This is a genomic window from Streptomyces sp. ADI95-17 (assembly GCF_003846175.1).
In the GTDB taxonomy this organism is placed as follows: domain Bacteria; phylum Actinomycetota; class Actinomycetes; order Streptomycetales; family Streptomycetaceae; genus Streptomyces; species Streptomyces sanglieri.
On the sequence record NZ_ML123050.1, the window covers coordinates 236,191 to 277,244 of the forward strand.

Consider the following 41,054-nt stretch of genomic DNA (forward strand, 5'->3'; position numbering starts at 1 on the left):
CACAGGGGTAGCAGCGGCCGGACGAACTCCCACTCGGCCTCCGACAATTCATGGCGACGTAACACCCGACCATGACCCACCAAACAAGATCATTTGAAGACGCTGCCTAGGAGCGTGGATCGGTAACGAGCAATCCGTCGAGGGTTGGTGGTCGGATCTCTGGCGGTCTGGGGTTTGTCGGCGGTGTCGGGGCGGGTGCGGGGTGTGGTTGCAGTGGAGGGTGATGCTGCCGCCTGGGCGCTCAGGCTCGGGCGGCGGCCAGTCCGGGGGTTCCGACCTGGCCGAAGATCTTTCGCAGGTTGTGGCATGCGGTGAGTAGCCGCCATTCTGCGCGGGCGCCTGCTTCGCCGCGTAGCAGGAGCCTGCGGCCGTCTTGGCAGGTCATGATCTGCCCGAAGGCGGGTTCGACGATGGCTTTGCGTTGGGCGTAGGCGGCGCGTCCGGGTTTGGTGTGCAGTTTGCGGGCCATGCGCTCGCGCGCTGTGGCGTCGGCCGGGATGCGTCCGCGCGGGGCGGGGCTGACGCGTTCGTCGGGGCACAGGCGGCCGGTGGCCGTGAAGGTGTCGGTGCCGTGTTCTTCCTTGCGCTCGGCTGCGGCCTGGTGGTTCGCCTCGGAGCAGTAGCCCGCGTCGAGGAGCGCCTGACGTGCGTGGATTCCGGTGTTCGCGGCGGATTGGTCGAGCATGCCGGTGTAGTTGAGTGCGTCGGCGGGGTTGGTCGTGACGTCGGCGGCGGTGATGGTCTGGTGCGCGTCGTCCAACATGGCCTGGGCGTTGTAGGCCTGGACGAACGCGTCGGCCCCGTTCTTCATGATGCGCGATTCGGGGTCGGTGAAGTTGGCCTGCGTCTTGTCCTTCGGCCGCGCGGTTCCGGCCGCCAGGTCGCCGGCTTCGGCCACCGCCTCGGGTTCGTCGGTCCCGGCACGCCTTCGGCGTCGCCGCTCCTTGTCCCCGGCGTGCTTGCGGGCCTTCTCGGTGGCCTCGGCCTCGATCTACGCGCGGGCGGTCTGACACCTGGCCAGGCGCCTTTCCCTGCGGTCGAGTTCGGCGAGCAGGTCTGTGTCCTTGCCGTCGGACCCGAACCGCTCGTCCTCGGCGACATCTAGAGCCTCGGCGTCGGCCAGCAGGCCGGCGGCCGCCGCCTCCAGGCCGGCGATCTCGGCTTCGAGGCGTTCTTCCTTCTCCACCAGCCGGTTGTAGCTCATCGCCTTGTGCTTGGAGGCGTTGGCCTGCAGTTTCGTGCCGTCGAGTGCGACCCGGCCCATCTTGACCATGCCCAGTTGCTGCGCCAGGCACAGCGACTGGGTGAAGACCCCGGCCAGGGCGTCCGGGTGCCGGGCCCTGAACCGGGATATCGACCGGTAGTCCGGCCCCGCCCCTGCGGCCAGATAGCGGAAGGCCACATCATCGGCGCACTTGCGCTCGATCGACCGCGACGAGCGCACTCCGGTGGTGTACCCGTAGATCAGAAGCCGGACCATCAACTGAGCCTCCGTCAACTTGAAACCGCAGGTTAAAGGGCTGGTGTGCCAGTCTTCCGGGGTGCTCACGCTGGTCGTGGGTGGCAGCCTGCGGCGTAGATCGCCTGTCAGCCGATCGGCTCGATAGGTCCCGCGCTCGCCCCATCAAGTATCCAGTACGGCATGTAGTTGCTACTCTGGCAAGTAGATGCCGGAGCGGTAAAGAGGATGCCCCGGCGGTGACGGGAGGGGTGTGTCATGGGTGAACAGGTTGATGCAGCCGCGGCATTGAAGGGGATTGCGGGGATCGAGGCGACCGCGCGGGCGCGAAGCCACTGGTACGTCCGCTACCTGTGGCTATTCGCCGTCTGGCAGCTTGTCCTGGTACCTGCCGTGTTGCTCTGGCACGGGCCGACGGGGGCGCTGGTCAGCGCATCCGCGAACGGCCTCGTGGTCATGGGGCTGTCTCTTTTCGCCACGCGACAGCCTGTGATGCCGCACGGCTACGGCGGCCGGCACCTCAAAGTGATCGGCGTCTGGGCGGCTGCCTACGTCTTGGCCCTCGTGCTTGGCTTCACGGCCTTTGTGGGCAGCGTTGCCTTCGCGGCCGTGGCCGCTCTCGCATGCGCGTTGCCAGCTTCCGCGGCAGCCTGGCGGGAAGCGCGCGCCGTATGATGGCGGAAGCCTCGGCGGGCGCAGGACAGGGTCTTCACCCGCGACACGCACTCGCCCCTCTTCTGGCCTCGGCTGTGCGTCTGTCGATCGTGGCAGCTCTCGCTGCTGTGGAGAAGGCCGAGTTCGCCTACGTGCGGGATCTCGTGGAGATCACTGACTCCGCCTTGTCGAAACAGGTCTCGAGCCTGGAACAAGCAGGGTGGGTGACAGTCGAGAAGGGGCAGGTCGGACGTCGGCCGCGGACCTGGCTGCGTCTGACCGAGGAGGGAACAGGTGCTTACCGGCGCCACCTCGCCGCGCTTACCGCAATTGCGGGCCCACTGCAGTGAAGGGACATGCGCAGGGGGAACGGCTGGTCCCAGGTGGGAGCAGCCGTTCTCAGCCAGCTCGTCGGTTTCTCCACGGTGCTGTCCGGATGCCTCTTACCATCCGGGGATGCTGGATCCCGAACTGCTGGAACGGATCACCGCACGCGGTGCGGAACTGGACGAACTCGAAGAACAGCTGGACAAGCAGTTAGCCGAGGTACGGGCTGAGCGGGACGAACTCGCGGTCGCCGAACGGGTTCTTGAGCGCGTCAGCGAGCAGCTCGCTGACGAACGCGTCTCGGCCGCGCCGGCGCCCGGGCAGGTGGGCGGACGGGCGGTGATGCTGGTCCCGCACCGCGAGCCGGGCGTGGAGGAGACCATGCTCCCGCCGGACTACCAGCGCATTCTCGCCGCCGTTCGGCAGGCCGCCGGACCGGTCATGGCCCGGCAGGTCGGCGACGCGCTGGGGGTGGACGTCAGCGTGCGGGCCAAGCTGGAACCACTACGCAGCAAGCTGGTCAGACTCGTCGATCGCGGCTGGCTGCGGAAACTGCCCGACGGCCGGTTCACCACCCGCCTGTGACTGGGAACACTGTCGCCCGGAGCGGTGCGGCGCGACCGTAACCGGGGTGCCCCCGGCCACCGTTGGAATTGTGTGACGAAAACTAACGAACGCGCCGAGGAAACCTGCCCGCTTGTCTACCAGTGCCATCTGCCACTGTCCACGCGCACCGTCAACCACCTCGCCCACCTGCTGCGCCGCCATCTGAAGGCGATACGGTCCAGGTGGCGGATCCTGCCGCCGGGGAAGATCGCGGTGATCGTCCTGGCCGTGCTGCGTCACGACCAGCGCCTAGCCGACATGGCCGGTGGCAGCAACGTGTCCGAGTCCACGGTCCGCCGTTGGCGGGACGAGCTGATCGGACTGCTCGCCGCCCAGGCGCCGCGCCTGGACCGCGCCCTGATGAAGGTCGCCAAGCAGGGCGGGGAGGCGGTCCTGATCGACGGCACCCTCATCCGCACCCAGCGCCGCACCGGCAGGGCCGACCGACGGAACTACTCCGGCAAACACCGCAGCCATGGCCTGCACTTCCTCGCCCTGACCGACGAGAAGGGCCGTCTGATCTGGATATCCGCCGCCCGGCCCGGCCGCACCCACGACAACACCGCCGCCCGCCACGACCACATCCTGACCCACCTGCGCGCCGCCGGGCTCGGCGCCCTCGCGGACCTCGGCTTCCGCGGCCTGGACAACGACATCCACGACCCCGTGATCGTCACCGGCTACGCCGCCAGCCGCACCCACAAGCTCACCCCAGGCCAGAAGGGCGCCAACCGCGTCCTCGCCGTCGGACGCGCACCGGTCGAGCACGGCTTCGCCCACCTCAAGAACTGGCGGATCCTCACCAAGCTCCGTACCGATCCAGCCCGGGCCACCCGCCTCCTGCGCGCTCTGCTCGTCCTGACGAACCTCGAAATCAACCGCTGACGGATGATCTTCTCCGCAGACCCCCGCCCACGACCAGCACGAGTACCCCGAGGACCGATCACACCAGCCCTTTGACCTGGGACTTCAAATTGGCGGCAACTCACTGCGGGTCATACGGCGGGAACCCGCGCTTCTCGGTGCAGGACGCCAGGATCGGGCCCAGGTCGAGCACCTCGTCGACCAGTTCGGCCACGAATCGGGCCAGATGCCCCTCGGGCAGCTACTCATCCCGTGTCGGCGGCAGCATCAGCATCTGATCGGGGACGAACGCCCGGACGGTCTTCTTCACCGCCACCGTCGGCGCGGTCTCCGGCTTCACCACCGCCGCCGGATCCACCTCGAACAGGCCGTCCCCACCAGACATACCAGGATTCTCCCATATGGAAGATCACGAACAGGAGGCGGCGTCGGGCTCAACTGCCTGACTGACCGCCAATGTCCGCGGCCAGAGCCGCGTAGATGTACTCGCTGCCCCAGCGATCCCCGTCGAGGTCGTTCTCGACCAGGTGCGCCTCCCGGCGCATCCCGAGGCGCTCACAGACCCGCACAGACCCGGTGTTCTCCACATCCAGCCGTGCGTAGAGCCGGTGCACGCCCAGCGTGTCGAAGGCAAACCCGGCCAGCGCCGCGGCCGCTTCGCTCGCGTAGCCGTGCCCCTGGTGCCCTGGGTCGAGAGTCCAGCCGATCTCGGCCTGGGCGGCGCGGGCATCGGCCAGGGCGAGACTCACCTCGCCAAGGACGCCGGGCTCATCGCGTCGGCAGACAGCGAGCGCCAGCTTGTCCCCGTCGGCGCGCCAGGCCGTCTGCGCCGCGCGCTCGGCGGCAACCTGCTCGCTGCGCTCACGCGTGTGCGCCGGCCGGTACAAGTAGCGCGCCACGCTCGGCAGGCTTTGGTAGGCGTACAGGTCGTCGGCGTCGCCGGGAGTGAACAGACGCAGCGACAACCGGGCCGTGGTCAACGGCAGCAGCGAGGTGACGTCCATGCGGACCTCCGGGACGCGGATGTGGATCAAGTTGCGGACTGATTTTCGCATCACGGCTGCCCGGCAGCCACGCCTTTTCAAGAGCAGCGCTCGGCAGCCGCACTTCACCACGAGGCGCGGCATTCCAGGAGTTGTTTACTGACCCACACTCCTAGCCGGGCTCGCCTGAGCACCGAATCCGTGCTGGCCGCAGCCACGGACACCGCCCCTCCTCACCCACCGGCATGTACCGGCAGTCTTCCCCGCCCACGAACGGTTCAGCAGGCCCTCACCAACCCTTTCCCCCGTACGCTTGGCCAAGCGGCTGGGCCGATCCCCTTCGACCGATCTCCCGCGAGATCGCCCGCAACGGCGGCCGGGGGCGTTACCGTGCTGCGTCCGCCGATGCGGCCGCCTACGGGCGCGGGCGCCGGCCCAAGCCAGAGGTTTTTCCTCTGCCGGCGCCTCGGCGAACGCTGCACGCTCGCCGACGCCCTCCGTGGACTCAACCGGACACTTCGGTGGTTCGTACGTCCGGGGTCGGTTCGACGGCGAGGAGCGGGTGCTCGCTGCCGAGCTGGTCGTCCCCCGCAAGGCGGGCTCGGCCGCAGCAAACCCGCCGATGACACCGGGCCGCACACCAGGCTGAACGAGGGGTAGCCGCTCGATGGCAACGCCACGACCGGCTACCTGAGCCGACTCAGGCACCGGAGGTGGCCGACTCCGTACCCTGGCGGCATGCGTATGCGCCCCACTCTGCACTGGACACCTCCCGAGGATCTGCCACCGGGCACCACGGATCCGGGACCGGTCATCGATGCACTGAGCGCCGGCGGTGTGCTGGTGCTCAGCGGGGCGGGCATCTCCACACAGTCGGGCATCCCCGATTACCGGGGCGAGGGCGGCAGCCTCAGCCGACACACCCCGATGACCTACCAGGACTTCACCGCGAGCGCCCAGGCCCGGCGCCGGTACTGGGCGCGCAGCCACCTCGGCTGGCGCGTCTTCGGCCGCGCATTGCCCAACGTCGGGCACCGGGCCGTAGCCGCGTTCGGGCAGCACGGCCTGCTCTCCGGGGTGATCACGCAGAACGTCGACGGCCTGCACCAGGCCGCCGGCAGCGAGGGCGTCGTGGAGCTCCACGGGAGCCTGGGCCGGGTCGTCTGTCTTTCCTGCGGTGCTCTCAGTCTGCGGCCTGAACTGGCCCGGCGGCTGGAGGAGGCCAATGCCGGCTTCGCGCCGGTGGCCGCGGGAATCAACCCGGACGGCGACGCCGACCTCACCGACGAACAGGTGGGAGACTTTCGCGTGGCGCCGTGCACGGTCTGCGGCGGCATCCTTAAACCGGATGTGGTGTTCTTCGGCGAGGCGGTTCCGCCGCAGCGGGTCGAGCACTGTCGCGAGCTGGTCCGTGCGGCGGCCTCCCTGCTCGTCCTGGGTTCCTCGCTGACGGTGATGTCCGGCCTCCGGTTCGTCCGCCAGGCGGCCCGGGCCGGAACACCGGTACTGATCATGAACCGGGACCCGACCCGGGGCGACGCACATGCCCTCACCCGGGTCGCGCTCCCGCTTGGCACGGCTCTGACCACCGTGGCCGACCGACTGGGCATTCCCGTCGACGATCAGACGGTGGCCTGAGCGAGGACATGACGGCGGCGGGGTGACGCCGGAACTCGTCCGCGTCGGCCCATCTCGGCGCCGCGCGGCGGGTAAAGACGCAAGACCCGAGTGCTGTGACCGGGAACGTTCACCGGGTGTATAGGGTGAGCTGGTGTTTTCGGATATAGCCCCGTGGAGCTGTTCGCCGCGATACCAGTGGCGCTTCTCATCCTCAGCGCGCCGTCGATCGTCGCCTACCGCAGGAAGGTGCAGCGTCTGCGGCCAGCCATCGTGGTCAACGTCATCGGCGCCTTCACCGGTCTGTTCTGGTTCGTAGCCCTGTTCATGGCGGTGTCGATGCGCACCCGCGACTCCGACCCGACACCGCCGGCGGACGAACATCTCGCCCCCTGAGTCCTGAGTTCCTGTTTCCGGCCTGCCCAGAAGTAGCCTGCTGAACGTGATGCTCCACGTAGGGCGAGATATGCGTTCATCTCACTGAATGGCATCTTCGGTGCGGGCAAGACCACCACCGCAAAAGAGCTGATCCCGCGTATCCCGGATTCGAGGCTCTTCGATGCCGAGAAGTCGGGGAAATGCTCTGGCATGTACCGGGAGTACCCGAAAGGGACTTTCGGGACTTTCCGCCATGGTGAGGGTTGGTGGAGACGGCGCGACAGGTACTCGACCACGTGGGCGGAACTCTGGTGGTCACGCAGACGATCCTGGTCGAGCAGTACTGGCGGGAAATCCATGACGGTCTGACGGCGGCTGGCATCCCCGTGCATCACTTCTTGCTGGACACCGGCCAGAAAACGCTGGCCGAGCGCATCGAAACTGACACCAAGCCAGAGGGCATTGACGCTCGTCAGTGCGTCTTGACCACTTGGCCGACCATGAGCGAGCCCTGTCCTGGCTCCGTCAGGAGGCCCAGGTGATGAACACCTCGATGATGGGCAGCGGCCCGTCGTGGTCGAGCCATGCAGCCCCGCGGGTCAGCCGTGAGTGCGGCCGGTCCCACGCCCGCGCGGTCGCCTTCCCATAGAGCCGGGTGTCCGTGGCCGTCACGGCCTGCTCGATGCCCCAGGTCGCCGGGTCGCCAGGTAGCCGGGTCGCCGGGTCGCCGGGTCGCCGAAGACGAACTCGCCGCCGTGCTTGGGCAGGCGGCCGCCCTTGGGGTTGGCCAGGCTGAACTCCTTGCGGGAGGGTGCCGGACGCCGCATCACCCGGTCTGAACGGAGCCGGCCGAGGATCTCCAGGGGCAGGTCATCCAGCAGGTGGGCGATGCGCGGGGTGTCGTATCCGGTGTCCAGCACGACCAGGACCTTCGGGTCACCCGGCCGCCACTGGTCGGCGGCGACGAGCCTCTCGACGACCTCGCGAATCTGCACCGTGGTCACCGCGGCGACGTCGGCGCCGGGCTCCAGACGGACAGCGTCCCAGGACGCATTCGTCGGCGTGAAGCACAGGTCGACCTTGTTCTTCTCCGCCCAGCGGCGGATGCGTCAGTTCTTGCCCCGTCTGCTGCGGGCCGGACCCGCAGGCCGGTGTTCATCACCTACCACCGCCCCGTCCCGAGGAAGGTCGCCGGCCCCCGCGACGTGTGCCCGGACACCGGCCTCGCCCGCCTCTCCTACGGCCGGGCCCGCGCCTTACTGGACGAGCACACCGCCGTGCGCGGCCGGACACCGGCTGGGACCTGCACGAGCACCGTCACCCGGCCCTGACCCACCTCGGAGAGCAGGGCACCTCCCTTCTGATACCGAAGGCCAAGTCCCCAACAAGAAGCCGAAGAACGTCCGCCGCTACTTCAAGCCCTCACCCGAGGCGATCTCGAAACTGACCAGCCTGCTCGCCCCCCGGCAAAGCGCGGCGCTGAGTCACCTGTTTGGGCCAAACGCGCGAACTGGGGCCCTTTCAAGTCAACTTGAAGCGGTCTGTTGTCGCCATTTCCCTTCGCAACTCAGACTGTCATCGGCCACTACTGGGGTGGCCCTGGTAAGCCGGACGGAGCGGGTCAATGGCGTTCTTGGACGTGTCGAAGATCGATCGTCGCGTGCGGAATGAGGTGAAACAGCGGGGCTTGTTCCTCGTCTCGCCCGACGAGGACGAAGTGGATGTCTTCGTCTTCGTGTGTACCGACCCGAACCCGAAAGACTGCGGGTTCACCAGGGTGGGGCAGGTGGTCGGGACCGGGACGTCGGGCAATTTCTGCCACCCCTACGTGATGGACGGTGTGGACACGGAGCCGGCGGTTTCGCTCACGATGCTCCGGGGGATCTTCGCGAGCTGGGAAGACGGGATCAAGGCTGTGCTCGTTGCGTACGACGAGTGGCACTGACGTGAACCACGTGTAGGAAGTTGAGGCTTTGCGTTGGGGCGGGATCGTCCGGTGACGGGGGCTCAACTCGGGGGCAATCAAGCGCCGCACCGGTCGGAATCGTCTGAGTCATCGGACTCCGCGTCGGTCCTGTTCACGGTGCCGTCCGTGCTGGTCAACGAGCCGGGACCCGAAGAAGGCCCAGTGCGGCTTTCCCCGGCCGACCGCGCGGTCACCCGTCGTCGGTGGCGTGCCTGTCGCGCATGGGCCGCAGCCCGCCGGGCAGCTCGGGAAGCTGGAAGGAATACCGACCCAGCACGTTGTTGTGGTGGCGCACGAACGGGGACAGCCGGGCGACGTCCTCGTCACGGATCTCGAAGCCGTCCTCGCGGATCTGAGCGACGGCGGCGTCCGTGTACCGGGTGTTGAAGAGGACCAGGGCATCGAGGACGAGGCCGAGGGCACCGATCTGGTCCTCCATACCGTCCTGGCAGCGGTGGTAGAGCTGCCCCGCCCGGCCGTGGAAGACCTTCCGCGCGAGCGCGTTGCGGCCCTCCCGGAGCTTGGCCTGCACCTTGATCTGGCGGCGGTAGTCGGGCTCGTCGGCCAGGCGCAGGATGTGCAGCGTCTTCGCGGCCTGCCAATCGCGGCGGGGCGGGTGGTGGCCGTCTGGAAGACGAAGTCCTCGTCGTCACGGTCGAGTGGTCGGGGACGGTCTCCCGCCCAGCGAGGATCCAGGCAGGCCAGCCCGGTCTTGTTGAACTTGTGGACCACGTCACGGACGGTGTCCTCGTAGGCCTGGACGAGCCGGGCGATGACGGGGACGGAGTTCCCGTCTGCCGAGGCCAGCAGCAGCATCACCCTGCAGAAGCGCACCCGTGCCGTCACTACCCCGTCGCGACTCCTGCCCCTCCTGTTCGGCCAACGTGCGAACCCTGACCGGCTGTACCGTCCTGGGCGCCCTGTCCGAAGAAGGCGCTGCGGGTGCCCACCCCCTGCCAACCGAGGGCCGAGCCGACCGAGACAACCCGGCACGCCCCGCCATCGTCCCCGCCCCGGCGCCCATCGCCCCGGACCTGTCCAGAGCGGACATGCGCATGTCTTTGGCGAAGCTGGCCGAGTGTGAGTTCGAGGCGTCCGGAACGATGTGTCCGTGCATGCTGACGATCAGGTTGGCGAGGCCGCCTTCGCCGGCCATGTGCCAGGCCGGTGGGCGCATGCTCGACATCGAGAGCGAGGCCGACGAGGAACTGATGCGGTTCACCCGTCAGAAGGTGGCCGAGGCCATGAAGTCGGGCATCGACGCACTCGGCAACCGGGCCGTGCCCGTCATCGACAACCTTGTGCACCGCTTCGCCGAGGTGTTCGAGCGCTCCCCTGACACGAAGTTCCGGGAATGGATGGCCAAGCAGTTCGAAGAAGCGCACGATCCCGGGGTGGATCGGTACCGGCGGCTGGTGTGGCTCGTCAACGGCCGGCAGGGGGTGCCGAAGCTGATCCCGGTCTGCCCTTGGTTCGTCCAGGCCCTGCGAAGCAACGGGGACGCGTGGCCATCGCGGTTGAGGCCGTCCCGTGACGCCCGGTCGGACCTCCGGCCGAGCAGGACACTTCTTCCAGGGCCCTGCGGAGCGGGTCAACGCTGTCCGGACCGCGCGGAGCGGGGCGGGGCAATTCGCGTACTCGGCGTGCTATTTCTCGGCACCCCTGCCGTCCGCGCACCCGCCGGCAGGGGTCGACCCACGTGGTCGGCAGAGGCCGGTGATCGGTCACGGACGAAAGTAGACGCCGCAGGACGTCACCGGTTTGCCGTTCGCATCGTCGAGGCAGACCCCGACGTACGAGCCGCCGCCGACGACATCCGCGGGAAGTGTGGCGGGCACCGAAGTCACCGTGTTGCAGTGCGTACTGCTGCTCCTGGCGCCGAGCGGGTTGGCATAGCCGTCGAACACGCTGTACCACGCTCTGCGGCAGCCGACCGACTTCAACGTCCCGGTGAAGTCCACCGACCGGTTGTACCAGGTCAGGGTGCCGGAGATATAACTTCCGGCGCCGTCGGAGACCTTGACCGAGGTGGTGGGGTAGGCCGCTGCCGTGGCCGGAGTCGATGCAACGGCCGGCACGGTCAGCGCCGTGGACATGACCAGGCCCGCTGCGGTGAAGAGTGTGAGAGCGGATCGACGCAACACGACGTATGTCTCCTTCGGCGCGAGTTGCGGGATGACGCCACAAGGCTGCCCGCAGCCCTCGCCCATCAACCCTGACGAAGGCCGGCATTCCGCCGCCGGAGGAGGTATCCCTGTGACCGGCTTCTACAGCCGGTCACGCCCCGATCCATCGGACAGCCCTGACTAGGACTGAGGTCCCAGGCGTACAGGGAGAGCTTTCAGGTGCCAGTTGACGGGGTTGGTGCCGCGTTGCAGGTGTTTCGGGTCGGTGGTGAGCTGCAGGTCGGGGAAACGGCTGAGCAGCGCGGTCAGAGCCACGGCGGTCTCTTCCTGGGCGAGGTGCGCACCCAGACAGCGGTGTGCGCCGTGTCCGAATCCGAGGTGGGACTCCCTGCCACTGCGGGTGCGGCCGAGGTCGAGGCGGTCAGGGTCTGCGAAGGCGGCCGGGTCGCGGTTGGCTGCGGAAACGATCGGGAGGACGGCTTCCCCGGCACGTACGGGGGTGTTGCCGACAGTGGTGTCGCAGGTGGCGTAGCGGGGCAGCGCGCGTACCACAGGGCCGCAGTAGCGCATGAGTTCGTTGACGGCGTGTGGCATGAGGGTGGTGTCTTCGCGCAGCAGGGCTAGCTGGTCGGGGTGAGTGAGGAGCGCTTCGGTGCTGTTGGCGATGAGGTTGACGGTGGTGATGTGTCCGGCGACGACGAGGTTGGTGATGAGGGCGACCAACTCGTCGGTGCTCAGCCGGTCATGGTGATGGGGCGCGACCAATTCGGAGATGAGGTCGTTGCCGGGGTGGTCGGCATGGTGGTCGACGAGGGCGTGGGCGTCCTCGACCATGCCGGCGAGCGCGGCGCCCAGTTCGTCACCGCAGATACCGGCGGTCAGTGTGGCGCTCCGTTCCCGCCAGCGGTCGCGGTCGGTTTCGGGGACGGCGATGAGTTCACAGATGACAGTGATGGGCAACGGACGGGCGAAGTGCTCGACGAGGTCGACGACTCCGTTCTCCGCGTGGCCCGGCAGGCGGTCGAGCAGTTGGCCAGCAATTGCCTCGATCCTGGGGTGCAGTGCGGCCACACGGCCTGGGGAGAACGCGGCGGTCACCAGGCCGCGGATACGTCGGTGATCGGTGCCGTCCGCGTCGAAGATTCCGGCGCGCAGATACTTCTCGTGCCCCGAGTACATACCGCGGGCCTGCCAGGTCTGTTCGGTGCGGTGAGCCACCGGTGCGCCGGGGACGGTCGCGGCGTCAATGGTGAAGCGGGAGTCGCTCATGACCGTACGGATGTCCTCGTGGCGGGTGGCCACCCACATCAAATCGACACCTTGCACACGCCCCCGCACCATCCGCTCCCCTTCACGGACGGGCGCGTAGGCGGCGAACGGATCACGAACCAGCTCTTCATCGGCCAGGTCCAGTGGTTCTCCGTCGGTCTCGGTGGTGCCATGGTTCTCAGCAGTCACGTCGAAGCCTCCATAGCAGGTGATCGTTCAGTGACGGCATCATGTGCAAGGACCGCCCTCCGTATCCCTCCAAGGGCACCAATCCCTCGAACGAATGCTTGCGATGGTGCGGGGATCGACGGCTTCGCCGGGGGCGCCTTCTCGCCGCAGTGCTGTGCTGTGCTTCTACGAGCGACTTCTCCGGCTCACCATGTCGGGCGGCGGGGTCCGGATCCCGGCCCCGCGTCGGGGGCGTGCCGGCCGAGCTGTTGCACACAGGCATCCCGCGCCGCAGCGGAGAGCAGGTCGCGCGAGCGGGTGAAAAGCCGGTGCAGGGCGGCACCGTGGCGGTCGGCGAGGCCGGCGTTGTGCGCCAGCACGTCGAGTTCGTTGGCGGCAGTGATCTCCAGGAAGGCGCGCACGTCCGGTTCGGGTGGGGTGTACTCACGGCCGGTGAAGCGGTCACGGAAGACCACCGGTCGCCCGTTCGCCAATCGCGGATACACGACGCTGCGGTCACAGCTCGCGTAGAGGTGAACCAGCGCCTCGGCCCGTTCGCCGATCAGGTCGGCGAGGAGTGCGCGCTCGGTGGTGTCCACCAGGGCTTGGTCGAACCCGTCGGTTCCGTATGCCCCGTGGCACAGTCCTGCGGCCTGCAGGTCCGGATCGGCGCCCCACGCGCCCAGCAGGCGTGCGACGCGGATCAGGTGGTCCAGGAGAGTTCCGCCGGGGTGGGGCGTCTCGCCGGCACCCCGGGCACGCAGGAACTTCTCGGCTGCGGGCCACACCGCCGCAGGGCCGCAAACGCTTTTCGGGTCGCCGCCGTCGGACGGGCCGGTCGGCCGCATCAGGCCACCTGGTTCGCCTGATGAGCCACTTCGGCAACCAGCCGGGCCGTGGCCGGGGTCTCGATCCCGTGGGCGGCTCCGGCGCGGAGGACTGCCCCGCCGATGGCATCGAGTTCGAACGGGCGTCCAGCCTCGACGTCGCGCTGCATCGAGGACTTCATCGTGTGCGGGGCACGGTCGAAGAACGAGAGCACGGTGTCGGTCGTCACTGGTGCCCCGGCGGCCTGTGCCACCGAGGTGATTTCGTCGAGCACGGCGAGCAGTTCCGGGCGCCGATCGCTGCGGACGGTTCCGACGTCGCTCCGGTGCCGGGTGGTCAGCAGGGCGAACGGGGCAAGGAAGGCGAGCTTGTCCCAGAGCATCGCGGTCTCGTCGGTGCGCAGGGTCACGCCGAGGCCTGCGTGCCGCAAATGGTCCGCGAAGTCGTCGAACGGCGCTGCCAGTTCGAGGTTGGCGAAAGGGCTGGAGTGGATGACGCACCCCGGTGAGGTGCGGGTGGCCTCGACCCTGATCGTGCCCGCGACGACCCTGGCCGAGGGGTAGCGCCTGCGCAGCAGGGCGATGTGGTCGAGGCCGTTGAGCAGCGGGATCACGATCGCGTCGCCGAGGACAGAGGACGGGACGCGGTCGAGCGCTTGGTGCAGTGCGGTCTGCTTGACCGTCACGAAGACGGCGTCCACCGGCTCTCGCAACTGAGTGTCGGCCTCCACCGCTGCGGTGAAGTCCCCGTACTGGGCACTTTCGATGCGCAGGCCGTCCTGGCTCAGTACCGCGGCGGTGTCCTGGCCGGCCAGGCAGACGACGCGGTGACCGTCACGGGCGAGCAGCGCGCCGATCAGGCCCCCGACCCCGCCGGGTCCAAGGATGGCCACCGTCGATTTGCTTGTAGTCACGTGCGCTCCTGTCGTTCCTGGGTGAGTGCGGCGGGGCGGAGGGCCGCCGGTCGGCACTACTGGTGGACCACGGGTCGGCACCCGCCGTGCGTTCACCGCCTCCGGATCGGGTGAAAGCAGCGGGCGGGTTGCCGCCCTGGGCCCTGCAACGATGATCAAGCATCTCGGAAACCCAAGTCAATCCAGGCGTTTGCTGGAAAGACCCAAGCGATACCTTGGGTCGCATGACTCTTGACGATCTCCGTGTCTTCACCGCGGTCTGCCGGACCAGCTCACTGAGTGCGGCTGCCCGCGACCTGTCCTGCACGCAGTCTGCGGTCAGTCAGCATGTGAAGCGGCTTGAGCGGGAGCTGGGTCTGAGCCTGCTCGAACGGCACACGCGCGGGGTGGTGCCGACTCCCGCCGGGCGCGTGCTGTACGCGGCGGTCACCGAGGGCCTCGGCTGCATCGACCACGCACTGCGTCGGCTCGAAGAAGTGGCACGGGCGGAAGGCGGATCGGTGCGGGTCACGACAGGGGCCACGACCGTCCGGCACTTCATGTCCGCGGCCGTTGTCGACTTCCGACGGCGCTTTCCCCAGGCCAGCATCGAATTCCAGACCGAAACCTCCAGTCGGGGCTGCTTCGACGCGCTCACTGCCGGCGGCGTCGACCTCGCCTGGATCACCCTGGGGCCCGCGACTCGCACCATTGAGCAGCGCCCTGTTGTCGAGCTTCCCTGGTCGCTTGCCGTCTCGGCAGCCGATCCTCTGGCGGCCAAGGCCTTCCTGGAACCGGCTGACCTGCAGGACGCCCGGCTCATCGGACTCCCGGAGAACTCGACCTCCCGCCAGCAGCTTGGCACCTGGCTTGCCGAATCCGGGATCCGGCCGGTGTTTGACACCAGCGTCGCAGATTGGGACACCGCGATCCTTCTGGCCGAGCTGGGACTGGGCCACGCCGTCGTCCCGGCCCTGCCGGCCTGGAGCGGCCCCGGACACCCGGACCTGCGGCTGATTCCCATCCCCGCACTCCCTGCCCTCACAGCGGGCTGGGCGGTGCGCCGCTGGGACGCCCTCGCCCCGCTGGCCCGAGCGTTCGCCGAGACCGTCGCGCACCACTGCGGCACGCAGGCCGTCATGGGATAGACACCGGCTGAGGGTCGCGTCCGCGTCCAACCCTCAGTGGTGATCAGCCGCTCGATGCGCCAGGGTGCTCCATCGTTCGGCGGGCATGGACGCCGCCTCGTCCAGAAGTCGGTCCAGGCTGGTACGCAGGTCGGCGACGAGTTCGGCGCCACTGCGCCCGGCGCCTTCGTGCAGCACGCGGTCCAGCGTGACAGCGTCGGCGCGAGGGCCGGGCTGGGTTGCCGGTGCGGGCGAGGGTCAGCAGCCAGCGGTAGACGTCGGCGCTGCGGGCGAGGTGGGTGACGACGTGGCCGCGGCTCCAGCCGGTCAGCGACGGCGAGTACGCCGAGGAGGGCCTGGCGGACGGAGACGGGACGGCGGCGCTGAGCAGGGCGGCGGCCGGGGTGCTGGAGGCCGAGCGGGTGACCGAGCTGGAACAGCTCGGGATGGTGTGGTCCGAGCAGGAAGCGGCCTGGGCGGACGGGATCGCCGTCGCCAACCAGATACTTACTGTGATCGGGGTGCAAGTCGCTCGGCTTGGCTGAATAAGTGCGCAGGGCGCAAGGCCCGTCCGTACGGATGAGCCCTGCATGAGGCTCTCGTGGGACTGGGTCGGGTCAGAGCACGGCGACGTAGAACGCGGTGGCTGCGCCACCGGCGTCGGCGTTGCGGGTGGCCACCTGGACACCCTTCCCGTCAGCGCCGCCGCCTGCGATGGCGCGGAGGGGGTAGCCGAAACCGTCACGGCTGGGCGTAGGGCGAGTCCGCGCGAGTCCGTGCTCCGCCGCATCTGACGGATACCTGCCAAGTCGGGGATCCGCCAGGGCAGAACGGTCGACACGCAGGTTGCCTCCGCGAAAACTCTTCGCAGTACCCGGCACCACCCATCACCGGGTGCGCGGAGGAGAGTCATCCATGACCAGATTATCCGCGAGGCACAGAGCCCGGCTGCTGGCAGCGGGGCTGTCGCTCGTACTTCTGCCGGCAGGGCAGGCCGTCGCAGCAGGGGCGTTGGGGACGGCGGGGGCGGGCACCGACCGTGCCACGTCACCCGTGCACACACCGAGCACCGCGAGAACCGTCACCCTGATCACCGGTGACCAGGTGACCGTGACCGACCTCGGCGCGGGCCGGAAGTCGGTCTCCGTGGAGCGTCCCGACGGCGCGACCGGAGCGGTTCGCAGCGAGATGTCCGACGGCCGGATCACCGTCGTGCCCGACGAGGCCCGGCCCTACCTCCAGGCGGGCGTTCTCGACGCCGAACTCTTCGACGTCACCGCTCTGATCGAGCAGGGGCTCGGTGACCCGTCGTCCGACGGCCTCCCGCTCATCGTGACGTACACGAAGAACGCCCGCAGCACGACGCCCCGCGGAGCCCGCCAGGTCCGTGGTCTGCCCAGCTTGGGCGGTGCGGCCCTGGAGGCGTCGAAGTCCGGGGAGTTCTGGCGCACGGTCGCACCGGACATCACGTCCGGAGCGCGCAGCGCGACTTCGGGTCGTGTGCGTCTGTCGGGCGGCGTCGAAAGGATCTGGCTTGACGCACGCGTCGACGCCGCGATGGAGTCCAGCAACTCCCAGATCGGCACCCCCGCTGCCTGGGAGGCCGGGCTGACCGGCAAGGGTGTCAAGGTCGCCGTCCTCGACACGGGCGTGGACCTGACCCACCCCGATCTCAAGGACCGGGTGAGCGAGACCAGGAGCTTCATCGACGGGCAGGAGGTCGCCGACCGGAACGGACACGGCACGCATGTCTCGTCCACGGTCGGTGGCAGCGGCGCGGCGTCCGACGGCAAGGAGAAGGGCGTCGCGCCCGGCGCCACTCTCGCCGTCGGCAAGGTTCTCAACAACCAGGGGTCCGGCACCGAATCGCAGATCATCGCCGGCATGGAGTGGGCAGCCAAGGACGTCCACGCCAAGATCATCTCCATGAGCCTCGGATCGTCACAGGGCAGTGACGGCACCGACCCGATGGCCCAGTCGGTGAACACCCTCTCCAAGGACACGGGCACCCTGTTCGTGATCGCGGCCGGCAACGCATACTCCCCCGGCACCATCGGCTCCCCCGGCGCAGCCGACTCCGCACTGACGATCGGCGCGGTCGACTCCGCCGACCGGCGTGCCCCCTTCTCCAGCCAGGGCCCACGCTTCGGCGACAACGCGCTGAAACCCGACCTGTCCGCGCCGGGCGTGGACATCCTCGCGGCCCGTTCCCAGCTGGTGAGCGGCAGCGGCCCGTACACATCGAAGAGCGGTACGTCCATGGCCACCCCGCACGTCGCGGGCGTGGCGGCGCTGCTCGCCGAGAAGCACCCCGACTGGAGCGGACAGCAGCTCAAGGACGGGCTGATGAGCACTTCCAAGCAGATCAGCGGCACGTCGTACGAGGTGGGTGCGGGCCGCGTGGACGTCCCGTCCGCGATCGCCGCGCAGATCACCGCGACCGGCAGCGCCGACCTCGGCTTCTTCAGCTGGCCCTACGAGGCGAACAAGCCGGTCACGAAGACGCTGACCTACACCAACGCCTCCGACCGTCCGGTCACCCTGGCGCTGACCGCCGAGGGCGCTCCCGCCGGCGTGGTCACCCTCGCGGATGCCACCCTCACCGTGCCCGCACACGGCACCGCGCAGACCACGGTCACCGGTGACGGGACCTCCGCGCCCGTCGGCGCGACCTCCGGCCGGATCGTCGCCAAGAACGGTGACACGGTGGTGGCGCACACGGCCTTCGGCCTGACCAAGGAGAACGAGCGCTACACCCTCACCGTCCACGTCAAGGACCGCGACGGTGCCGCATCCGCCGCGTACCTGACCGTAAAGCAGCTGGCCATGGACGTGGATCCCATCCCTGCCGCGGTCGATGACTCCGGCACGCTCAAGCTGCGTCTGCAGCCCGGCATGTACGCCCTGTCCAGCTTCCTCGACGTGCGCGGCAGCAGGGGCAAGGACTCGCTCGGTCTCGGTCTGCTCACCGAGCCCGAGGTCACCATGGACCGGGACCGCGAAGTCACCCTCGACGGGACGAAGTTGCGGGAGATCCGGACCGAGGTGGACCAGCGGACCGAGACCCGTCAGCTGATTATGAAGTTCAACCGGTCCGCGAACGGCGCGTCCTTCGCGCCGGCCGTGCAGGTCCCGCCGAAGTACGACAGCATCTTCGCCGCACCGACCCGCAAGCCCGCCACGGGCACCTTCGAGTACCGGACCGTCTGGCGGCTCGGCAAGCCGCAACTCGATGTCGAAGCAGGCGGCAAGCGGCTCGGCGAGACGGCCGTGCAGTATGGGTCGGACATGTTCACCGGGCAGAAGCGGATGGCCCTGGTGGACGCGGGCGCCGGATCCACCGCCGACTACACCGGCAAGGACGTGGCGGGCAGAGCGGTCGTCGTGTGTCGCACCGACGCGATCACGACCGTCGAGTTGGCCCAGAACGCACGGGATGCGGGCGCCAGGGCTCTGTTCGTCACCGACGAGGCTCCCGGACGGCTGATGGCCGACTTCAGCGCGGCCGACGGGGAGACTCGTCCCCTGTACAGCGCGACGGTGAACGCGCAGGACGGGGCGCGACTGATCGAGGCCGCTCGGCTCGGCCGGGGCGTGGAACTGACCGGCACCGAGTTCACGCCTTATGTCTACGACCTCAGCAAGGGGTACTCGGGGGCGATCCCCGCTGATCTGACGTACCGGCCGGGCAAGAGGGAACTGGCCGTGGTCAACAACAAGTTCCACGCGCCGAAGGCCGCCGACGGCGGCGAGTTCCGCTACTCGATCACCGACAGCTTCCCCTACGGCATGGGATTCCAGGAGAAGATCAAGTTCCCCGCGGAGCGCACCGACTACGTCAGCGCAGGCCCCGACCAGGGCTGGCACGAGTCCATGTCCAGCGGCCCGGGTGCCCTGGAGGAGCGCAGCGGCATCGTGCACTACCGCGGCGGCACACGCTCCGGGACCGACTGGTTCAAGCCGGTCCTGCACCCGTGGCTGGGTACCGGTCTCGGCTGGGGCCAGCGTCGCGCGGGCAACGACCTGGAGTTCAACACGCCGGGCTGGGGCGACTCGGGACCGGACCACACCGGCTTCGGCGAAGTGTTCAACCAGAAGTCGCTGACCCAGTTCACCGAGGTGTACGTGGACGGGGTGCAGGTCGACCGGAAGAAGAGCTCGGGGGTGCACGCCTGGCGCGTCAAGCCGACCGAGCAGGACTTCAAGGTGGTCACCGACACCACGATGGACCCGGACGTCTGGCGGCTCTCCACGAAGGGCCACTCCGAATGGACCTTCAAGTCGTCCGCCACGCCGGCCGACCGGTGGACATATCTGCCGATGCTCAACCTCGGGTTCGACATCGACACCGACCTGCACGGTGATGTGCGAGCCGGAAAGCGCCTGGATCTCGGGATCTTCTCCGAATACGTCAAGGGCGCTTCGGACACCGGGAGGATCACCGGCTCCACTCTGGAGGTCTCCTTCGACGACGGCGCGACGTGGACATCCGTCGGACTCGACGGCGTACGGGGCAAGTCCGCTGCCTGGACCGGCTCCGTGCGGGTGCCGGACGACACGCAGTACATCTCCGTGCGGGCGTCGGCCGCCGACAACAAGGGCGGCTCGGTCGAGCAGGAGATCATCCGTGCGGTAGGCGTGCGGAAGTAACCGGCCGGGTGGGAGCCACGCAGTCGGCGGCGCGGCTCCCACCTGCCGTGTGCGCGGTGCAAAGGCCGCACCCTGCACGTAGTGCTGCTCATGGCACGCCCGGGCGGGCCGAGCGCCGTGCCCGGATTCTGGACACCGCTGTCGAGCACTTCGCGCAGTGGGTTCGTGGGTTCCATGCCTCGTCGCTCGCTCGGATCGCAAAGGACGTAGGGATCACGCAGGGCGGGGAGCGGCTCTTCGTGCGCGAGCCGCAGTCCGCCGTCGAGACCTTTCAGACGCTGCTCGGCCTCGCGGCGTACAACGCCGAGCGGCCTGGCCGCGACAAGATGGTCAACGCGCTGGTGGGTGAGGCGGGCGAGCGGGGCCACCCCGCGCACGACTTCTTCGTCGGCCGCTAACGCAGAGTCGTCGAGGCGATCGGCAGGGGCTTCGGGACGCCGTCGAGCGTGGTGAGGTCAGGCCCGACACCGGGCCGGAGGCGCCGGCCGCGGAGATCGCGGCGGTGATGGACGGGCTGCAGCTGCAGTGGGCGCTCGCCCCGGAGACGTACGCCATGGTGGGGCGGCTGCGGGGCTGCTTCGACCGGTTGCTGCGGTCGGTGACGGTGGACGGGGCGGGGCTGCCGGAACGGTCCGGTGGCGAGGCGGGCCGGTCGGAGAGCCGACCGGCCTGCCTCGCCGTCCGGGTCAGCCCAGCCAGATCTCGCGGACCGGGCCCAGAGGGTCGGACTCGGCGTGCGGTTCGGCGTCCCAGATCATCGTGGAGCGCTGTGAGGTGGTGTAGCGCGGCCAGCCGGCACCCGGGTCGAGATCGGTCACGAAGGCGACCCAGGCGGAGTGCATGACGTCGGTCAGGCGCTGCGGCGGGTTCTCGCCCAGAGCTGCGGTGACACCTTCGGCGTCGGCGGGCAGGCCGAAGGCGAAGGGCAGGTCGAGGCAGTGGCTTGCCAGGCCCGCGTAGGTCCCGGCGGTGGACGTGTAATTGAACTGGTAGAGCCAGGTGGGGAGTTGGCGGGCGGCGCGGGCCTCGGCGATGGCGAGGGAGGGGGCACGGAAGGTGGTGTCGGTGGCCGCCTGGCCGAGGAGGGCGCCCGGGGTGTCCTTGTTGAGGTCGAGGAAGCGCTGGGTGCGGTCCGGGTCCAGGCCCATGGCGGCGAGCGCGGCGCGCAGTGTCTCCTCGCCGCCGTCCGGGGCGGGCATGAGGTTGAACTCGTGGGAGGTGAAACCGAGCATCAGCGGGGTGCCGGTGCCCGCGTCGCCGGTGGTGAGAGCGTCCATCACCGGGACGGGGATCAGATCGCCGTCGGCGAAGGGGGCGAGGGCGACCAGCGGCAGCGACTGGCGCTCGGGACCGGGCGCGTTCAACGCGTCCATGAGGGCGAGGTGCCCGTCGTCGGACTTGTCGCGGAGCGCGGCGGCGGTCGCCGGGACCCCGGTCCGCTCGGTGAACAGGCGGGAGACGGTCAGCGCCATGTCACGTCCCTGCGGCTGCATCACCGCTCCGGACACCGAGATCGCGCCCCGGAACAGGCCCTGCGCGGCAGGCGTCGCGAGCAGTGTCTGGACTGCGCCGCCGCCCGCCGACTGACCCGCGACGGTCACCTTGGACGGGTCGCCGCCGAAGGCCGCGATGTTGTCACGCACCCGCTGAAGGGCCGCGATCCAGTCGAGCACCCCACGGTTGTCGGGCGCGTCCGCCAGGTGCAGGAAGCCCTCGATGCCCAGCCGGTAACCGAGCGAGATCACGATCACGCCGTCCCGGTTGAAGGCCGCCCCGTCGTACCAGGGGCTGGCTGCCGAACCGGCCACGTAACCACCGCCGTGGATCCACACCAGGACCGGGAGGCCGCTCCCGGCAGGGGAGGCGACGTCCGGGGTGAACACATTCAGGTTGAGGATCGATTCGCCCGGAACGGTCGGCTCGGGAATGGTCGTGACCTCTCCGAACGGACGGCGCTGAGCGGTCGGCCCGTACGCCGTCGCGTCCATCACCTCGGTCCACGGCTCGGGCGGAACCGGAGCCGCGAACCGCAGCTCACCGACCGGCGGCGCGGCGTACGGGATGCCGAGGAAACGCATCCCGCTCTCGCGGCGCTCGCCGCGCACGGGGCCGCTGCTGGTCAGGACGGTGGGGCTGGTGGTCATCAGGGGTGACTCCTGCTCTGCGGGTGGAGGTCGGGCATCCGGGTACCCAAAGCGTCGCAGAGGCCCAGATCGGCCCCGAAGGGGGAAACCGGATCGGCCGTGTCGTGGGGCACGTCGGACCGGGACGCCTCGACCGCGGCCATCGAGCGCGGCAGCTCGTACGGCAGTCGGCCCACTGCCCTGGCCCGTCCGGACGCCACATCGAGCAGCGCCTCGTCGCTCGCGCCGAAGTCGACGATCAGCGCCGCCGCCCGCTCGGCGGTCTCCGGGATGGCGGCAGGCCGCTCCAGGTTGAGACAGACGACGGGCGGTACGGCGTCGAGGAGGTCCAGGACTCGCTTCGGCTCCTCCTCTGTGAAGTCCAGGCGCCCGGAGTGGAAGAGCTGTTCGAACTTGCTCTCCCGGAACTCGTACGGGGTGAACGGGCGCAGCATCGCGAGGTCCGCGTCCGCGGGGGCGTCCACCAACTCGCCGAACCGGGCCGCGACCCGCGTGTCGAGACCTTCGACGTACGGCTTCGGATGTTTGTCGGCCGCAGAAGCCCCACAGCAGTTCCAGGGCACTCCGCCGATCTCGTCGTCCGCGACCGAGGCCAGCGGCCGGCCTGACCCGTCACGGGACATGTCCGCCACGCAAAGCACCAGATCAGAACCCATGACGAGCCACCGAACCATCCATGAGCCAGTGCTTGGGCCTGTTCTCCACGGGCTGTCCGACGAGGGTGCAGGTGGCCCAGGGCTGGCGGATGGTGATGCCGCGGATCCGACGGACACGGCGAATTCGTCGCCGCTCATCCGGGCCGCGATTGCCTGGCGGCTCGCGGTCCTGCGGGCGACGCGTCGGCCGATGATCTGGATGACGGCGTCGCCCGCAGCGTGCCGTAGGTGTCGTTGAGAGCCTTGAAGCCGATCCTGTCCGGCAGCAGGACATGCAGGGTGTCACGGCGGCGGGTGCGCAGAAGACGTTCGCTGTGCGCGATGAGTCCGCCGTTTCCGAGGACGCCGCTCGGCTCCCTGTCGGGTCGGTCACGGCTGGGTGGATCACTTGCTTCGGAGCGGGCGGGCAGGGTTTCGTTGTCGCGGGCCGAGGCTGCGGTGGAGCATGAGCCGGCCGTGTACCCGCTCGACCGTGGCTGTGGGGTCGCTGCTGCTGTCCGGCAGTGGGGGGCGGTGTCGGGTCGTCTGTCTGCCGGATCCTGTTCTTGTGGCCAACGTGCGGTGGCCAGCGGGTACCGCCGCCCTCGCAACGGCAGTCCTGAAGGTCTGGAAGCGGTTGCGAGGAAGCGGCATCAGGCGGTCGGCGTCGTCGGTACGGTCAGCGTGGACAGCAGCGCCAGGTCGGCCTGCTCAAGGCTGTCCAGCACGGCGATCCGGTCGGCCTCGGCGATCGGCACAGTGGAGGGGACGGCCAGCACCGAGCAGCCGGCCGCGCGCGCGGAGGCGACACCGGTCGGAGTGTCCTCGACGGCCACGCAGACCGCGGGGTCCAATCCGAGTCGATCGGCGGCGGCCAGGTAGGGGGCTGGGTCGGGCTTGGTGCGCTCGGTGTCCTCGGCGGCGAGAGTGACGGTGAACCAGTGATCGCCGAGTCTGGCGAGGACCAGGTCCACTACGCGGCGAGGTGAGGCCGAGACCAGCGCGGTGGGCACGGCGGCGTCGCCCAGTTCGGCGAGCAGCGCCAGTGCGCCGGGCCGGGGGACGACCTCGGCGGCGACCTTGCTGCTGAACGTGTCGCTGAGGATCTCGGCCAGGGCGTTCGCGGTGAAGCTGGTCCGGGTGATGCGGCACAGGTGGGCGGCGGTGTGTTCGACAGCGCGGCCGAGCACCTCGGGCAGGTCCTCCTCGGTGAGGGTGTGGCCGAGACGGGCGGCGAGATCGGTCGTGGTCCGGAGCCAGAGACGCTCGGTGTCGACCAGCGTGCCGTCCATGTCGAACAGGACAGCGGCAGGGGGTACGGGCACGGCAGTCCTACCTTCTTCGATCACGGCTTGATTGATCACTCGTGAGGCCGGTGGCTCCGGGGTTCCGTTCCCGGAGAGCCTCGGTCAGTCACGCTTCCTGGGCCTCAGCCGGAGCGTGAGGATCTGGAACGGGCGCAGTGCCAGGTGCACTCTTTGGCCGTCCGCTTGTACGACGTCCGTGTTCCCGCGGGGGTCGGGTTCGCGCTCCAGCAGATCGGTCTCGGCGGCGGAGGCCAGAGGGAATCCGGCGGTCAGGACGGTTCGGGCGCGTCCCCCGAATGCCTCGTAGAGGCGTACGACGACGTCGCCGGAGCGATCGTCGGCGAGTTTGACCACTTCGATGACAACAGTCTCGTTGTCCGCGGTGACGAGCGGCTCGACCTCGGCCGAGCCGAGGAGGCTGCGCTCGGGCTGATTGAAGGCGTAGCCCTCGCGGACGGCGTCGGCGATGTCGGCGCCGATGACGAACCCGTATCGCAAATGGTGATGGCCCTGGTCGGCATCAGGGTCGGGGAAGCGGGGAGCGCGGAGCAGGGAGAGCCGGACGGTGGTGGTGGTGGTGCCGCCGTCTGCGCGGACGTCCCGGGTGACCTCGTGCCCGTAGGTCGAGTCGTTGACCACAGCCGCGCCCCACCCCCGTTCGCCGAGGTGCAGGAAGCGGTGGGCGCAGATCTCGAACTTGGCGGCGTCCCAGCTGGTGTTGGCGTGGGTGGGGCGCCGGACGTGTCCGAAGGGGATCTCCGCGCTGGAGTGGTCGGCCCGCACGTCGAGCGGGAAGGATGCCTTGAGGAGCTTCTCCTTCTCGTGCCAGTCGATCTCGGTGTCGATGTCCAGACGTCGCGAGCCTTCGGACAGGGAGACCAGCTGTTCGATGCGGGAGTCACCGAAGGTCCGCACGATCCGGACACCGGCTTCCTCCGCCTCGACCGAGTCGGCGTCGAGGAGGTTGTGAACGGTGTTGCGGTAGAAGGCGTCGATGTCCCAGGCGTCGTACTCGTTGGGGAAGTCCTGGTGCAGCTGGAGGAGGTTGGCGGCGGCACCAGGGGCGAGCGCTTCGCGTTCGGCCGCGATGTCGTACGCCGAGGTAACCAGGCCCTGGGCACCGATACGGATGCGGACCAGGCCGTTGTCCAGCGCGAAACCGTCCCCGCAGGGGACCGGGACGACAGGTCGGCCCGACGGCCGGGTGCGGAGCGTGGCGCCGAGGGCGGGGACACCGTCGCGGGCGAACGGAGCGGCGTTGAAGACCACGGGCAGATCGCCTTCGCCGGCCAGGGCACGCTGGGCGGCGTCAGTGATCGCGCGCAGATCGGCGGTGACGGCGGCGTAGGTCTGCTCCGCCTCCCGGTGAACCCAGGCGATGGAGGAGCCGGGCAGGATGTCGTGGAACTGGTGCAGCAGGACCGTCTTCCACAGCCGGTCCAGGGCCTGGTACGGGTACGCGAATCCGGTGCGCAAGGTGGCGGTCGCCGACCACAGCTCGGCCTCTCGCAGCAGGTGCTCGCTGCGCCGGTTGCCCTGCTTGGTCCTCAGTTGGCTGGTCAGTGTGCCGCGGTGGAACTCCAGGTACAGCTCCCCCTGCCACACCGGCGCGTCGGGGTATTCGGCGTGTGCCCGCTCGAAGAAGTCCGCGGGGCTCTCGATGACGACCCTGGCCGAGCCCTCCAGGTCGACGAGACGCTCGGCCCGGGCCAGCATCTCCCGGGTGGGGCCACCGCCGCCGTCTCCGTAGCCGAACGGGAGCAGCGAGCTGTTGGCTGCTTCCTTGTCCTGGAAGTTGCCGACGGCATGGGCGAGTTCGGCGCCGGTGATCTCGGCGTTGTAGGTGTCGACCGGCGGGAAGTGGCTGAAGATCCTGGTGCCGTCGATGCCCTCCCACCAGAAGGTGTGGTGCGGGAACTTGTTGGTGGTGTTCCAGGAGATCTTCTGGGTGAGGAACCACCGGATTCCTGCCAGTTTCATCAGCTGCGGCATGGCCGCGTTGTACCCGAAGGTGTCGGGCAGCCACATCTCCTCGGTCTCGACGCCGAACTCGTCGAGGTAGAAGCGCTTCCCATGGATCAGCTGCCGGACGAGGGCCTCACCGCCGGTGATGTTGGTGTCGGGTTCCACCCACAGGCTGCCGACAGGCAGGAACTGCCCCTTCTCCGCCTTCTCCTGGACCCGGCCGTAGACCTCGGGGCGGTGCTCCTTGAGCCAGGCCAGCTGCTGGGCCTGGGACATGGCGAACAGGAAGCCCTGGTGTTCGTCCATGAGGTGGGTGACGTTGGAGAGCGTCCTGGCGACCTTGCGGATGGTCTCGCGCAGCGGCCACAGCCAGGCGGTGTCGATGTGGGCGTGTCCGATGGCGGACATGCGGTGGGCGCTGGCGGCCGCGGGAGCGGCGAACGCCGGGCGCAGCACCTCGCGGGCGGCGGTGGCGCTGTCCGCGATGTTCTGCAGGTCGACTGCGTCCAGGGCCCGCTCGATGGTGTGCAGGAGCTGCCAGCGGCGCGGGTCTGCCTCGGGCAGTTCGCGCATGAGCTCCCCGAGGACGTCCAGGTCCTGGGCGAGTTCCCATACCTGTGCGTCGAAGACCGCCAGCTCCAGTCGGAGCAGCTGGTACAGGGGGGCGCTCTCGGAGCCGGCTCCTGTCATCCAGGAGGGCTGTTCCCCGGTCCGGGACGGGATGTGGTCATCGTTCAGGTTGGGGTTGGCGGCGGCCTCGACGTAGTAGGTGAACTCCTCGCCGCCGGCCGCCGGGTCGGCGACCGGGATGTAGGCGTTGCGGGGGTTGAGGGCCTTTACCACGCTGCCGTCCGCCCGGTAGACCAGGCCCTCGGCGGAGAAGCCTGCGCCGGTGACGTTGAAGCCGAGGTCGATGACCGCCTCGACCGACAGGCCTGCCCACTCCTGCGGAACTCTGCCGCTGATCCTGAACCAGCTCGTGGACCAGGGCGGACCCCACCGGTGACCGAGCGTCACGGGTTCGTACGGTGCGGCCAGGCCGTCGGCCACGGGGACCGGCTCGCCCTGCACGCTCCAGATCGCGATCTCGACCGGGACGGTACGGGCGTGGGCCGCAGGCCGGATGCGCTGGTTCAGCACCCGGTCGAGCCGCTGCTCGGTGAGGCGTCGCTTGCTGTGCATGGAATCCTCTGCAGTCGGTGGAGGACGGTGATCTTCTTGCGGTCGGCTCGCCGACAGGAGCGGTGTGGGAACAGGGGCGTCAGACCGTCCACCACACCGTGGCGTTCGCGTCCAGCTCGAAGCTCGCGCCGTGGGAGCCGTTGGTGGGGCCGATCGGGGAGCCGACGAGCAGCAGATGTCCGGGGGCGGGGATGCGTACCGCCTCATCGGTGATGTTCATCGTGCAGACGAAGCCCTGGCGCTGGAGGTTCATGTGGGCGTGGCCGGTCGGTCCGACTGGCTGAGGTGTGATGTCCGGTGTCACGGACGTCAGTCCTCGACGGGGCCCAGATCGGGAGTACCCCGCAGTTCCACCGTGCGGGTGGTGGCGCCGTGCAGTTCGAGGACCGTGATCTCGTTCCGGCCGGCGTTCAGGATCGGCGCGGGGACGTAGAGAGTGGTCTGCGGTCCTCGGGACCAGTACCGGCCGAGTGCGAAGCCGTTGATCCAGACGTGGCCCTTGGTCCAGCCGTCCAGGGCGATCCAGCCGTCGGCCGGCTGGCCGATGTCCAGGTGCCCGCGGTGGAACGTGGGGCCGACCGGGGGCGAGGCGTGCTCGAACGCGGTGAAGGACAGCCGGTCCAGATCGTCGAGAGGCAGCGGCCGGCTGTACCAGCTCTCCGGCGCCAGTGCGTTGACGGAGACCTCGCCGAGCAGCCCCTTGCGGTCGTGCATGCCCCGCCCGTAGTTCACCCTGCCCTGGTTCTCCACCAGCACGGCCAGTTGTGCACCGCGCCGGGGGGTGTGGAAGGCGAGGGCGTGCTCATGGTTCTCGCGTTCCAGGACGCCGACCGGCTGGCCGTCGACGAAGACCTGGGCGCGGTCGTGTACCTGGGCGATGCGGAGGACGGTCGGCCCGGCCGACGGGAGCTCCGTCTCGTACAGGATGAATCCGAAGGACTGGCCGAGCTGTTCCATGGCCTGGGGGCGGTCGGCGTGCACCGCGCTGCCGAGCCGCTCGCACTGGTCCAGGAGGTCGGCGCATGCGGTGAGTTCCACGGCGGCCGGGGCAAGCTTGGGTGCGGGGGCGGGTACCGGCTCCTCGGGGACGGGCGCGTGCCGGGCGATGACCTCGCGGAAGGCGGCGTATTTGGGGGCGGGATCGCCGGCCTCGTCCAGAGGCGCGTCGTAGTCGTACGACGTGACGGTGGCTCGGTAGGTGCCCTTGTCGTTGGCACCGTTGGTGAATCCGAAGTTGGTGCCGCCGTGGAACATGTAGATGTTGACCGAGGCGCCGGCCGTGAGCAGCCGGTCGAGGTCCGCCGCGGCGTCGGCCGTGCTGCGGGTGACATGGGTGCCGCCCCAGCGGTCGAACCAGCCGATCCAGAACTCGCTGCACATCAGCGGTCCGGACGGCTGATGCGTGCGCAGGGCGGCGAGCCCGGCGTCCACCCGGCTGCCGAGATTGACGGTGCGCAGGACGCCGTCGAGGCCGCCGCGCTCCAGGTCGGAGGGCTGGTCGCAGGTAAACAGCGGTACGTCGACTCCCTGCCGGTGCAGCAGCTCCGCCAGATCCTCCAGGTAGCCGGAGTCGTCGCCGTACGCACCGTATTCGTTCTCCAGTTGCACGGCGAGGATCGGGCCGCCACGAGTGGAGAGGTAAGGAAGGACGGGCGGCAGCAGGGCAGCGAGGTAGTCGTCCACCGCCTTCAAGTAGCGCGGGTCGCGGCTGCGCAGTTCGATGTCCTCGTCGGCGAGCAGCCAGGAGGGCAGGCCGCCGCCCTCCCACTCGGCGCAGATGTACGGGCCGGGGCGGAGCAGTACGTGCAGGTCTTCGGCGGCGGCCAGATCGAGGAACCGGGGAAGATCGAGACCTGCGTCCAGCCGGAACTCACCCGGATGGGGCGAGTGGACATTCCATGGGACGTAGGTCTCGACCGTGTTCAGTCCCATCAGGCGCGCCTTGCGAAGCCGGTCGGCCCACTGTTCCGGATGGATCCGGAAGTAGTGCAGCCCGCCGGAGATGATCCGCAGCGGTCGGTCGTCGAGACGGAAGCCGTCTGAGGCAACCTCGAGTCGTGGCATGGCCGTGGTCTCCTCGATGATGGAACTGATGGAGGTGGGTCAGTTCAGCGGACGGCAGAGCAGTGCGTCGGGGACTCCGCCGTGGTTCCACTTCCAGGTGAAGGCGACGCCGGCGACGTACTCGTTGTCGGCGCACTGACCCTTGTAGTAGCCGGGAGCCCAGTCGCTTTCGACCGAGCCGCCGGTGGCCGGGCGGTTGTCGCCCTGGTCGAACCAGACGTTGCGGCCGTTCAGCGGCAGCGGTGCGGCGGACGGCGCACAGAGCAGGCCGGCCATGGAGTTGCCGTTGGCGCTGTAGCCGACGGCGAAGGTGTTGTCGGGGCACTGGAGTTTGTTGTAGCCCGAGGCCCAGTCGCCGTGGGTGACGTAGCGCTCGTCATGGACGGCCACCCAGTCACCGGCTCCCTTGGCGGGCTGGCCCGCGTCGGTGCACAGGCCGCGCTTGTCGCTGCGGCCGAGGCCGGTCAGACGCTGGCTGTCGGGGCAGTTGCCCTTGCGGTGGCCGGGGCTCCAGTCGCCCTGGGCGAGCATGCGGGAGGAGACGTTGTGGTCGCGGAAGTCGAGGTCGAGCATGTTCCAGTGGTTGACCTGTGCGACCGGACCGGTCGTTCCCGAGGCGTTGACCAGTTTGTTCCAGTCGGCGGACCGCCAGTCACCTGAGTCGCTGACGCTCTGCCGTTTACCGGCGGCGTCGTAGGAGATCAGGGCCCAGGTGTCCTGCGGGGTGCCATTGGCGCCGGTCCATCCGACCAGCGGCCAGATGGCGAAGTCGGTGTCGTTCTCGACCAGGATGTCGGTGAAGTTGCCGAACCAGGTCTTCTCCTTGGTGTCCTGCGACCCTCGGCCGGCGGCTCCGAACTCGCTGATCCAGACGGGGGCGGTGAAGTGCTGGCCGGACTGAGTGACGAACAGGGCCTCGTCGTGCACCAGTTGCTTCAGCTTCTCGAGCGGGAAGTCCTCGTACGGCCAGTCGTTGGTGTGCCCCGGTCCGCTGTCGGCACCCGTGTAGTTCGGGCCGGTGTAGCCGTAGAAGTGCGCGGCGTAGACCAGCTTGCCCGAGGTGATCAGGGTGTTGGAGAGTTCACGGACCGGCGTCAGCATCGGCCTGCCGTAGTCCAGTCCGTCCAGCGGGATGCCGTACCAGTTGATGCCCTCCATGATGACCAGCATGTCGGGGTCGGCCTGCAGGATGCGGGTGCCAGCCAGCTCGAAGGCCGCGTAGGTGTCGTGGTCGTCACCCCGGCCCCAGTTGGGGTCGTCCCAGGTGTCGCGGCGGATCTCGTTGCGCAGGTCGGCTCCGACGACACGCTTGTTCGCCTTGTAGCGGTTGACCAGGAAGAGCCAGTCGTCCTGCCACTGCTGGGCGGACTGGCCGCTGTTCCAGCGTTCGTTTCCGTCCAGGCCGCAGCAGAAGCGGTAGGAGGTGGTGTGGTTGTTGAGGATGACCGCGAATCCCTCGGCGGTCAGGGCCGCCACCACCGCGTCGAACACCTGCAGCGGGGTCTTGCCCTTCAGCTGCGGGTTGGCCGCGACCGCGGAGTCCGGTACCACCGTGGTGTCCCGCATCATCGCGTTGGCGAACGGCAGGCGGATGCTGTTCAGCCCGAGCTCGTGGAAGTCGGCCATGATCTGTGTCATCGGCGCGCGGTCCAGGCCCAGCGGAAGGTTGTTCGACATCTGGTCCGCCTGGTGGTTCGCGGGGTCGTTGACGTCGCCGCTGCCTTCCCAGGTGCCCTGGGCACCGGCCCAGTTGCCGGCCTTCAGCTTGAAGCGGTTGCCGTCGGCATCGACGATGTACCGCCCACGGGTACTCAGCGGCGCCGTCCAGGAGGCTGCCAACTGCGGTCCGGTCATGGGAGTGGCGGTGTCGGTGGCGCCGGGGGGCGCTGCGACGGAGCCGGTGGTTCCCGCGAGGACGAGGGTGACCGCGGCAGCCGTGGCGGGCAGGATTCGGGAGAAGAATCTCCTGACGGCGGGAGCCGACCTGTCGGATCTCATGATTGTCCCCTCCAAGGGTGGGGTGGGTGTGGGGGTTGGATCTTCAGGTGGTGCGGCCCGGACCGGTGGTCCGGAGTCAGTGCGGCTCAGCCCTTGAGGCCGCTGGTGGCGATGCCTTCGACGATGTAGCGCTGGGCGACCAGGAACATGGCCACCAGTGGGGCGATGGTCACGACGGCTCCGGCGAACAGGCCGGGCAGGTTAATGGTCTGTGAGGTGAGGAACGTCGACAGGGCGATCTGGGCGGTCCACGCGGACGGGTCCTGGCCGATGACCAGCGGCCACAGGAAGGCGTTCCAGCTGTCGATGAAGGCGAGCGCGCCGAGCGAGGCGAGCATCGCTCCGGACGACGGCAACGCGATCCGGCGGTAGAGGCCCAGCCAGCCGAGCCCGTCCAGGCGTCCGGCCTCCTCGATCTCGCTGGGGAACTGGAGGTAGAAGTTACGGAAGAGGAGAACGGCGAAGGGGTTGAACAGGCCGGGTGCGATGATTCCCCACAGCGTGTTGACCCCGCCCATGGAGCCCACGACGACGAAGGTGGGAACGAACGTCACCGAGCCGGGGATCATCAATGTGGCCACGACCAGGGCGAGCATGACGCCGCGTCCGGGTACCGGGATGCGCGCGAGGGCGTATCCGGCGGCCGAGGCGAGGAGCGTCGACACCGGGGCGGTGATCGCGGCGATCAGCAACGAGTTGCCGAGGGCCTGCCCCATGTGCAGGGCGGGGTCGCTGAAGAGCGCGCTGAAGTTCTCCCAGTGCATCGTCGACGGCCACCAGCTCCAGTCCGGTGACGTCAGGCCCTGCGTGTCCATCAGCGCGTTGCGCAGCATCAGGTAGAAGGGCGCCAGGAACACCGCTGTCAGCAGGCCCGCCAGCAGGCCGCGCACGGACCGGCTCACTACCTGCGGCAGGTGTCGTGTTGTTGTCATGCTGCTCACTCCTCCCCCTTCCCGAAGCCGGTGAGCCGGCCCTGGATCAGGGTCACACCGACGATGAGGGCGGTGAGTGCGAAGGCTCCGGCCGATCCGAGGCCGTAGTTCTGGGAGCCCATCGCCGTGTCGTAGAGGTAGCCCAGGGGGGTTCGGATCGGGGCCGCGGCCGACCCGGACAGCCCGCTGTTGAACAGGTTGTAGAACTCGTCGAACGCTTGGAAGGCAGCGATGAACTGCAGCATCAGGACGGCCACCGAGGTGTTGCGCAGCATCGGCAGGGTGATCCTGCGCAGCAGACGCAGGCCGGTGGCGCCGTCGAGTGCGGCGGCCTCGTACATCTCCTTGGGGATGGCCTGGAGCCCGGCCAGGAAGAGCACCATGTAGAAGCCGACCTGGAGCCAGAGGCGGAGGCTGACGAGGACGACCCAGTACAGCGGCGGCGAGGTGGTCTGGAGCCACGGGACGGCATCCATGCCGAACCATCCGCCGATCGTGTTGGCGATGCCGCTCGGCAGCCCGTTGAACAGCGACATCTTCCACAGCAGGGAGGCTGCGACGTAGGAGACGGCGGCCGGGATCAGGAAGGCGGTGCGCAGCACGGCCCGGCCGCGCCGGATCCGGTGCACCAGCAGCGCCAGCCCCAGCGAGGCGGCGAACGTCACCGGCACGATGAACACCGTGAACAGCAGGATCTGTCCGAGCGACTTGCGGAACACCGCATCGGAGAGCAGCGCCCGGTAGTTGTCCAGGCCGACCCAGTGACCCAGGGCGATACTGCCGCGTGCCTCACTGAGGCTGAGCAGGAAACTCCAGCCGATGGCCACGTACTTGAAGACGCCCAGGCCGATCAGCAGGGGCCCGGCGAGCAGTGCGAACGCTCCCCAGGCACGCCGGTCCGGGCGGGAACGACGGACGGGGGCGGTGCCCCGCGGCTTGGCCTCGGGGCACCCGACACGCTCGTGGTGAAGCGTGGGTGGAGGTGGGGACTTCATCATGCGCGCTGCTTGTCGATCTCGCCCTGGGCCTTCTTGGCCGCGTCGGCCAGGAGCCGCTCCGCATCGCCCTTCCCGCTGACGATCTTCGCCGCGGCCGCGGTGAAGAGGGAACTCACCGCAGTGTTCCAGGTGCTGGGGTTGTTCCTGCCGTACTTGGCGGCCAGCTCGACGGTCTCCTTGGCCGACCCCTGGGTGAGCTTGTCGGCGGTGGCGGCAACGGACGTGCGCGGCGGGATGTGGAGGCCGTAGCTCTGCGACCAGTCCGTCTGGAGGTCGGTCTGCTGGATCCAGAGCCACTGGACGAACTTCTTGGCCGCCTCCACGTTCTTGCCCTTGGCGTTGACGCAGGTGCTCCAGCCGCCGACGCGCACTGCGGGCTTGCCGCCGGGCTTGAAGGCGGGCCACGGCAGGACGCCGAAGTCGTCGCCGAGCGCGGTCTTGATGGCGGGCATCGACCAGAGGCCGCCCCACTGCATCGGGACGGCGTTCTGGGTGAGGGCGGCGGGATCCCACCAGTCGGTGGTGAAGCCAAGCAGCAGGGACCGGTCGTCGTGAAGGCGCTTGAGTCCGGCCACGGCCTCGGCGGCCTGGGGGGATCCGAAGCCCGCCTTGCCGTCCTCGGTGACGAGATCGCCGCCGTTGGAGAACACGGACAGGATGGCACTGTCGCCCAGGCCGTCCTGGCCGACGAACAGCCCCTTGGTCTTCTTGGAGCTCAGGGCCTTTGCCGCGTCGGCGAGCGCGTCGAAGCTGTCGGGCGGGGTGATGCCGGCCTTGGACAGCACGCTCTTGCGGAAGTAGAGCATCATGACGTCGTCGAGCGTCTTGACGCCGTACAGCTTGCCGTCGACGGTCACCATCTCGCGGGCGCCCGGGTTGAAGTCGGACTTGGCGCTGCCGTAGATGTCGTCCAGTGGGGCTATCTGGCCCCGCCGGGCGAAGCTCTCGCTGAAGTCTCCTATCTCGAAGACATCCGGGGCGGCGTCGGTGAGCAGGGTCGCGTAGAGCTTGCCGGAGTAGTCGCCGGGGGTCCAGGTGACCTTGACCGCGATGTCCGGATTGGCCTTGGTGAACGCGGTGGCATAGCGGGTCAGGGCCTGCTGGGTGCCGGCCTCGCCGTAGGCGTGGGACCAGACGTTCAGGGTGGTCTTCGCCCCGGCGGAGCCACCGCCGGCCGGGTCGGTACTGCAGCCGACCGCCGCTCCGGCGACGAACAGGATGGATCCGCCGAGGAAGCCTCTGCGGCTAAGCTTGGAGCTCCGTGCGCTCACTTCGCGTCCTTCAGGTTCAGAGGGTTGGGTGTACGTGGTGTTGTCCGGCGCAGCCGGTGTCCGGCATTCACAGTTGGCAGACGGTGATGGACATCGGTCGCGCCGGAGGCATGGGCCGGCGAACAGGGTGGTGACGCTCGCTCAGGGGAAAAGGGCCTGGATGCCGACGACGGCGGCGCCGCGGGCCCACTCCTCCCAAGGGAGTGGACGCAGGGTCAGCGGGCATTTCGCCGCTGCTTTGAAGCAGTGCGCTTCGTAGGCGTCCCTGATGTGCATTCCGAAAAGGTCGTAGGTGTCGAGCCCCTCGCCCGTGACGACGACGCGCTCGGGACCTATGAGGTTCACAAGGGTGGCGATGCCGACGCCGATGGCACGGCCCGCCCTCGCGAAGGCGCTCTGCGCGGCGGGGTCTCCACCACGGGCGAGCTCGACGGCGCCGTCGAAGTCCAGGTCCGGGTCGTCGGTGGCGCGGCGGATGGCGGCGAGGATGGCGTCGCTGGAGGCGATGGCCTCGACGCAGCCGGTCTGGCCGCAGTGGCATCGTGGCCCTGTCGGGTCGATGCTTATGTGCCCCATCTCTCCGGCGACGCCGTACGCGCCTGCGACCAGATCACCGTTGATGACGATCCCGGAGCCGATCCCGGAACCGATGGTGACCAGCGCGAAGTATTCGGTGCCGATGCCCTCGCCGAACCAGTGCTCGGCGGTGGTGATGGCCTTGACGTCGTTCTCCACGGTGACGGTCAAGCCGGTCGCCGCGGCGACGGTCTCGGCCAGCGGCACGTCGCGCCAGCTGGGCAGCCCGGAGTAGCGGACACGCCCACAGGCGCGGTCCACGTCGCCGGAGACGGCGATGCCCAGGTGCCGGGTGCGGGCCCGGTATTCGGGCTTCGCCTCGAGGAGTTCGGCGACGAGGTCGGCCAGTAGCCCGCATACGGCGGCCGGGGCGCGGTCGTCCAACGGTCGGCTGGCGGTGGTGCGCATGTGGGCCCGCAGGTCGCAGACCGCGCCGTAGAGGGTGTCGGCGCTGATCTTCACACCGACGACGAACTCCCGGTCGGAAGTGACGGCCAGTGGGTTCACGGGGCGTCCGGCCCCTGGAGCGGTGCGCTCCGGGGGGAGTTCGTGCAGGTATCCGTCGTCGATGAGTGGTCGCGCGGCCTTGGTCACGGCGGTCGAGGACAGGCCCGTCCGGCGGGCCAGCTCCACCCGGCTGAGCGGGCTCTCGGCCAACAGCAGAGCGAGGATGGCGGTTTCGGCCGGTGCGGTGACCAGTGGCTGCGAGTGGTTTGGAAACACGGCGGCAACCTACCGGCAAATAAATAACTTCGTCCAGTATTGATTTTCCTGTTCGAGCGGTCCTACGCTCTGGCCCAACTCCGGTCACTTCAAACGCCGTTTGGCGATTCCGTCTGCCGGGTCCTCTCCGTCGCTCGACACCCCTCGGGACCTCCTGTGCCTCCCACGTCCTCATCCGTTTCCTTCGACCCCACCCGCGGGCTGGTGGTCCTGCGGACCCCGAACAGCGTCTACGCCGTGCGCATCGGCGCCGACGGCAGCCCCCGGCATCTGCACTGGGGGGAAGTGCTCGACACCGACGCCCTCTGTGGACTGCCTGCGGCCGCTTCACCTGCCGCGAGCAGCTTCGAGTCAGACCCCGCCCCGGACGAGTTGGCCCCGCAGACCGGTGCGCGGTTCGGGCCGGCCGGCCTCCAGGTGCGGTTCGCCGACGGCACCCGCGGCGTCCAGTGGTCCTTCACCGGGCACACGGTCCGGGACGGGGAGCTTCGCCTGCAACTGGCCGACCGCCGGTACCCGCTGGCCGCCGAACTGGGCTACCGTGTCCGTCCCGGCAGTGACGTCATCGAGCGCTGGGTGGAACTCACCCACACCGGAGCCGACGATTCGGGCCTCATCAGCGTCGACCGGCTGGACTCCGCCTCCTGGACGGTACCGGCACTGCGCGACTACCGGCTCAACCACCTCGTGGGCGGCTGGAACAGCGAGTTCCAGTTGCAGCGCGACCGGCTCCCGGTCGCCGAGACCGTGCTCACCAGCCGCCGCGGCGTCACCAGCCACCACACCAACCCCTGGCTCGCCCTCGACGACGGCACCGCCGACGAGGAGCACGGCGAGGTCTGGGGCACCGCCCTGGCCTGGAGCGGAAGCTGGCGCATCACCGTGCACCGCGACCCGGTCGGCCGGACCACCTGGACCGGTGGCTTCGGCCACGAAGGAATCAGCTGGACCATCCAGCCCGGTCAGAGCCTGCGCACACCCGTCTTTGCCGGCCTCTACACCCCTGGCGGCTTCGGCGCCGCCAGCCGCGCCTGGCACTCCCACATCCGCACCAGCGTGCTGCCCGCCCCCGACCGGGACCGGCCCGTCGTCTACAACTCGTGGGAAGCCACCGGCTTCGACGTCGGCCAACCCGGCCAGCTACGCCTGGCCCGGCTGGCCGCACGTCTGGGCGCCGAACTCTTCGTGCTGGACGACGGTTGGTTCGGCGGCCGTAGCAGCGACCGGGCGGGGCTCGGCGACTGGACGCCCCGGCCCGATGCGTTCCCCGACGGGCTGCGCCCACTGGCCGACGAAGTGCACCGCCTGGGCATGGCCTTCGGACTGTGGGTGGAGCCGGAAATGGTCAACCGCGACAGCGATCTCTACCGTGCCCATCCCGACTGGGTCATCCACGCAGCGACTCGGGACGCCACCGAGCTTCGCAACCAGCTCATGCTGAACTTCGCCCGTCCTGATGTCGAGGCCTGGGCCCACCGGACCCTGGACCGGTTGGTGCGCGACCACGACATCGACTGGCTCAAGTGGGATGCCAACCGGGTCGTCACCGAAGCCGGTTGGGCCGGCCACCCGGACCCCGACCGGCTGTGGATCGACCACACCCATGCCGTCTACCGCGTCATGGACCGCCTCCGTGCCGACCACCCCGGCCTTCGCATCGAGGCCTGTGCGGGCGGCGGCGGACGGGCCGACCTCGGCATCCTCGCCCGCACCGATCAGGCCTGGACATCCGACAACACCGACCCCGTCGACCGGATCAGCATCCAGCACGGCTTCAGCCAGCTCTTCCCCGCCCAGGCCATGGCCGCCTGGGTGACCGACAACCCCAACGTCACCACCGGCCGCACCACCCCTCTCCGGTTCCGCTTCCATGTCGCCATGGCCGGATCTCTCGGCCTCGGCGGAGACCTCACCGCTTGGTCCGAGGAGGAGATCGACGAGGCCACCGCGCTCGTCATCCGCTACAAGCAGATCCGCCCCCTGGTCCAGCACGGCTGCCAGCACCGCCTCCACGGCCCGGACGGAGTGACAGCCGTGCACTACGCGTCCCAGGACGACACCGAACATGCCGTCCTTGCCTGGCGCCCCACCACTCGCTTCGGCCATCGGCCCCCCGCGCTCGCTCTGCCGGCACTCGACCCCGCGGCCCGCTATCTCGACATCGACGAGGGCATCGTGCACAGCGGTGCCGTCCTGACCCGGTTGGGCATAGACCTACGGCTGCCCGCCGGCGACTACGCCAGCCGCTTGATCCGGCTGCGCCGCACCGTCTGACCCCCGCCCCTCCTCTGCCCGACCCACGAAGGAACCAAGACATGCCCACACCCCGCGTCCTGGTCGTCGGAATCGACGGCGTCCGCCTCGATCTGCTGCCGATGCTGGAAACGCCCAACCTGGACGAACTCACAGACGCCGGCGTCCTCGCGCCCGTCCACATCGACGACGACACACCGACTATGTCGGGCCCCTGCTGGACCACGATCGTCACCGGTGTCGGCGTGGCCAAGCACGGAGTCTGGGGAAACAACTTCTCCGGAAACCGGCTCGGGGTGTTCCCCGACTTCACCACCCGCCTGGCCACCGAGCAGGGGCTGCGAACCTTCGCGGCCGGCGGTTGGGAACCCCTGTTCCTGGCGCGACAGGGCGGCCCGGTCTTCGCGGCCCCGAGCAGACTCGCCTACATCGCCCCGCGCGAGGACACCCCGCGGGCCTGGGAGGAGTGCGACCAGAGCGTGACCGACGAAGCCGTGAGGGTTCTCAGCTCCGGCGAAGACCTGGACGCCTCCTTCGTCTATCTCGGCGCCGTCGACGAGACCGCCCACTTCCTCGGCTGCGGCCCCGAGTACCGGCACGCGATCGAGACGGCCGACCGACGACTCGGACAGCTCCTCACCGCCGTACGCGCACGTCCCGACGCCCGGTCCGAGGAGTGGACCGTCATCGCGGTGACCGACCACGGCCACCGTGACGAAGGCGGCCACGGCGGGCGCAGCACATCGGAGCGCACCGCCTGGATCGCCGCGAACGGCCCGGGCATCACCCCTTCCACCAAACCGGAAAGCCTCCGCCACGCCGATGTCGCCGCCCACGTCTACGCCGCTCTGGGCATCGCGCCCGACCCGCACTGGACGCTCGACGGACGGCCCTTCCACTCCCCCGCGCCACAGACCGCCTGACGCCGGCAGGAAACCGCCAGCAGGAAACCGCCTGTCGGCGACCGCAAGGCGCGGCAGCCAACCACAAGGACGCCCCACTGACATCGCGCAGAGAGGTCCCATCCGTGGATACCACGTCCCTCGGCTCCATCGACTTGGCCGCCTTCGACCCCGGCCAGTGGGAAGACGGCGCGTACACCCTCGATGTGGGCGAGACACGAATCAGCCTGCGTACCCCCGCCGACAGCGCCACCCTTACCCTGTCGCACGACGACGCTGCCGGGACCGAGGCTCTTGTGACGGCAACGGCGGACGGCAACGTGACCCTGCGCCTGGACGTCCCACTGGGCGACGCCGCGGGGTTCTGGCACCCCGACGCCGGCTGGGAGCGCACCCTGCCCGCCGACTGGTCGGCATGGCGCAGCCTGTCACTCGTTCGATCCGCACCCGTCGGCTGCCTCTACGACACCGCCGGTCGCAGTCTGCTCGCTCTCGCCACCGACCGCACCGTCCAGGAGACCCGGATCCGCTTCGGTGTTTCCGAGGAACGCAAACGCTTCGGCGTGTGGCTCCGGCTCTCTCTCACCGCCGGGCAGACCTACCGAGTCCGCATCTGCGCGCCGGGCACCACCATGGCTGCCGCCCTCCGCCGACTCCGCCAGTGGCTCGCCGCCCTGCCCGACGGAGAGCCGCTGCCCGTACCGGAGTTCGCCCGGACGCCCGTCTACTCGACCTGGTACGCCTTCACCCAGGACGTGACCGCGGCCGAGGTCGAGGAGGAGGCCGCCCTCGCCGCCGTCCTCGGCTGCGGCCAGCTGTTCCTGGACGACGGGTGGCAACTGCACGGCAACGGCCGCGGCTACGCGGGCTGCGGCGACTGGCAGCCGGACCCCGTCAAGTTCCCCGACTTCCGCGCCCACATCAGTACCGTTCGCCGTACCGGACTCCACTGCACCGCCTGGATCGCCCCGCTCCTCCTGGGAGAACGCTCCTCCGCCTACCAAGCCTGGGCACCCTACGCGCCACACCACGTCCCGCATCTCGACTGCCACATCCTCGACCCCCGCCATTCCGAAGTCCGCGCGCACATCGCAGACACCTGCCGCACCCTGGTCGACACGTACCGACTCGACGGCCTGAAGATCGACTTCCTCGACGAGGCCATGGCCTACGCCGCAGTACCCACACCCGACCACCCTGCCCCCGGCTATATTCCGGACGTCGGGGAGGCAATGGCCGCGCTGCTCACCGATATCCGCGACACCCTGCGGGCCCTGCGCGGCAACCAGTTCGTCATCGAGCTGCGCCAGCCCTGCACCGGACCGGCCATGACCGCACTCGGAAACGCGCTGCGCGCCACCGACTGCCCGGCCGATCCCGTCGCCAACCGCATCCGGACGCTGGACATCGCGCTGCTCGCACCCGGCGGAGCAGTCCACTCCGACATGTTGATGTGGGATCCGCAGGCAACACCGGAGAGCCTGGCCCGCCACTTCCACGGGGCCCTGCACTCCGTGCCGCAGATCTCCGTCCGCCTCACCCGGCTCTCCCCGAATCACCGCGAGACACTCGCGTTCTGGCTCGCCACCTGGAGTCGAATGGCTCCCGTCCTCACCTCCGGCCACTACGAACCCGGCCGCCCGGACGAACTCTTCCCCCAGGTCACCGCCATCCACGGAAACCAACGAGTCATCACCAACTACACCGACAAGGTCGTGCCCCTCCCCACCGAGGCCTGGCACTCCCACTCCCTCATCAACGCCTCCACCGCTTCACGAATGGTCCTCGACGTTTCCGGACCACCCCGCCAGGTCTGCGCACAGGTCTATGACGCCCGAGGCCGATTGCAGCAGGCCACGGCTCTCTCCCTCACGCCAGGCATCCACACGGTCGAGGTGCCGCCCTCCGGAATGTGCGTCCTCGACCTGGCTTCCGCCCTCCCCGCACAGGAAGAGGAACGCATACACAGTGCCGCGTCGCCTGCCCAATGACCTCGGCAGATACCCCGGGGCGTGCCGCGCACGGTCATTTCCTCGCCCTGTCGCCAACTGTCGGTCCCGAGGGTCCTCAGACCGTGTCCTATGTGGTGAGCCGGAGGAGTCGTCTGTAGCAGCAGAGTGCGGCGGCGAGGCCGAGGAAGGCCAGGTAGTCGTGGGGTGGCGTTCGTAGCGGTGGTTGAGTCGGCGGTAG

Annotated in this window: 32 protein-coding genes and 8 pseudogenes; 17 read left to right on the top strand and 23 right to left on the bottom strand. The window is 69.1% G+C overall.

The window, feature by feature from the left end:
• Positions 1-241: 241 nt before the first annotated feature.
• Positions 242-1,486 (bottom strand): annotated as a pseudogene (locus tag EES42_RS31805) (transposase); the annotation flags it as partial.
• Positions 1,487-1,717: 231 nt separating this feature from the next.
• Between EES42_RS31805 and EES42_RS31810 the strand changes: the two are divergent.
• The 4 genes from EES42_RS31810 to EES42_RS31825 all read left to right on the top strand — a co-directional run bounded on the left by EES42_RS31810 (position 1,718) and on the right by EES42_RS31825 (position 3,931).
• Entirely contained in the window at positions 1,718-2,134 is a 417-nt protein-coding gene (locus EES42_RS31810; RefSeq protein ID WP_124721735.1) for a hypothetical protein, read from the top strand.
• A complete protein-coding gene (locus EES42_RS31815) occupies positions 2,134-2,463 on the top strand; it encodes a winged helix-turn-helix domain-containing protein (protein WP_164495431.1) in 330 nt (109 codons plus the stop codon). The genes EES42_RS31810 and EES42_RS31815 overlap by 1 nt, the downstream gene beginning before the upstream one ends.
• Before the next feature lie 106 nt (positions 2,464-2,569).
• Complete coding sequence (locus tag EES42_RS31820; protein ID WP_206433676.1) at positions 2,570-3,025, top strand: hypothetical protein; 456 nt, start codon at positions 2,570-2,572, stop codon at positions 3,023-3,025.
• Positions 3,026-3,097: 72 nt separating this feature from the next.
• Positions 3,098-3,931, top strand: coding sequence for a transposase family protein (locus EES42_RS31825; RefSeq protein ID WP_124721737.1), 834 nt, complete (start codon positions 3,098-3,100; stop codon positions 3,929-3,931).
• 103 nt (positions 3,932-4,034) lie between these two features.
• Here the strand turns inward: EES42_RS31825 and EES42_RS31830 are convergent.
• Both EES42_RS31830 and EES42_RS31835 read right to left on the bottom strand, forming a co-directional pair.
• A pseudogene (locus tag EES42_RS31830) lies at positions 4,035-4,205 on the bottom strand (IS1182 family transposase); the annotation flags it as partial.
• A gap of 139 nt (positions 4,206-4,344) precedes the next feature.
• Positions 4,345-4,914 (bottom strand): GNAT family N-acetyltransferase, encoded by a 570-nt coding sequence (locus tag EES42_RS31835; protein WP_124721738.1) that lies wholly within the window; start codon positions 4,912-4,914, stop codon positions 4,345-4,347.
• A 286-nt stretch (positions 4,915-5,200) separates the two neighbouring features.
• Between EES42_RS31835 and EES42_RS46535 the strand changes: the two are divergent.
• The 4 genes and pseudogenes from EES42_RS46535 to EES42_RS31855 form a co-directional block, all read left to right on the top strand.
• Positions 5,201-5,336 (top strand): annotated as a pseudogene (locus tag EES42_RS46535) (helix-turn-helix domain-containing protein); the annotation flags it as partial.
• Positions 5,337-5,631: 295 nt separating this feature from the next.
• Positions 5,632-6,531, top strand: coding sequence for an NAD-dependent protein deacetylase (locus EES42_RS31845; protein ID WP_124721739.1), 900 nt, complete (start codon positions 5,632-5,634; stop codon positions 6,529-6,531).
• Positions 6,532-6,684: 153 nt separating this feature from the next.
• On the top strand, positions 6,685-6,906 hold the full coding sequence (locus tag EES42_RS31850) for a superinfection immunity protein (RefSeq protein ID WP_124721740.1): 222 nt from the start codon (positions 6,685-6,687) through the stop codon (positions 6,904-6,906).
• A 78-nt stretch (positions 6,907-6,984) separates the two neighbouring features.
• A pseudogene (locus EES42_RS31855) lies at positions 6,985-7,537 on the top strand (ATP-binding protein).
• A 19-nt stretch (positions 7,538-7,556) separates the two neighbouring features.
• Here EES42_RS31855 and EES42_RS31860 read toward each other — a convergent pair.
• The gene (locus EES42_RS31860; RefSeq protein ID WP_241196713.1) at positions 7,557-7,883 is read right to left on the bottom strand and encodes a transposase; all 327 of its coding nucleotides are present in this window, start codon (positions 7,881-7,883) and stop codon (positions 7,557-7,559) included.
• A 115-nt stretch (positions 7,884-7,998) separates the two neighbouring features.
• Here EES42_RS31860 and EES42_RS31865 point away from each other — a divergent pair.
• Positions 7,999-8,352 (top strand): annotated as a pseudogene (locus EES42_RS31865) (site-specific integrase); the annotation flags it as partial.
• Positions 8,353-8,512: 160 nt separating this feature from the next.
• Positions 8,513-8,833 (top strand): hypothetical protein, encoded by a 321-nt coding sequence (locus EES42_RS31870; RefSeq protein ID WP_124721741.1) that lies wholly within the window; start codon positions 8,513-8,515, stop codon positions 8,831-8,833.
• Between the two features lie 211 nt (positions 8,834-9,044).
• Here EES42_RS31870 and EES42_RS31875 read toward each other — a convergent pair.
• The 6 genes and pseudogenes from EES42_RS31875 to EES42_RS31900 form a co-directional block, all read right to left on the bottom strand.
• Positions 9,045-9,446, bottom strand: a pseudogene (locus EES42_RS31875) (Tn3 family transposase); the annotation flags it as partial.
• Positions 9,446-9,737 (bottom strand): annotated as a pseudogene (locus tag EES42_RS31880) (helix-turn-helix domain-containing protein); the annotation flags it as partial. The pseudogenes EES42_RS31875 and EES42_RS31880, both read right to left, overlap by 1 nt.
• Before the next feature lie 841 nt (positions 9,738-10,578).
• The gene (locus tag EES42_RS31885; RefSeq protein ID WP_241196714.1) at positions 10,579-10,998 is read right to left on the bottom strand and encodes a hypothetical protein; all 420 of its coding nucleotides are present in this window, start codon (positions 10,996-10,998) and stop codon (positions 10,579-10,581) included.
• Between the two features lie 162 nt (positions 10,999-11,160).
• Positions 11,161-12,438 carry a cytochrome P450 family protein gene (locus EES42_RS31890; protein ID WP_241196715.1) on the bottom strand — a complete coding sequence of 426 codons (1,278 nt, stop codon included), beginning with the start codon at positions 12,436-12,438 and terminating at the stop codon, positions 11,161-11,163.
• Positions 12,439-12,623: 185 nt separating this feature from the next.
• On the bottom strand, positions 12,624-13,265 hold the full coding sequence (locus EES42_RS31895; RefSeq protein ID WP_241196716.1) for a DUF6817 domain-containing protein: 642 nt from the start codon (positions 13,263-13,265) through the stop codon (positions 12,624-12,626).
• Positions 13,265-14,158: a ketopantoate reductase family protein gene (locus tag EES42_RS31900; RefSeq protein WP_241196717.1), complete on the bottom strand. Its 894-nt coding sequence runs from the start codon at positions 14,156-14,158 to the stop codon at positions 13,265-13,267. Before EES42_RS31900 ends, EES42_RS31895 begins: the two co-directional genes overlap by 1 nt.
• 224 nt (positions 14,159-14,382) lie before the next feature.
• On the opposite strand from EES42_RS31900, the gene EES42_RS31905 reads away from it, so the two are divergent.
• Positions 14,383-15,285, top strand: coding sequence for a LysR family transcriptional regulator (locus EES42_RS31905; RefSeq protein ID WP_124721742.1), 903 nt, complete (start codon positions 14,383-14,385; stop codon positions 15,283-15,285).
• A 33-nt stretch (positions 15,286-15,318) separates the two neighbouring features.
• On the opposite strand, the gene EES42_RS45080 is transcribed toward EES42_RS31905, so the two are convergent.
• Positions 15,319-15,462: a hypothetical protein gene (locus EES42_RS45080; RefSeq protein WP_164495404.1), complete on the bottom strand. Its 144-nt coding sequence runs from the start codon at positions 15,460-15,462 to the stop codon at positions 15,319-15,321.
• A gap of 101 nt (positions 15,463-15,563) precedes the next feature.
• Between EES42_RS45080 and EES42_RS31910 the strand changes: the two genes are divergently transcribed.
• The 3 genes from EES42_RS31910 (at position 15,564) to EES42_RS45085 (ending at position 20,312) form a co-directional block, all read left to right on the top strand.
• Positions 15,564-15,809 carry a hypothetical protein gene (locus tag EES42_RS31910; RefSeq protein WP_124721743.1) on the top strand — a complete coding sequence of 82 codons (246 nt, stop codon included), beginning with the start codon at positions 15,564-15,566 and terminating at the stop codon, positions 15,807-15,809.
• 370 nt (positions 15,810-16,179) lie between these two features.
• Positions 16,180-19,914, top strand: coding sequence for a S8 family serine peptidase (locus tag EES42_RS31915; RefSeq protein WP_124721744.1), 3,735 nt, complete (start codon positions 16,180-16,182; stop codon positions 19,912-19,914).
• A 239-nt stretch (positions 19,915-20,153) separates the two neighbouring features.
• Entirely contained in the window at positions 20,154-20,312 is a 159-nt protein-coding gene (locus EES42_RS45085) for a hypothetical protein (protein WP_164495405.1), read from the top strand.
• Between the two features lie 288 nt (positions 20,313-20,600).
• Here the strand turns inward: EES42_RS45085 and EES42_RS31925 are convergent, their stop codons facing one another.
• The 11 genes from EES42_RS31925 to EES42_RS31980 form a co-directional block, all read right to left on the bottom strand.
• On the bottom strand, positions 20,601-22,058 hold the full coding sequence (locus EES42_RS31925; RefSeq protein ID WP_124721745.1) for a carboxylesterase/lipase family protein: 1,458 nt from the start codon (positions 22,056-22,058) through the stop codon (positions 20,601-20,603).
• Complete coding sequence (locus tag EES42_RS31930; RefSeq protein ID WP_206433677.1) at positions 22,058-22,681, bottom strand: hypothetical protein; 624 nt, start codon at positions 22,679-22,681, stop codon at positions 22,058-22,060. Before EES42_RS31930 ends, EES42_RS31925 begins: the two co-directional genes overlap by 1 nt.
• 665 nt (positions 22,682-23,346) lie before the next feature.
• Positions 23,347-24,018: an HAD family hydrolase gene (locus tag EES42_RS31940; protein ID WP_124721747.1), complete on the bottom strand. Its 672-nt coding sequence runs from the start codon at positions 24,016-24,018 to the stop codon at positions 23,347-23,349.
• Between the two features lie 84 nt (positions 24,019-24,102).
• Positions 24,103-27,147 carry an alpha-mannosidase gene (locus EES42_RS31945; protein WP_124721748.1) on the bottom strand — a complete coding sequence of 1,015 codons (3,045 nt, stop codon included), beginning with the start codon at positions 27,145-27,147 and terminating at the stop codon, positions 24,103-24,105.
• Positions 27,148-27,226: 79 nt separating this feature from the next.
• Positions 27,227-27,451 (bottom strand): hypothetical protein, encoded by a 225-nt coding sequence (locus tag EES42_RS31950; protein ID WP_124721749.1) that lies wholly within the window; start codon positions 27,449-27,451, stop codon positions 27,227-27,229.
• 5 nt (positions 27,452-27,456) lie between these two features.
• Positions 27,457-29,211 carry a glycoside hydrolase family 35 protein gene (locus EES42_RS31955; RefSeq protein ID WP_124721750.1) on the bottom strand — a complete coding sequence of 585 codons (1,755 nt, stop codon included), beginning with the start codon at positions 29,209-29,211 and terminating at the stop codon, positions 27,457-27,459.
• A gap of 39 nt (positions 29,212-29,250) precedes the next feature.
• Positions 29,251-31,209, bottom strand: a complete 1,959-nt coding sequence (locus tag EES42_RS31960) for a glycoside hydrolase family 5 protein (protein ID WP_241196718.1) — start codon at positions 31,207-31,209, stop codon at positions 29,251-29,253.
• A gap of 86 nt (positions 31,210-31,295) precedes the next feature.
• Entirely contained in the window at positions 31,296-32,141 is an 846-nt protein-coding gene (locus EES42_RS31965) for a carbohydrate ABC transporter permease (RefSeq protein ID WP_124721751.1), read from the bottom strand.
• Between the two features lie 5 nt (positions 32,142-32,146).
• Positions 32,147-33,139 carry a carbohydrate ABC transporter permease gene (locus tag EES42_RS31970; RefSeq protein ID WP_241196719.1) on the bottom strand — a complete coding sequence of 331 codons (993 nt, stop codon included), beginning with the start codon at positions 33,137-33,139 and terminating at the stop codon, positions 32,147-32,149.
• Positions 33,136-34,410, bottom strand: a complete 1,275-nt coding sequence (locus EES42_RS31975; protein WP_124721752.1) for an ABC transporter substrate-binding protein — start codon at positions 34,408-34,410, stop codon at positions 33,136-33,138. The genes EES42_RS31970 and EES42_RS31975 overlap by 4 nt, the downstream gene beginning before the upstream one ends.
• Before the next feature lie 141 nt (positions 34,411-34,551).
• The gene (locus tag EES42_RS31980) at positions 34,552-35,709 is read right to left on the bottom strand and encodes an ROK family transcriptional regulator (protein ID WP_241196720.1); all 1,158 of its coding nucleotides are present in this window, start codon (positions 35,707-35,709) and stop codon (positions 34,552-34,554) included.
• Between the two features lie 156 nt (positions 35,710-35,865).
• Between EES42_RS31980 and EES42_RS31985 the strand changes: the two genes are divergently transcribed.
• The 3 genes from EES42_RS31985 to EES42_RS31995 all read left to right on the top strand — a co-directional run bounded on the left by EES42_RS31985 (position 35,866) and on the right by EES42_RS31995 (position 40,855).
• Entirely contained in the window at positions 35,866-37,983 is a 2,118-nt protein-coding gene (locus EES42_RS31985) for an alpha-galactosidase (RefSeq protein ID WP_124721753.1), read from the top strand.
• 41 nt (positions 37,984-38,024) lie between these two features.
• Positions 38,025-38,885, top strand: coding sequence for an alkaline phosphatase family protein (locus tag EES42_RS31990; RefSeq protein ID WP_124721754.1), 861 nt, complete (start codon positions 38,025-38,027; stop codon positions 38,883-38,885).
• Positions 38,886-38,989: 104 nt separating this feature from the next.
• Positions 38,990-40,855: a glycoside hydrolase family 36 protein gene (locus tag EES42_RS31995; RefSeq protein ID WP_124721755.1), complete on the top strand. Its 1,866-nt coding sequence runs from the start codon at positions 38,990-38,992 to the stop codon at positions 40,853-40,855.
• 88 nt (positions 40,856-40,943) lie between these two features.
• Here the strand turns inward: EES42_RS31995 and EES42_RS45695 are convergent.
• A pseudogene (locus tag EES42_RS45695) lies at positions 40,944-41,054 on the bottom strand (IS5/IS1182 family transposase); the annotation flags it as partial.

Bases quoted from the DNA above. Each gene is read 5' to 3' on its own strand.
- EES42_RS31810 (WP_124721735.1), top strand. From the start codon at position 1,718: ATGGGTGAACAGGTTGATGCAGCCGCGGCATTGAAGGGGATTGCGGGG.
- EES42_RS31815 (WP_164495431.1), top strand. From the start codon at position 2,134: ATGGCGGAAGCCTCGGCGGGCGCAGGACAGGGTCTTCACCCGCGACAC.
- EES42_RS31820 (WP_206433676.1), top strand. From the start codon at position 2,570: ATGCTGGATCCCGAACTGCTGGAACGGATCACCGCACGCGGTGCGGAA.
- EES42_RS31835 (WP_124721738.1), bottom strand. From the start codon at position 4,914: ATGGACGTCACCTCGCTGCTGCCGTTGACCACGGCCCGGTTGTCGCTG.
- EES42_RS31845 (WP_124721739.1), top strand. From the start codon at position 5,632: ATGCGTATGCGCCCCACTCTGCACTGGACACCTCCCGAGGATCTGCCA.
- EES42_RS31870 (WP_124721741.1), top strand. From the start codon at position 8,513: ATGGCGTTCTTGGACGTGTCGAAGATCGATCGTCGCGTGCGGAATGAG.
- EES42_RS31895 (WP_241196716.1), bottom strand. From the start codon at position 13,265: ATGCGGCCGACCGGCCCGTCCGACGGCGGCGACCCGAAAAGCGTTTGC.
- EES42_RS31905 (WP_124721742.1), top strand. From the start codon at position 14,383: ATGACTCTTGACGATCTCCGTGTCTTCACCGCGGTCTGCCGGACCAGC.
- EES42_RS31915 (WP_124721744.1), top strand. From the start codon at position 16,180: ATGACCAGATTATCCGCGAGGCACAGAGCCCGGCTGCTGGCAGCGGGG.
- EES42_RS31925 (WP_124721745.1), bottom strand. From the start codon at position 22,058: ATGACCACCAGCCCCACCGTCCTGACCAGCAGCGGCCCCGTGCGCGGC.
- EES42_RS31930 (WP_206433677.1), bottom strand. From the start codon at position 22,681: ATGTCCCGTGACGGGTCAGGCCGGCCGCTGGCCTCGGTCGCGGACGAC.
- EES42_RS31945 (WP_124721748.1), bottom strand. From the start codon at position 27,147: ATGCACAGCAAGCGACGCCTCACCGAGCAGCGGCTCGACCGGGTGCTG.
- EES42_RS31955 (WP_124721750.1), bottom strand. From the start codon at position 29,211: ATGCCACGACTCGAGGTTGCCTCAGACGGCTTCCGTCTCGACGACCGA.
- EES42_RS31960 (WP_241196718.1), bottom strand. From the start codon at position 31,209: ATGAGATCCGACAGGTCGGCTCCCGCCGTCAGGAGATTCTTCTCCCGA.
- EES42_RS31965 (WP_124721751.1), bottom strand. From the start codon at position 32,141: ATGACAACAACACGACACCTGCCGCAGGTAGTGAGCCGGTCCGTGCGC.
- EES42_RS31970 (WP_241196719.1), bottom strand. From the start codon at position 33,139: ATGATGAAGTCCCCACCTCCACCCACGCTTCACCACGAGCGTGTCGGG.
- EES42_RS31990 (WP_124721754.1), top strand. From the start codon at position 38,025: ATGCCCACACCCCGCGTCCTGGTCGTCGGAATCGACGGCGTCCGCCTC.